This window comes from Mesorhizobium sp. M0077 (assembly GCF_040322955.1).
In the GTDB taxonomy this organism is placed as follows: Bacteria; Pseudomonadota; Alphaproteobacteria; order Rhizobiales; family Rhizobiaceae; genus Mesorhizobium.
The window spans coordinates 114,055-169,102 of sequence record NZ_JAMYUL010000009.1; the positions used below are offsets into that span (position 1 = coordinate 114,055).

The window sequence follows — 55,048 nt, forward strand, 5'->3', positions numbered from 1 at the left end:
CGGGCCGGACGCCGGCGAGATGGCGCAGTTGCTCGGCATTCCGCTGAAGGCCGGCGTCACCAAGGATGATTTCGACCGCACCATGGCCGTCCACCCGACGGCAGCGGAGGAACTGGTCACCATGTACAAGCCCACCTACCGCGTGAAGAACGGCCTGCGGGTCGATTGACGCCCGCGCGCTCGATCTTGAAGAACCCCCCATGGCAGCCGCTGTTGCCACCGCGATGGGAGGCCTGAAGCTTATTACAACAAAGTGCTGCGCAGGATGACCAGCGCCACCGAGAAATAGATCACCAGGCCGGTGACATCGACCAGCGTGGCGACGAACGGCGCCGAGGCGCTCGCCGGATCGAAGCCGATCCGTTTCAGCGCGAACGGCAGCATCGACCCCGACAGCGAGCCGAAGGTGACGATGCCGACGAGTGCTGCCCCCACGGTCGCCGCGATCAGCGGCCAATGCGGCCCATAATCGTAGAAGCCCATATATTGCCAGAGCGCGATGCGGCAGATGCCGACCACGCCAAGCATGGCGCCGAGCACGAAGCCGGTGGGCAATTCGCGCAACGCCACCCGCCACCAGTCGCGAAGGCCGATTTCGCGCAGCGCCAGCGCGCGAATGACGAGCGAGGTCGCCTGCGAACCGGAATTGCCGCCCGAGCTCATGATCAGCGGGATGAACAGAGTGAGCACGATCGCTTTTTCCAGTTCGCCTTCATAGCTTTGCATGGCATTGGCGGTCAGCATCTCCGAGATGAACAGCGCGCACAGCCAACCGCCGCGCTTCTTGATCATGGCGAGAAAGCTCATCTTCATGTAGGGCTCGTCGAGCGCCTCCATGCCGCCGAAGCGATGCGCGTCCTCGGTCGTCTCCTCGATCATGGTGTCGATGATGTCGTCGATGGTGACGATGCCGAGGATCTTGCCATGGTCGACGACGGGAACCGCGAGCAGGTCATATTTGGAGATCGTCTGCGCCAGAGTTTCGCGATCGGTCAGCGGCGTCACCGTCACCGGGGCGCGATCCGGCGCCACCGACAGGATCGGATCGTCCGGCTCGCCGGTGATCAGCCGGCGCAGGCCGGTCGAGCGCACCAGCACATGCGTGTCTGGATCGACGATGTAGATGGCGTAGACGGTCTCCCGCGTCCGCTCCACCTTGCGGATGTAGTCGAGCGTGCGCCCGACGGTCCAGTCCGACGGCGCGCTGACGAATTCGGTCGTCATGATCGAGGCGGCGCTGCCTTCGGGATAGCCGAGAATGGAAAGCAGCGTTGCCCGCAGCGGCGGGACCAACCCGCCGAGCAGCTCGGAGCGCGCCGGTTCGTCCAGTTCGCGCAGGATATCGGCGGCGCGGTCGACCGACATGGCGGTCAGGAGCTTGCACGCTTTGGCGCGCGGCAGCGCCTCGGCCAGATCGGAGGCGCCGTCGAGTTCAGGCTGGTCGAAGATCTCGACCAGCCGCTCGAACGGCATTTCGCAAAGCAGTTCTATCGCGGTATCGCGAGATTCCCGGTTCAGGGCCTCGACGACATCGGCGACGTGATCATTGGCAAGGATACGCGCGATAGCGACGGCATCGTCGCTTGCTACGACGGGGGTAAATTCGTTCATGGCTCACTCCTTGCCGTCCGGCGGGACGTGAGCCGTTAGAGGTCACATCGAGGCGGACGGCGGTTGCGTTCGACTACTGTCGCCAGGCATGGCGCGGTGACCTTTCTGCTCGCGGGTTCGAGTTGGAATTCAGCGAGCGGGCGCAACATAGGAGCGCATCTTGGCGAGTCAATCGCGGGAGTGGCGGAAAACAGCCGGGAGCCGGCCCAATCGCGAGACTGTGATGATTATTGAAGGGGGAGGGAGCGAGTGCCCCGCCGCCAGTGGCGGAACGCGCTTCGGCGTGGCTGCTATTTCTGCTTCAGCCGGCGTGAAAAACGCATCCATTTGTCCTCGACCGGCCGCGGCTGCGTAAGGATGGTGGTGAGCTCGCGCGGAAGGTTCGGAACAAGCGGCCTCTTGGTGGCGACGCCGTCGGCGATCGCGACCACGCTATGGTAGAATTCCTCGCCCGAGGCCGAACGTGGCGGCACCGCCTCATGCATGATGCTGATCACCGTGACATCGGGACAGTTGTCCTTGATGGCCTGGTGGAAGGCGATCTTGCCATCCGGATCGAGCGCGCCGGTCGCTTCGTCGAGGAACAACAGTCCCGGTTGCTGCAGCACGATGCGGGCCACAACCAGCTTCTGCTTCTGGCCGCCGGACAGCAGCTGGTCCCAGATCTTTCCCTCGCGGCTTTCATCGGCCATGTGTTCGATGAAATCGCCAAGGCCGGCCTTGTGCAGGGCTGCCGCGACCTGCGCATCGCCATAGTCGTCCTCGGAGCCGGGCAGGCACACCAGCTGCTTCAGCGACACCAGCTGCAGCTTGACCTCCTGTGCGGCATAGAAGCTCCTCACACCGTCAGGGAAGACGATGGTGCCGCGGCCATAAGGCCACAAGCCGTTGATCGCCTTGATCAGCGAAGTCTTGCCGCAGCCGGATTCGCCCTTGAGGAATGCCCACTCGCCGCGCCGAAAGCGCAGATTGGCTGCGCTCAGGAACGGCGTGGCGTCTTCACCCTGATGCGCCAGTTCAAGCTTCTGGATGGTCAGGCCGAAGACCGGGTTCTGGCTGGCATAGTGGAAATCGGAACGGCCGGTCTGGCTGTAGAATTCCTGCGGCTGTTGGACGTTTTCAATGGCGTGCGCCAATTCAATGACGCGCTGGCTGTTGGCCCGCAAGGTGGCGAGACTCGGCATGACATGGATGAACCAGGAACATTTGCTGATCAGCGCGTTGACCTGCTCGGAACCGGTTATGTAGCCCTTGAGGTCGACGCCGTTGTGGATGAACGGCACCAGACCAGGTCCGTAGGCGACAACTTTGGCCCCGACGAAATTATAGACCGATTCGAATCCCGCATAGAGGGTGTTGACGATGTTGAGCTTCGACCAGGTGGTATCGATATCGAGATAGAGCCGTCCATGTATCGTCTTTTGCACGTCTTCGCCTTGCGACGCCGACACATGGAAACTGCGGCGCAACAAGGTGATCAGCTCGCTGCGATAGGTGCCTTCGGCCTTCTGCATCCTGACATTGAGCCACTCCAGCATTCCGCCGAGTTTGATCGCGATCCAGGTATTGACGGGCACATAGATGGCAACCGCCAGCAGAGCGAGGACGGCGCTGCCATAGCTGCCGAGGGCATCCAGGCCTTTTACCTCCACGGAATTCGCCAGCAAAGCGCCGCCGACAAAATAAAGTGAGGTGAAGACGCCGAAGACACCTTGGGCAAGCCCGATGGCGCCGCCCGCCATGTCTTTGATGGATTCCTGCACGCGCTGATCGATGTTGTCGGGCGCTGGCGCATCTGGCGAGCCATTCTGAGCGTGGTAGTGCGTATGGTTGGTATCAAGCAGCGCCGCATTGAAACGCGCGTTCAACCAGGCGCGCCATTTGCGATGCAATGTCGCCGATACAAATTTGCAGGCGCCTATGATTCCCATGTCCTTGAACACGACCAGCAGCACAAGCAGGCCGGCATTGGTAAGCACTGATTCAAGGGGCGTGGTATTCGCGGCGTCGTGGAAAAAAGCGATTGAGGCTGCCAGTTCGCCCGCCAACACGGTAAACCAGACGTCGGCCTTGCTCGACAGGGCTATGATGAGTGCGAGGACGACGGTGAGAGCCCAGGCCTCTCTCCACCGGTCCGAGAACCAGTAGGCCCGCATCAGTCCCCAGAAGGTCCGCATCGACGATACTGGCGTCAGGGGCGACGGCCCGGCGGGGGCGTCGCGGTTCCAAAGTGCCGATATTGAACGTCGCGGTCTGTCGACCCGAATCACAATCCCGCCCAAACCTTTTTAGTTTTGTTACGGATAGTAACACCAATTGATCATTTTCTATGAATTTTATCCCGGCGAATGTGAAGCAGCCCACCCGCCGTTGCCATGAGGCAACAGTTGGTGCTGCGAGACCGCCGTCTTTGGGCCGAATTTGTCCTTTGTTTCAATGTGTTGCGAGAACGCTCAGATGTGCGAATATATTCCCTGAGGGAAGGCTCATACACGGCTTTGTGACCAAAAGGCCTGCCCGTCGGCCGGTTTTCCCACCGCGCGCTAACCGGATCGCCCGAAAAATTGCCGTCCGTGATCGCCCCAGGCCGCCCGAATCATTTCACCGGCCATCATGGTTGGGCACGCAAGATCGTCGCTCCTGCACGGCGACTGCTCATGAGTTGGCCCACGCTTTTTAGCTGCAGCTCAACACCGTTTGACAATCAAGCGCACTGGAATGAACCTTGCCGGGCACTGTCGGCACCGATGCATGTCCGGTCCCCAACAAGGAAGCTCCCCAATGCTTGCACGCGCAGCCGTTCCCGCAATGGTGACGCTCTTTGCCTGGCTGCCTCTTGCGCATGCCGTCAGCCAGACCATTCCGGCAAGCGCCGAAGGGCAAATCGAGTTCAATGCTCCGTCCGGCAACATCGGCTGCATCTACACGCCGAAGGGCGGCACCAGCACCTACGAACCACAGGATGGCGGTCCGGAACTGAGCTGTTCGCGCGTCGAGCCCAGCTACGTCACCGTGATCCTTGGGCCGAACGGCCCGGCGACCTTGATCAAGAATCCGGGAGAGCAGGGCTGCTGCAGCGATGTCGCGAAGCTGGCCTATGGCAACAGCTGGAGCAAAGGGCCGTTTACCTGCCAGTCGTCAACCAAGGGACTGACCTGCACGGGCAGCAACGGGCATGGCTTCTTCCTCAGCAAAGCCAAGGTGACGGTGAAATAACTTCGGTCAGCCGGCCTTTTCCAGCTCGCCCTTGGCCTTTGCAGCCGCGACCTGGCGGATGGCATCCGTCAGCGTGTCGGGGTCCTGCGCGCCCATGACGGCGTATTTGCCTTCGAGCAGGAAACACGGCACGCCGGTGATCCCCATCCGCGATGCCGTGGCGATTTCTGTGCGCACCTCCTCGACGTCGGCATCGGTCGGCAACAGCGTTTCGACCACGGCAGCGTCCATGCCTGCCTCGCGGGCGGCATCGACCAGCACGGCGTGGTCGCCAATATTGCCGCCTTCCTCGAAATACAGCTGGAACAGCCGGCGCACGAGCCGGTTCTGCACGGCTTCACCGGCGGCACCGGCCCAGCGGATGACACGATGCGCGTCCAGCGTGTTGGCGGCCACCTTGATGGCGTCGAAAGCGAAATCGATGCCTTCGGCTTCGCCGAGCGGCTCTATGCGGGCATGCATCTGACGGATGCGCTCGTCGCTGCCGAATTTGGCCAGCATGTATTCGCGCCGGTCCTTGCCCTCGGGCGGGATGGTCGGGTCGAGCTGGAACGGCCGCCAGCGCACATGAACCTCAACGTCGCCGGCAGCGGCAATCGCTTTATCCAGCCGCTTCTGGCCGACGAAGCACCAGGGGCAGACGACGTCGGAAACCACGTCGACGGTAATGGAATTGTCATCGCTCATCTTGATCTCCTGCAGCCGAACGTTTCAGCGAGACCGATCTCGGCCACGCTCAGTTCGGCTTGCGCCACCAGGTCGGCCATTGATAACCGAATATGGGCGTCTTTTTGGGATGGTCCAGGTAATTCCAGTAAGCGAGCCATTGCTGCGCGTTGTACTGCATCGGCACCATGTAATTGCCGGAGATCAGCAATCGGTCGAGCACGCGCACGGCGGCGACATAGTCTTCCTTGGTCCGTGCTCTCAGCATCGCGTCGATCGCCGCGTCGACCGCCGGATCGGCGACGCCGGCCAGATTGAATGAACCTTCTCTTTTGGCCTCTGAAGAACCCCAGCGAAGGTTCTGCTCCATACCGGGAGACAGCGAGTTGCTGAACCCGCTCGACCCGACAAGAACCTCAAAGTCGAAACGCTGCTTGCGCGACTGGATCTGGTCGGCCTCGAGGCTGCGGATGGTCACCGCGATGCCGATCTTTTCCAGCGAGCGCTGATAGATGGCGGCAAAGCGTTCCTCGTCCTGCGAGGCCGTCAGGATCTCGAAACCGAACGGGTTTCCCTTTGGGTCCAGCAGGACCCCGTCCTTGACGGTGTAGCCCTGGCTCTTCAGCAGGTCGAACGCCACCTTCAGCACCTTACGGTCCTGGCCGGTGCCGTCATTCATCGGCGGGCGCCAGCTGCCGTCCATGACATCGGCCGGCACGCGGCCGGGGTAGGGCGCCAGCAGCGCCTTTTCCCTGTCGCTGGCGGGATGGCCGAGCGCGGAAAGTTCGGAATTCTGCCAGTAGCTCATCGTGCGCGTGTACTTACCGCCGAACAGGTTCTTGTTGGCCCATTCGAAGTCGTAGAGCATGCCGAGCGCGCGCCGCACCTCCGGATTGGAAAACTTCTCCAGCCGCGTGTTGAACAGGAAGCCGGTCACCACGGGCGGTATGCCGGTGTCGAAGGTCTCGGCGATCACCTGGCCGCGATGAAAGGCGGGAAAATCGATATCGCGCTCGCGCTTGACCGGATCGCCCTCATCGTAAATGGCGCAGATGCCTTTCTTGAACGCTTCCGTCTTGGCATTGGCGTTGAGGAAGTACTCGATGGTGATCTGGTCGTAGTTGTCGAAGCCGCGCTTGGAAGGGATGTCCTTGCCCCAGTAATTCGGATTGCGCTTGAAGACGATGCGCTGTCCCGGCTGCACCTTGTCGATGGTGTAGGGACCGCTGCCGATCACCGGCTTCAGCGTCGTCTTGTCGAAGATATCCTTGTTGAAGGCGTGCTTTGGGATGATCGGCGTCAGCGCGATGATCAAGGGGGTCTCGCGATTGGCCTTGTCGTTGAAGGTGAAGCGCACGCTGTGATCGCCGGTCTTTTCGAGCTTGGCGATCAGGCTCATGCGATCCCTGTAGGGCGGGCGGCCCTTGTCGGTGAAGACATCGTAGGTGAACAGCACGTCATCCGGCGTCACCGGCTCACCGTCCGACCACTTCGCATTTGGATTAAGGTGGAATTCGATCGATTTGCGCTCCAGGTCCATATCGGCTGTGTCTGCGAGCAGGCCATAGAGGGTGAAGGCCTCGTCGTAGTTGCGCATCATCAACGGCTCGAAGACGAGATTGCCGAAAATGAGGTCCTGCATGCCGCGCGCCGTGGTGCGCAGGCTCTTCAGGATGAACGGGTTCAGATTGTCGAAGCTGCCGACGACGCAGTAAGTGATGTTGCCGCCCTTGGGCGCATCGGGATTGACGTAGTCGAAATGCTGGTAGTCGGCTGGCAGCGCCGGCTCGCCCTGCATGGCGATGGCATGTTTCGGTTCCGACATCGCCACGCCGGGTGCAAAGGCGAAGAACGAGATTGCGGCGATCAGCCAAACAAGAATGCGGCCCATGACCGTCTCCTTACTGGGCGGCTTGATGATTCGGAGTGCACCCTAACATGGCGCCGCGGCGCTCCGGCCAGATACATCAATCCAAATCGCACGACCCAAATTGCGAGGCCAAGAATTGCAGGCGGCGGGCTGGATTCGGCTGCTCATGCAGTGTAACACGCGCTCCGAAGTCATTCTGTTGCCTCAATTCGGCAACAGGTAGCAGGACCACACGGCGCGAAGAAGCCGGTCCCGGGATCATTTGAGAGGAAATGCACGACATGACGAGCCTGAACAGCAACGCATACCGCCTTTCGGTCCTGGCCGCGGGCGTGGTCGGCTTTCTGGGCGCCGGACTTCCCACCGCTTCGGCACAGCAACAGATTCCGCAGGGTTGGTTCAAGGCCTGCACCAAGCAGGAAGATGTCGACATCTGCAATGTCCAGAACATCATCACTGCCGGCAACGGCCAGTTCGTCACCGGCGTCAGCCTGATCGAGTTGAAGGGCAAGGTAAACCGCAAGGTCTTCCAGGTCACGGTTCCCCCAGGTCGCCTGGTGCCCCCCGGCATCGCCCTGCAGATAGACGCCGGCAAGGCGACGAAGCTGGATTATGTCATTTGCTTCGCCGACCGTTGCGTTGCAGAAGTGCCGCTGACCGACGCGCTCGTCGCGTCCTTCAAGAAGGGACAGGCGATCACGCTGACCTCGATCAACTTCCAGAGCCAGCCAAATCCAATCAAGGTTGCCTTGACCGGCTTCAGCGGCGCCTTTGACGGCGCGCCGCTGCAGCAGTCGGACATCGAGGATCGGCAGAAAAAACTTCAGGATTTCGTCGTCAAGAACAACCAGGACTTCGCCAAGAAGCTCAAGGACGAGCAGGCCAAGGCCAAAGCCGCCAACTAATCGCCGGGACAGATACCGGAGCGACAAAAAAGCGGGGTCATGCCCCGCTTTTTTGTTGTCGTCACGTCGATGCAAGGTGATGTCAGTGTCTCGACTGGCGTTTCGGCTCGTAGCGTCCATCCGGCCGCTTGTCGAACATCTCGCCGATCTGTGGATGCCGGACCGGCTCACCTGACTGGTCCTCGAGCAGGTTCTGCTCGGAGACATAGGCAATGTATTCGGTTTCCGAGTTTTCAGCGAGCAGATGGTAGAACGGCTGGTCCTTGCGCGGCCGCACGTCGGCCGGGATCGCCTCGTACCATTCATCGGTGTTGGCAAATTGCGGATCGACATCGAAAATGATGCCGCGGAATGGAAACAGCCGGTGGCGAACCACTTGTCCGATCGAGAATTTGGCTGTTTTCATCGTACTCACCACTAAGCCTTAAAAGCGCCCGGCGTCCCTCGGAATGCGCGGCAGACCCTCTAAGGCTTTGAATTTACACGCGCTGCGATCAAAAATCGAGCCCGACTTTAGGGCTGGTTTCAGGTTCTATTGACGCAGGCCGTGTATCAATTCAATGCCGAAGCGCTTGACGCCCGGAGAAGCTACGGGTTAGCCGGGCTCAGGGGTTTCGGGCGAAGGCAAAAATGTCTGACGTCGTCGGTCTTGTTCTTCCGTTTTTCGGGCTGATTTTCATCGGCTTTCTGGTCGCACGCATCACCTGGCAGCCGCTGGAGGCGCTTGGTTGGATGAACACCTTCATCGTCTATGTCGCGCTTCCAGCCCTGTTCTTCCAATTGCTGGCCCGGACGCCGTTCGAGCAGTTGACGGAATGGCGCTTCATCTTCGGCTCGGTGTTTTCCACCTACACGACCTTCTCGATCATGTTCGTATGGTCGGTGACGGCGTCTCGCGGCGAGATCGCCCAATCGACGATCAAGGCGCTGGCCGCGGCCTATGGCAATATCGGCTATATGGGGCCGGGACTGGCGCTGCTCGCCTTCGGCGAACAGGCGGCGGTTCCCGTCGCGCTGATCTTCTGCTTCGAAAATATCATGCATTTCGCCATCGCGCCCATGATGATGGCGCTGTCGGGCGACGACAAGACATCGCCGTGGCGGCTCATCCTCGGCGTAGTCAGGAAAATCGTCCTGCACCCGTTCATCATCGCGACCGCGCTTGGCGTCGGCGCCGCCTATCTCGGCTTTCACCCACCGCAGCCGGTCGATCGCCTGCTCGAATATCTGTCTCGGGCGGCCGCCCCTTGTGCCCTGTTTGCCATGGGCGTGACGCTTGCGCTCCGGCCGCTCAACCGCGTGCCGCATGAACTGGCGTCGATCGCGGCGCTGAAGCTGATCCTGCATCCATTGCTCTGCTACGTCGTGCTGAGCTGGATCGGGAACTTTTCCGAAATCTGGGTTTTTTCAGCCGTGCTTTTGGCGGCATTACCGACCGCAACCAACGTCTTCGTCATCGCCCAGCAATATGGCGTCTGGGTGCAACGCGCCTCGGCCAGCGTCATGATCACCACCTGTCTCTCGGTGCTGACAGTGACCGGGCTGCTCTACATGATCCGCCACGGCATCTTACCGCCGGACCTGTTTCCCTGAACCGCCGGTAAGCGCCGCAAAGCCGCTGCCCGGCCTCAAGCCTTCGCGCATGAAAAAGGCGCGCAGCGGCGCGAAACTGCCGAGCACATTGAGGCCGGCGCTGCGTGCCATCTGCGCCGGCAACATGTCCGAAAGCAGCGACATGTTGAGCAGATTGACCGCGCCGGAACGCGCCAGAATGTCGGGACGGCGCCTGGAATCATAGGCGGCCAGGGCCTTCGCGGCGCCGGGGTCGCCGCGATTTTCACCAGCGATTCCAATCAGATCCTCGATGTCCCTGATGCCGAGGTTGAGACCTTGGGCTCCGATCGGCGGGAATACATGTGCAGCCTCGCCGACCAGCGCCACCCGGTTTTGCGCGAAGCGCCCCGGTGATGCCGCAGAAAGCGGGTAAATTTGTCGGCCGGGCTCGACCGACACCCGGCCCAGCATCGACTGCATCTGCTGCTCGACACGCTCGGAAAGCGTCGCGTCATCGAGTGCGGCGAGGTCCTTCGCCGCCTCCGGTTTCACCACCCAGACGAGGCTGGAGCGGTTGCAGGGCAACGGCACCTGGGTGAACGGCCCGGTCTCTGTGTGGAACTCGGTCGAGGTGAAGCCGTGTTCGCTGCGATGGCCAAAATTCAGCACCAGCGCCGCTTGGCGGTAGGATCGCACCGAGGCCACTATGCCTGCCGCCTCGCGCGCCGGCGACAGGCGCCCATCGGCAGCGACCGCAAGCGCGGCCGAGACTTCGCGACCATCAGTCAAGACGGCATGCGCCTGATCGGCGTCCAGACGCCAACTCTCGACCATCGACGTCAGCCATTCGATGCCGGGATGCGCCGCGACGGACTTGGCCAGCGTCGGGTTCAGCGCACTATTGGGCAGGTTGAGCCCGAACTGCTCCTCGCCGATCTCTATGGCGCGAAAAGTCACCACCGGGCTGCGGATCAGCCGGCTGGTCGCATCGACGATGCGCATGACCTTCAGCGGCGCGGCCTTCGGCGCAAGTTCGGCCAGCACGCCCAGCCGATCGAGAACCTTGAGAGCAGGGTTCATCAGCGCCGTGGTCCGGCCATCGGGCCCGCCTGCTTCGGGTCCGACCAGGGTTACCGGAAAGCCCGCCTCGGCGAAACCGAGCGCCGCGATCAGTCCGGCAGGGCCGCTGCCGGCTACCAGTATCCGTGCTGTCTCGCGATGATCCAAATTGGACTTCCAGTTTGCGATGCAGGTGTCTACCCATGGATATAGGTCAGACCATGCGGCTTGATCAACGCGGCGATTAGGCTCATTCGGTTGTCATGACCGGCCAGCAGGACGATTTCAGCCATCTCGACCGCGCCGGCCGCGCCACGGCAAGCCTGGCCCGCAGCCCCCGCCTGACGGTCAACATCGCCATCGCCGGCGGCATTCTGCTCGCCTGGTTCATTCTCGGCGCCATGGCGATCCGCGGCGCCGAAGGCCGGCTCCCCGGCGTACCAGGCGATGTGGTCCTGCGATATCTGCCGCAACTGCCGCTGCCGGATGTCCTCGACCGCTTCTTCGGCATGTGCCTGACGCCCGCACCACTTGATGCCGGCGGCGCACCGGTTCTGGCGCTGATCGTGATGTGGTTTTTGATGGCCGTGGCGACGATGCTGCCGTCGGCGGCGCCGATGATCCGTACCTATTGTGAAATCGCCGACACCGCCTGCATCAAGGGCGAGCCGGTGGCCCACCCGCTGGTCCTGGTTGCCGGCTACCTCTCGACATGGCTTGTCGCCTCTATCGGCTTCGCGGTGCTGACGTTGCTCGTCCACGCATTTGCGTCCTCCGCTCGATTGCTCGATCCGGTGAGCGGCCTTGCCGCGGCGGCCGCGCTGCTGGTTGCCGGCCTCTACCAGTTCAGCAGCCTCAAGCAGGCCTGCCTGACAAAATGCCGGAACCCGTTCTCGACACTGTTTTCCAACTGGAGCGCGGAGCCGGGTGGCATCTTCCGGCTAGGGCTGAAGCAGGGCCTGTGGTGCCTCGGCTGCTGCTGGGCGCTGATGCTGGTGATGTTTGCCGTCGGCGCGATGAACGTGTTCTGGATGGCGCTGATCGGCCTGTTCACCTTGATCGAAAAACAGACCACCGGCAGCCTTCCAACCCGAGTGGCCGGTGCGATACTGCTTGTCTGGGCAGTCGCCCTGCTAGTAGTCTCGGCATGACGGGGGATAATTCCATGGCAGAGCAAGGCTGGGCAATGAAAGGAGAGCTCGTACTCTCCTGCAATTGCACGGTTTTTTGTCCTTGCGTACTGTCGCTTGGCAGCCATCCGCCGACGGAGGGTTATTGCCAGACCTGGGCGGGCTTCCGCATCGACGCAGGCCATTTCGGCGAGGTCGACCTGTCCGGCCTCAATCTCGGTCTGGTCATGGAAATCCCAGGCTATATGAGCCGCGGCAACTGGACCGCAGGCCTGTTCATCGACAAGCAAGCCTCCGTCTATGCGGTGAAAGCGCTGACCAGGATCTTCACCGGGAAGGCCGGCGGAACCACCGCGCTGTTGTCGATCCTTGTCGGCAAGTTCCTCGGCGTCGAGCAGGTGCCGATCACCTACGAGACGCGTGACAAGACCCGTATTTTCCAGATACCGAAGATCATCGACGGGGCGGTCACACCGATTCCCGGCAAGGATCGCGAGAAGGATACCGTGATCGGCAACTCGGAATACTGGATCGCGCCGGAGATCATCGTGGCCAGGTCCGACAAGAGCAAGATGCGGGCTTTCGGCCGCAACTGGAACTTTGCCGGCCGCTCGGCCGAAATCTGCAAACTGGATTGGCGGGGCCCGTGAGCAAGAACACAACGGCCAGAAACGCCGCCAAAAAGATCACCGACCGGATTCCGAGGCCGAAGAAAAAGGTCACCTGGCCGCAGGCGCGGGCATTCTCGGTGCATCTGTTGACCGCGTCTGGCTCGTTCCTGGCCTTCCTGTCGCTGGTGGCGGCAAGCGAGCAACGCTGGACGGCGATGTTCTGGTGGCTGGGGCTGGCGCTGTTCGTCGACGGCATAGACGGGCCGATCGCCCGCAAGCTCGAGGTCAAGGAGATTTTGCCGACCTGGTCGGGCGAACTCCTCGACAACATCATCGACTATGTCACCTACGTGCTGATCCCGGCCTTCGCACTCTACCAGCGCGGCTTCATGGGCGAAGGGCTGTCGTTCCTGTCGGCGGCCATCATCGTGGTGTCCAGCGCCATCTATTATGCCGACACCGGAATGAAGACGAAGGAGAACTTCTTCAAAGGCTTTCCGGTCGTCTGGAATATGGTCGTGTTCACGCTGTTCGTCATCGAGCCCGGACAGTGGGTGTCCTTCGGCGTCGTCGTGGCGGCCGGCATCCTGACCTTCGTGCCGATCAACTTCATCCATCCCGTGCGGGTGGTGCGGCTGCGGCCAATCAATCTTGGCATGACGCTGCTCTGGTGCGCTTTCGGTGCGCTGGCGCTGGCGCAGGCGGCCCTTGCCGCCTTCTACGACCAGATCGGCGTTTTGGGCGAACAGGTCGGCGTCTTTACCAAGGTCGGCATCACCATCACCGGACTTTACCTCGCCTGCATCGGCGGTATCATGCAGTTCTTCCCCAAACTCGGCGCCAAGCCGGACACTAAGAAAGCCTGACCGCAGGAAAGCCCACAAATGTCCAAAGCAATCCGTATCCACGCCCATGGCGGTCCGGAAGTCCTGACCTATGAAGACGCCGATCCGGGACAACCCGGCGCCGGGCAGATCCTGGTCAGGCACACCGCGATCGGCCTCAATTTCATCGATGTCTATCACCGCATCGGCCTCTATCCGCCGCCCGGCGGCTTCCCGCTGATCCCGGGCGGCGAGGCGGCAGGTGTGGTTCTCGAGGTCGGCGCAGGCATCGACTGGCTGAAGCCGGGCGACCGCATCGCCTATGCCGTCAATGTCGGTGCCTATGCCGAACAGCGCATTGTCGCCGCCGACCGCGTGGTCAAGGTACCGGACCGCATCAGCGACGAACAGGCCGCCGGCATGATGCTTAAAGGCATGACGGCGGAGTATCTGTTGCGCCGGACCTTCAAGGTGAAGGCAGGCGACACCATCCTGTTTCATGCCGCCGCCGGCGGCGTCGGGCTGATCCTGGGACAATGGGCAAAACATCTCGGCGCCACCGTGATCGGCACGGCAAGCTCAACCGACAAGATCGAGCTCGCCAAGGCGCATGGCTTCGACCATGTCATCAACTACAAGGAGCAGGATTTCGTCGCCGGCGTCGCCGCCATCACCGGCGGCAAGAAATGTGACGTCGTCTACGATTCGGTCGGCAACGACACATTCCCGGCCTCGCTCGACTGTCTGAAGCCGCTCGGCATGTTCGTCTCTTTCGGTCAGTCCTCTGGACCGATCCCGCCATTTTCGATGTCGCTGCTGGCGCAGAAGGGCTCGCTGTTCGCTACCAGGCCGACGCTGTTCGTCTACAACGCCAAGCGTGAAGACCTCGAAATCTCCGCCGCGGCATTGTTCGATGTGGTGTTGAGCGGCGCGGTCGAGATCAAGATCAACCAGCGCTATGCGCTGAAGGACGCCGGCAAGGCGCAAGCCGATCTCGAAGGGCGCAAGACCACGGGTACGACAATACTGATCCCCTGACGGAGGTTTGCCTTCCTTTCAGTGCTTTGCCGCGGCGCCCACGCACTGTTTGCACGAAAACCGGTCGGTCGGTTTGTTGTGCGAAACGGGCCTATCTTTACCCCTTGAGTTTCCGCTGAAATTCTTGAAGCTCTTTCAAGGTGGGTGCTGCTTTCGCACGAGAGCGGCCAGCGCATACGATGTTGGCGGGAACACAGAACATATCCGGAACCGGATGGGAGGCACTGTGAGTGCAGATCATGACGGAGCGAACCTGCTTGAGGTTCGTGGCCTGACCAAGATATTCGGCACGCTGACGGCGTGCGATCATATCGACCTCAACATCGCCAAAGGCGAGATACACGCGCTGCTCGGCGAAAACGGCGCCGGCAAGTCGACGCTGGTCAAGATGCTGTTCGGTTCGCTGGAGCCCAATTCCGGCGAGATATTCTGGAACGGCGAAGCGGTGCGGATCACCAGTCCGGGCATGGCGAAGAAGCTCGGCATCGGCATGGTGTTTCAGCACTTTTCGCTGTTCGAGGCGCTGACCGCGGCCGAGAATATCGCTCTGTCTCTGGATGACGGCTCACCGATCAGCTCGATCGCGGCCAAGGCGAGGGCGCTTTCCTTCAGCTATGGCCTGCCGCTCGATCCGGACTCGCTTGTCGGCGATCTCTCGGTCGGCGAACGCCAGCGCATCGAGATCATCCGCTGCCTGTTGCAGACGCCGCAGCTCATCATCCTCGACGAGCCGACCTCGGTGCTGACGCCGCAGGAAGCCGACAAGCTGTTCGAAACGCTTGAGCGCCTGCGCTCGGAGGGCAAATCCATCCTCTACATTTCGCACCGGCTGGAAGAGGTCAAACGCATCTGCGACCGCGCCACCGTGCTGCGTCACGGCAAGGTCGTCGGCCATTGCAACCCGCGCGAGGAAACGGCTTCGTCGCTGGCCCGCATGATGGTCGGCAACGAGGTGAAGGCCGTGGTGCGTGCGCCGGCCGAAGGCATCGAGACCGCGCAGCCATTGCTCGAAATCCGCGCCCTCAGCCGCAAGCCGGCAACGCCGTTTTCGATCCCGCTGAAGAACATAAACCTCACTGTGCGCGCCGGCGAGGTGATCGGCATTGCCGGTGTCGCCGGCAACGGCCAGGGCGAGTTCTTCGAATCCGTCTCCGGCGAGGTGCTGCAGCAGGACGCCGCATCCGTGCGCATCCGCGGCAAGGATGCCGGCTCGCTCTCGATCACAGGCCGGCGGCTGATGGGCGCTGCCTTCGTACCGGAAGAACGCCTCGGCCATGGCGCCGCGCCGCGCATGAAGCTTTCGGAGAACCTGCTCCTGTCGCGCCACGCCACCGACGGCAAGGTTTTTGTCGGCACGGGCGGCACGGTCAAAAGCGGTGCGGTCTATGCCGCCGCCCAGCGCATCATCGTGGCGATGGATGTGCGCAAGAGCGCGCCCGATCCGGAAGCCGCGGCCCTTTCGGGCGGCAATTTGCAGAAATTCATCGTCGGTCGCGAACTCGACCGCAGCCCTGCCGTCATGGTCGTCAACCAGCCGACCTGGGGCGTCGACGCCGGTGCCGCCGCCCACATCCGCCAGGCGCTGATCGAACTGGCGCGCAGCGGCTCGGCAGTTCTGGTCATCAGCCAGGACCTCGATGAGCTGTTCGAGATTTCGGACGCGATCGCGGTCATGCACAATGGCGAATTGTCGAAACCGCTGCCGATCGCCGAGGCAACTTTCGAAAAGGTCGGTCTGTTGATGGGCGGCGCCGAGCCCGGCCACGCCGAACATGGTCTGGAGACGGCATGATGCGCCTCGAACTCGTCAAACGCCCGCAGCGCTCTATGCTCTTTTCGGCGCTGTCGCCCTTCATCGCCTTCGCCCTAACGATCATCGCCGGCGCGGTTCTGTTCGCGCTGCTCGGCGTCAACCCGCTGAGCGCATTCGAGATCTATTTCATCGAGCCGATCAGCCAGGTCTGGCAGTTGCATGAACTGGCGATCAAGGCCGCGCCGTTGATCCTGATCGCGGTCGGCCTGTCGGTCTGTTACAAGGCCAACATCTGGAACATCGGCGCTGAGGGACAGTTCATCCTCGGCGGCATTTTCGGCTCGGCCATTCCGGTGCTGTTTCCCGGGTTCGAAGGCCCACTGGTGCTGCCGCTGATGCTGTTGTTCGGTATGGTCGGCGGTGCCGCCTATGCAGCAATCCCGGCTCTCCTAAAGACGCGCTTCGGCACCAACGAAATCCTGACCAGCCTGATGCTGGTCTATGTCGCCCAGCTTTTCCTCGACTGGTTGGTGCGCGGCCCTTGGCGCGATCCACAGGGCCACGGTTTCCCGCAGACGATCCAGTTCAACGACTCGGCGGTCCTGCCGGAACTGATGCCGGATGCCGGCCGCGCCAATTGGGGTTTTGTCTTCGCGCTTGTTGCAGCCGTGCTGGTCTGGGTGCTGATGAGCCGCCTGCTCAAGGGTTTTGAGGTCCGCGTGCTCGGCTCCAGCCCGAGGGCAGGGCGCTTCGCCGGTTTCGGCCTCAACCGCATGGTGTTCTTCGCCTTCCTGCTGTCAGGCGCGCTGGCTGGGCTTGCCGGCATTTCGGAAGTCTCCGGCGCCATCGGCCAGCTACAGCCGGTGATCTCGCCCGGCTACGGCTTCACCGCCATTATTGTCGCGTTCCTCGGCCGGCTCAATCCGCTCGGCATCGTCGCCGCCGGCCTGGTGCTGGCGTTGACCTATCTCGGCGGCGAGGCGGTGCAGAGCGCGCTCGGCATTTCCGACAAGGTGGCACGCGTGTTCCAGGGCATGCTTTTGTTCTTCGTGCTCGGCTGCGACACGCTCATCCACTATCGCATCCGTCTGGTCGGCATGGCGCTGACGAAAAGCGCGGCGAAGCTTGAAGCCGCGCCGAAGTTGAAGGAAGCCCGCTGATGGACATCGCCGTCAACATCCTTTTGACCATCGCCACGGCGGCGACGCCGCTTTTAATAGCGGCCATCGGCGAACTGGTGGTCGAGCGCTCCGGCGTGCTCAACCTCGGCGTCGAAGGCATGATGATCATGGGCGCCGTCGGCGGCTTCGGAGCCGGTTATCTCACGGGATCGCCCTGGATCGGCCTGTTGGCGGCAATTGCCATGGGCGCGGTGTTCTCGCTGCTGTTTGCGGTGATGACGCTGTCGCTCGCCACCAACCAGGTGGCGACCGGCCTGTCGTTGACGCTGCTCGGCCTCGGCCTGTCCGGCATGATGGGAACCAGCTTCGTCGGCCAGCCCGGCGAGAGGCTGCCAAATCTCTACGTTCCGGTGCTCACCGACATTCCCGTGGTCGGCAGGTTGCTGTTCGGCCAGGACCCGATCTTCTACATCTCGATCGCGCTGACGGCGGCCGTCATGTGGTTCCTGTTCAAGACCCGCACCGGCCTCACTCTGCGCTCGATCGGCGACAGCCACACATCGGCGCATGCGCTCGGCATCAAAGTCATCCGCTACCGCTATCTCGCGGTCATCTTCGGCGGCGCCTGCGCCGGCCTTGCCGGCGGCCATCTGTCGCTGGTCTACACGCCGCAATGGGTGGAGAACATGAGCGCGGGCCGCGGCTGGATCGCGCTGGCGCTGGTCGTCTTCGCCTCCTGGCGGCCGTGGCGCGTGCTCGCCGGCGCCTACATCTTCGGCGCGGTGTGGATCGGCCAGCTTCATGCACAGGCATTTGGCATTCCGGTGCCTTCGCAGCTGCTTTCTTCTCTGCCCTATCTGGCAACCGTCGTGGTTCTCGTTCTAATCTCGCGCAACAAGCGTCTGACGATGATGAACACGCCGGCTTCCTTGGGGCAGCCATTCGTTCCGGATCGTTGACAACAAAAACAAACGGGAAGCTCCAAGGCTAAACTCAGAGAGGTAACACAATGAAAAAACTGTTTATCGCGTTGATGACCACGACCGCCGCCATGTCACTGGCGGCGTCGGCGCAGGCCGCCGACAAGTTGAAGGCATGCTGGGTCTACACCGGCCCGATCGGCGATTTCGGCTATTCCTACCAGCACGACCAAGGCCGCCTCGAGGTGGAGAAGGCGCTCGGCGACAAGGTCGAAACCGCCTATCTCGAGAACGTCTCGGAAGGTCCCGATGCCGATCGCGCTTTCGAGCGTCTGGCGCGCGAAGGCTGCAAGATCATCTTCGGCACCTCTTTCGGCTTCATGGACCCGGAAGTGAAGGTCGCCAAGAAGTTCCCCAAAGTGATGTTCGAGCACGCCACCGGCTACAAGACCGCTGACAATCTCGGCATCTACAATGCGCGCTTCTATGAAGGCCGCTACGTGCTCGGCCAGATCGCCGCCAAGGAATCGAAGGCAGGGGTCGCCGGCTATATCGTTTCCTTCCCGATCCCCGAAGTGGTGATGGGCATCAACTCCTTCATGCTCGGCGCGCAGTCGGTCAACCCGAACTTCAAGGCCAAGATCGTCTGGGTGAACTCCTGGTTCGATCCGGGCAAGGAAGCCGACGCGGCCAAGGCGCTGTTCGACCAGGGCGCCGACATCATCGTCCAGCACACCGATTCCACTGCGGCACTGCAGGTGGCGGAAGAGCGCAAGCTGCACGGCTTCGGCCAGTCCTCCGACATGATCAAGTTCGCGCCGAACGCGCAGCTGACCTCGCTGACAGACGAATGGGGGCCGTATTACATCAGCCGCGTTCAGGCAGCGCTCGACGGCACCTGGAAGCCTGACAATGTCTGGCTCGGCATCAAGGACGGCGCCGTCAAGCTGGCGCCCTTCACCAACATGCCGGACGATGTGAAGGCGATGGCCGAGGCAACCGCCAAGAAAATCGCAGATGGCTGGAACCCATTCACAGGACCGGTCGCCAAGCAGGACGGCACGCCGTGGCTCAAGGACGGCGAAGTAGCCGACGACGGCACGCTGCTCGGCATGAACTTCTATGTGAAGGGCGTCGACGACAAGTTGCCGCAGTAAGTATCGGAAACGCAAAAGAGAAGGGGCGCCGCCCGGCGCCCTTTTTCACTTCGCGGGCTGCACGCTTCGACTGCGAAACCGCGCCGAGGGCTGTGCCAAAAATCCGAGGGCGCCGGGAGGCGCCCTTTTTGGTAATTTTCTAAACCGCCGAGCCGTAAAGGTCGTAGGCGTCGGCGCGGTCGATCTTGACCGTGACGATGTCGCCTTGGCGCAGCGGACGGCGCGACTGGATGTGCACCGAGCCGTCGATCTCGGGTGCGTCGTATTTGGTGCGGCCCTTGGCCGAGGTGCCGTGCGCCTCGTCGATCAGCACCGGCAGGCGCTTGCCGACCTTCTTGGCCAGTTGCGTCGCCGAGATCTTCTGCTGGCGCTGCATGAAGCGGTGCCAGCGCGCTTCCTTGATCTCCTGCGGCACTTGTTCGAGGCCGAGATCGTTGGAACGGGCGCCTCTGACCGGCTCGTATTTGAAGCAGCCGGCGCGGTCGATCCTGGCTTCGTCCAGCCAGTCGAGCAGCATCTCGAAATCCTCGTCCGTCTCGCCGGGAAAGCCGACGATGAAGGTCGAGCGTATCGCGAGGTCGGGACACACCTCGCGCCAGCCGCGAATGCGCTCCAGCGTCTTTTCGCCATGGGCTGGACGGCGCATGTTCTTCAGCACCTGCGGCGAGGCGTGCTGGAAGGGGATGTCCAGATAGGGAAGGATTTTTCCATCCGCCATCAGCGGGATGACATCGGCGACATGCGGGTAGGGGTAGACATAGTGCATGCGTACCCAGATGCCGAGCTTGCCCAGCTCCTCCGACAGGTCGAGGAATTTCGCCCGCACTTCGCGGTCGCCGAACATCGACGTCTGGTACTTGATGTCGATGCCGTAGGCGCTGGTGTCCTGCGAGATGACCAGCAATTCCTTGACCCCGGCCTTGGCCAGCTTCTCGGCCTCGCGCAGCACATCGGCCGCCGGGCGCGAGACGAGGTCGCCGCGCAGTGCGGGAATGATGCAGAAGGTGCAGCGGTTGTTGCAGCCTTCGGAAATCTTGAGATAGGCGTAGTGGCGCGGCGTCAGCTTGACGCCTTGCGGCGGCAGAAGGTCGATATAGGGATCGTGGCTGGGCGGCGCCGCCTCATGCACCGCGGCCATCACGCTCTCATAGGCCTGCGGGCCGGTGATGGCGAGGACGTTGGGGTGCTTCTCTCGGATGACGTCCGGCTCGGCGCCGAGGCAGCCGGTGACGATCACCCGGCCGTTTTCCGAAAGCGCCGAACCAATGGCGTTGAGCGATTCGTCGCGGGCTGAATCGAGAAAGCCGCAGGTGTTGACGACGACAAGGTCGGCGCCGTCATGCTTGCGCGCGATCTCATAGCCTTCGGCGCGCAGGCGCGTGATGATGCGCTCGGAATCCACAAGCGCCTTCGGGCATCCAAGGCTGACGAAACTGACGCGAGGCGCAGACATGAGAAAACATTCCGGGTTTTTTCGGGATCGGCGGCCAGTACCACACTTATTGCGGCATTGGTATGGGCAGCGGCTGCGGCGAACGCGACCACTGCCTCCGGCAGATACCCGTACTATACAGAAGCTGTAGGACCGGCAGCGTCAGCTCACCACAGGACTGACATGCGGCCAGACCTCGACGAGGCCGCGATAGACCATATCGATCGCGACGTAGAGAATGATCAGCAAGCCGACATAAGCGATCCAGCGGTGGCGGTGCAGCAGCTTGGCAATGAAGCTCGCGGCCAAGCCCATCAAGGCGATCGACAGCACCAGGCCTATGACAAGCACCGGAAAATGATCGCGCGCCGCACCGGCGACCGCCAGCACATTGTCCAGCGACATCGAAACATCGGCGACGACGATCTGCAGGGCCGCCTGGCCGAGCGTCTTGCGCGGCGCCTTGCCCCCCACCGTTCTGTCGCTGTTGAGGTCGGAATCGGACAGCGCCTCGGTCGCCTCGAACTCGTCGGCATGCGACGTCCGCAGCTCGCGCCACATCTTCCAGCACACCCACAACAAAAGGATGCCGCCGGCCAGCAGCAGGCCGACAATGGCAAGAAGCTTGACGGTGACGGCGGCAAACAGGATGCGCAGCACAGTCGCCGCCAACACGCCGATCAGGATGGCTTTCTTGCGCTGCTCGACCGGCAGGCCGGCGGCGGCAAGGCCGATGACGATGGCATTGTCGCCGGCAAGCACCAGATCGATGGCGATGACCTGGAGGAGAGCGGTCATGCTTGCAGCGCTGAAAATGTCCATCGACCGGAGCCCCTTGCTGTATCGGCGTGTTCGTCGTCGGATATGCCGACGCCCTAACGTGTATGGTTCCCGCGCGTCAAGAGACTGCCGGCGCGATTCCAGGAAAAGTCCCTAGCGGTTTCCCGCCCCAAATCAGGCAAAAACAAAGAGTTAGAGTGAGTCAGCTGCTCTATAAAAAGCTGAACCGCTCTAACGGCCGACGCTGAAAGCCACGGGAATACGGAAGGTCGTTCTGCCAGAGAGAATTCTGGTCGCAGCGAATTCAGTCGTAGAGATTGTACTTCGCCCAGTCGGCTTCCGGAATCTCGTCGCCGATGCGGTAACGGAACTGCAGGACCTCCATATGGTCCGGCGCCGTCTCGCATTTGAACTTCAGCCGGTACCACTGTCCCTTGCTGCGGAAGGCAGCACCCGGGCTGCGGATGACATCGGCTTTCATTTCCGGCGTCGCGAAGGCGTAGGCGACGACGCGGTCTGCCTTGTACTTGTGGTCGTCATGGCTGATGCGGTCGAGCACTTCGGCGTCGCATCTCTGCTCCAGCCGGGTCTCCGGGTCGAGTTTCAGCAGGCCGGCGCGCAGGGCGGCGTCCATCGCGTGGGCGGGCGAGGCCAGCGTCACCGAGGCCAGCGCCGCAAGGAATAGTTTTTTCATGGGCGGGAGAACGACCATAACTCGCGTGAAAAATCAACCGGAGTGCCATTTTGGGGCAGCCGGATATGCGCGGAAATCGTCGTTGGCCGGGCAGGGTGTCTTGGCGCAGCCGCTTTGACACGTCGCCGGCGCCATTCTTAATTGTCCGGGCTGCCATGCACCGATTGCCTGTTTCGCCATCTTTGCGCTTCTCGCGATCGCGGCACCCACCGCCACGGCCGCAAGGCGATATAGACAGCGAGGAAGGCTCTTTGTGCAAGGCCGGCCTCGCTGTGCCAGACCTCCCTTATCCCCGCCGCCCGCAAGGCCCTTCGTTGGGTGCTGTTGCGGTCCCAGCGCCGGCTGATGCTGCCCGCCCGGTAGTATTTGTGGCAGAGCACTTGCGGCACGCGGACAAAGCCGCCGAGCAGCGACAGATGCAGAAGCCAGGTCCAGTCGGCGCTGAATTCGCCTTGGCTGTTGGGCTTGATCCCGCCGCTACGGTGGAACGCCCAGGCCCTGAATATCCCACGATTGGGAACCCACCATCCATGCGGCTGGCGCGCCATCGCCCGGCCACGCGCAAAACCGTCCTGCAAGCCCTCCAGCAGGTCGAACTTCCACGTGGCACTTTCGCCGCTGACTTCGATCACTTCGACGTCGCTGAACGACAGTACGGCCGCGGGATTGGCATCGAGCGCCCGCACCAGCGCCTCGATATAGGTTGGATCGATGACGTCGTCATGGAAGGCAAAGAACATCAATTCGCCGCTGGCATTGGCCATCAGATCGTTGGAGTTCTTCAGCCATCCCAGGTTTTTGTCCCGGCGCAGGATACAGACATCGTCGCGGCCGCCGGCGAAGGCTGAAACGATCTCGAATGTCGCGTCGGTCGAATTGTCCTCGCCGACCAGGATCTCGATATTGTCCCAGGTCTGCGCGGCGAGGCTGTCCAGCGTACGCGAAATGAATGCCGCCGAATTGTAGCACGGCACCAGCGCCGTGACCTTCGGCCGCCAGCCGGATCGAAGCTGGACTTGTTTCTGCGCTACCTGCTTCGCGCCGCCCTGTTCTGTCTCACCCATTCACTCGATCCCGCAGATTTGCCGCGCCAGCCTGTCGGCAAGCCACGGCGCCGTCGAATATTTACCTGTGTCGACCGAGATGTAGTTGCCCAGGCGGTTGACCCCGAATTGGTCGCGGCGATGGATCGTGGCTTTCGGGTCGCTGAGCGAACCACGCCCTTGCGCAAACACGAAGCCGCCGCGTACCTCAAGCTCCTCGGCATCGTCGAACATGCTGGAAACAACGGGCACCAACCGAGTGAGCGTGGCGCGAACGTCGCCGATGAACCGCTGTCGTGCGTCGGCATCGAGCGCTTGTGGCGTTTCGATCGACAATACGCCACTCTCCGCAAGCAACCCGCTCGGGTACCAGGAGAGATAGAAGTTGCGCCCGTCATAGTTTTTTATGTCGCCGAACGGGCCAAGGGCGACGACCGCGCACGGCACATCGACAGGCTGGCTGGTGCGGCCGAACAGGCAAAGCCTGTAGCGGTGCGACCATCCGGGAACCGGCTCGATGCCGGCCGTGCGGTCGACAGCCAGCCGCCCCTCCCAAAGGCAATTGACGACGATGTCGAACGCCTCACTTTTTTCGCTTGCGACCGCCACGCGCCATTTCCCGTCAATTCCGTCCACCGGCTGTGCCGACAGGACTTTGGACGCCATCCGCAAGCTGATATTGGGTTCACCCCGAAGCGCCGCGCAAAGCCGGTCGGCAACCCATCGCGTGTTGACGGATCGCTCCGGCACCTGGAAGCCCCCGACGATCTGGTCCGAGTTGGTGACATCGGCCAATTCAGTTTTGGAAAGCCGATTCGATCGCGCCGCCGATACGTCGGCAAGGTAGCTGGTGGCGTCAGCGTGGCTGCGCACCAATACATCCACACGTTCAAAGATCGCCCCCAGCGCCTCGGCAGCGACGATCGAGTTGCGATGGACCAGATAAAGGTCTTCCGAAAGGGTCGTGTGCGCTTCCAGATTGCTTCCGATCAGCTCGGAAACAAGCCTGCCGAAACACAGTCCTCCCGAAAGCAGATGCCGGGCGGTCAGCAGCGAGGGATCGTTCCCGTAGAGATAGCCGAGATGAATCTTGCCCTCGTTCCAACGGCTGGCGCAGGCCATCGGCTCGCTCTCCTTGTCGAAGAGGGACACCGCGTAGCCTCTGCGGGCCATCATGAGAGCGAGGCTGACGCCCATGATGCCGGCGCCGAGAATAGCCATTCTGCCGCGAGGCGCTGTCATGTCCTGGCGCGCATCGCGGCCTCTCCTTTCCCGATGAGTGTCATCAGGGGTTCGATACGTAGTTTTCAGGGTCGTATTCGGTATCGCAGAAAACCAGCAAAGACGGGTTCTCGCCTTCATAGGTCTGCAGCGCCCACACCGGGGCATCGACCAGCACCGCGCGGTTCGATGCGGTGAGCGTCAGCCGTTCGATCTGTTCCTGATAGCGAAATTCGATGCCGATCTGGCCCGACAGCTGCATCATCAATTGCCGGCCCGAGCCGTGTGCATGTCCGCCCCGCGACGTGCCGCGCGGCGCGGTGACGACGAACGCCCGCACGGCTTGGAAATTGTAACCGCTGAACTCGATAGCGGTCAGCATTCCCCTGGGATCGCAATGTAACGAAGTGGGGATCTCGGTGACCTTGCCGCCAAAGAACGTTCGATGCTGCATAACGTAAGCCCGCCAGATGCCGGTCGAAATTTACCTCAGACTAGCGCTTATATCAAAAGACAGAGAATACAACCACTTAGGCGGTGTTTTGGGACACAGCAGCGGATCGATGTCGAGCTCGGCCTCAGGCCGATACGGTGCCGACTACCGAAGGTCGCCGCGCCGTCACGACTTCTGAGTCGCGGCCGAAACCACGGCTTAAGACCTTGGTCCGAGCGGTCTAGGACCTTTGAGTTCGGAAGGCCGGCCGGTCCCAACGAGGGTGATCTACTTCAGCAATTTCAAAGAGTTATGCTGGTTGGCGTTTCGCCGGCCGGCCGCTTCGTTCTCGCAATGAAAGCACAGCTATATCCAAGTTTACCCTTTGTGTTAGCGATTCCTCATGTTGCCCGCTATAGCGGTTAGTGGCGGTGGCAATCTCGGAGGTAGTTATGACATCCCGAAAGACCCTTTTTGCTGCATTTGCGGTGTTCTCGCTTCTGGTGTCGCCGGCCCTGGCTGCTGCTGGTGGCAACGGCCATGGTAACGGCCATGGCAATGGTAACGGTAACGGCAATGGCAATGGCAATAGCGGAGGAAACGGTAATGCTGGCGGCAATGGCGGAGGCGGCGGTTCGCTCGGCAAGTCGGCATCCGCCAAGGGCCAGGTCGCCAAGGCCGCTACCGGTTCAGTGTCCAAGGAAAAGAATATCCATGCCAAGCTGGGCCGATTGAACTCACTGCAGCGCAACGCCAACGCCTTTATGCACTCCAAGAGCAAGAACTTCGCTGGCGTGCAGGCTTTTGTGACACAGTCGGCAATAGCCAAGAACGCTCAATCGGCGCTCGATGCCGCTAATCAGGCGGTTGCCGACGCCAAAGCGGCGCTCGACGCGCTGAATGCGAAAGCGGCTGACCCGAATACCCCGCCCGAAGATGTCCCGACGCAGGCCGACCTCGATGCAGCACAGGCAGCGCTCGATGACGCCACCCAGGATGCGGCCGCTGCTCAGACCGCCGCCACAGCTGCCGCTGCCAACGTCCCATCGATCGATGCAGCCCTTGCCCAAATGGCCAACAAGCCCGTTGACCCTGAGGTGACAGATTGGGCCAATAGCGTACTTGCCGACAAGATCGACCAAGTAGCCGCCAAGCTGGCGCCGGCCGCGCCTTAAGGCCCCATGCGGCGGCAGCGATCCAATCGACGATAAGCCGTCGGGTCCGCCCGGCGGCTGCACCTTTCTCGCCTATCTGCAGCGTTGGTCCCAATGCAGGTCCGAGATTCTGGTCATGGCTATTTTGCGAAATCTCCAGCCGGGCCGCCGTCCTCAAGGCTGAATTCATGCGTGCTTCGCGCATCTTCATCGACCACACGAAACCAATGCTCCTGAAGCGCTCTAGGCGACACCCTTTGGCCCGTGACCTTCTCTACCGCAGATAACGGATCATCGGTGCTCGTGGCCTGAGTTGAGACACACTCCTCTCCATGCCACTCTTCCACCTGGTACTCTGGCATGCCGGCCTACCTACCGCTCCCCAGAGCCTTCGCTTCCCGCTCCAGCGTCTCGCGTCGGTTGCCGTGCTTCGCGATCAATTCCTTGACCTGCTGCGGGGTGATGCCGGCCTTGGTGGCGAAATACTCGACTTCATAATCCTCATCGGCAGAGACGCGGTCCCGATCGCGGAAGTCCGTCTTCGTTTTGTCGTCGGCCATTTGCTTTGCTCCTGGTTGAATGATCAACCGCAACGTGCAGCCGCAGCCTTTTGTTGCAGCGGAGCCCGGATTTCCGAAACGGTCACATGGGAAACGGCCCTCAGTCGCAGGAGGTGCTGGTGTTGCTGTAACTTTGAACGGAACGGTTCTTCTCCTTGACGGTTGTGACGTGAAGGAGATGCCTCATGTTTGAAAGTGTGATGTGGTTGATCGTCGTTGCTGGTGGGCCACTGTTGCTGGCCCTATTGATGGCATACGTTCTTATGACCCGACGCCACCGTGGTCCTGCAGAACGCATGGAAAGCGACCGCGCGACCAAACGGCTCTATCGCCAGGACGAACGTTGATCCTGAGGCTGGCGCAACGTTTGCGCTCACGCTGGCCCGCTGCCTCGCGGTGGCAGGCTTCTTCGTTTTAGGAAGTTAGGAATAACTTAGGAAAGATTTGGCCCTCTTTGAAAATACAGAGGCAATTCAGCACGGTAGCCAAATATCTGGCGGAGGGAGTGGGGTTTCGTTTAACGTCCGTAGAAGTCGCAGTTGTCCAGAAAAGTCCGCAAATTCAACGCTGTGAAGCGACAATTTGTCTAGACTGATCCGAGATAGTCCGGCACATTCCGACATTCCCGTGTGGGTAGGGATGTGGGAACGTCATGGCCGGCCTCAACAAACTCAGTGCAATCAAAGTCGAAAGGATCGACAAAGTTGGCCGATATGGCGATGGCGGCGGCCTCTGGCTGCAGGTCTCAAAGGTCGACAAGAATGTCACCAAGTCCTGGCTGTTCCGATATACCCGAAATGGCAAAGCTCGACAGATGGGGCTCGGCAGCTTCAATACATTTGGGCTGAAAGAAGCCAGAGAGCGGGCCACTAAGGCCCGGCAAGCTGTGGCGGACGGGATTGATCCAATTGAAGCGCGTCGCAGCCAAAGGGCCGCCGCGCTGGCCGAGGAGGCCAAGCAAATCACGTTTGCCGCGGCCGCGGAGCATTATATCAAGGCGCATAAGTCGGGTTGGAAAAACGACAAGCACGCCGACCAGTGGACGGCAACCATCGAAACCTATGCAAACCCCACCATCGGAAAGCTTCCGGTCTCCCTGATCGAGACCGCCCACATCATCAAGGTCTTGAAACCCATCTGGCAGAGCAAGACTGAAACGGCGAGCCGAGTGCGCGGTCGAATTGAGAAAATTCTGGGCTGGGCAACAGTCAGCGGTTTCAGGTCTGGCGACAATCCGGCGCGATGGAAGGGCCATCTTTCTGAGATCCTGCCAGCCCGCTCCAAGGTGGCAAAGGTTCGCCACCATGCCGCCTTGGCATACGCTGACGTGCCGGCGTTCATGGCTCGCCTGCGAGCCTTGGACAGCATATCGGCGCGGGCGCTGGAATTCACCGTGCTGACGGCGGCGCGCACGGGCGAGGCGATCGGCGTGCGTCGAGAGGAGGTGGATTTCAAATCCAAGCTTTGGACTGTGCCGGCGGAGCGTATGAAGGCCGACAAAGAGCACCGTGTTCCGCTGACCGATCGTACGGTTGAAATCCTTCAGACAGTGCCCGAGATCGAGGGGAATCCATTTTTCTTCCCCGGCGCCCGCGACCGCCAGCCGTTATCCAATATGGCGATGCTTGGGTTGCTAAAGGGCATGGATGGCACGGCCAGCCTAACTGTCCATGGTTTTCGTAGCGCCTTTCGCGACTGGTGTTCGGAGCAGACGAACTACCTGCCCGAGCTTGCCGAGGCGGCGCTCGCACACTCCTTAAAGGACAAGACTGAGGCCGCTTACAAGCGGGGAGATGCGCTAGCGAAACGCCGCAAGCTTATGGAAGCGTGGGCTGGATACTGCGCGAGGTCCGGCAGCGGGACCGTAGTTCCTATCAGGGCAAAGGGATGACCAAAGGTGTCAGTTGGCCCAAAGGTCAAGGGCCTTTCAATCTCAATCGGGCCGAGTGTTGTGCGTGGGTCGCGGACCGCCTTACGGCACAGCTGATCGAGTTGCATGGCGCAAAGGTGAGGTCGCCGGGGCAAATCGCTGAGGTCAAACGTCGTGCGCTGGAACTGCTGGAAGCATCGATCCGCCACCAATACCCGCCGCCGGCTGGACTAGCAGAGCTGTTCAAGCTGAGCATGGCCATCGGCACTCCGCGCACTGCCCGGGGCGATCTGTTCATTGAAGCCGCGCGCGTCAAAGCAGAGACGGGGAAGACTGGCCGGACGTTGACTCGGGAACTAGCGTCCCGTGGCCATCGCGACGCAAGACATACGACCGTTGTCACTTGGGAACGAACGGATGATTTCCGCCTCTATGTGCAATTCTTCACCGGCCAAGAGGATTTGCTGATCAACCCCGATGCCGACTAGCGTGCCGTCAAAATAGAATTGCGACACACCCAACCGATCGTCTGATCTCGACCGAGCACGTCCAAGAGGGCGAGCCCATCAGAAGGATCAGGGTCCATGAACAAGGCCATTTTGCGGATCAAAGACGTCTCCCGGCGCACCGGCCTCGCCCGGTCGACCATCTATGAAATGATGGACACCGGCACGTTTCCAAGGCCGGTCAAGCTTGGGCCGCGGCAAGTGGGCTGGGTCGAGGGCGAGGTCGACTCTTGGATTGCCGCCCGCATTGAGGAACGCGACAAGGCCGCGTAGGCGGGGGGGCGTTCCCCATGGTTCCCGCGCACATTGCAACACGCTCGTCGCCGCGAGAGCGGGCTATCGCCTGGCTCGCCGCGACGCCTTGGCAGCTGAGACCGCGGCCGCTCGTCCCGTTCCTCCGCCAGGAGTTTGGTCTCACGGCTGCAGAAGCCTGTCACGCGATCGCTGAGGCTCGCGATGCCGACCAGCACGGCCAGCCGGCCGCCCCGTCACCGGCGGCGCCGCCGCCGCGCCGGCCATAGGAGAGTCCGTTGTCTGACAAACTGAAACCGGCCGATTGGTTACGTTTCAACGTCAAAGAATTTATGACCATGCGGCGGCGTCTCACCCCGGTTGAGGTAGCAGCTTTGATGGACATCATCTGTGAAGTGCACATCCGAGAGGCACCTTGGCCGGAGGATGTAGGCCGGCTTGCCAAGAGCTGTCAGACGACGACACCAGCCATGAGGAAGGCGATTGAGACGCTAGTTAGCGAGAACTTGGTCATTCGAACACCAGGCGGCCTATGGTCCGATTTCAGCGGGGACGAGATCGCCTATCGCAAAAGTCGCTCAGAGGTAAATGCAGGAAATGCATACAAGCGTTGGGGGAAAACTGAACAAAATCAACGGTCGAAAAATGCAAACGCATACAAGAGTCGTAGAGCACAAGAGGTAGAGGAGGGTGAGGCCCCCAAAAGGGGTCCTCACCCAGAAGTACCGCCGCCCAGCTCTACGCCCGACGTTGTAGCCACTTCACCACTCTCAACTGGAGGAGAATCGGAAGAGAAGCGCTTACGCGCCTCTTCCGATTCCAGTGGTCGCGCCACTCAGGAGCATAATTACCAACTGCCGAGCGAGGCGATCCAAGAGAACGGGGACGAAGGCGATTCGTGGCTATCAACCCCAATGCCCGGCGAACCTGGCTACATTGGTTTTCCGTATGACGCAGAAGACAACCAACTCGCCTACGTGGGTGCAAATGTCGATTACCCCGACGGCGGCGGCGAATGCATCATGACTGCACTGCATCCCGAGCAGAGGCGAATAACGCTGACCACTGTAGCCACCGGCGAGACCTGGCAAGTTGGTGTTCCGGAATTCGTCGTTTTCTTAGACGCCCCCCCAAGGAAGCCCATTGAGAACGAAAACGATGATGAGGGCGATCACGACAACGTCGGCGACGTCGACGAGAGCGAGCCGGATGACGAGATCCCCCTCGATCTTGACCCTCATGGCGACGGCCGTCCAGCCGCCGACCCACGAAACAGAACCTGAGGAGAAATGCATGCCGAAAAATCAATCCGACCAGCTCTCGATGATCCCCTTGTTCGAGCAGACGGCCACGATCCTGTGGTTTCCGGTTCTCAAGCGCCGGCACGTGGCCAATGGCGCCGCAAGGCGCCTGTTGGCCGCGCCAGACCGTCCAGAGCAGCTGCGGCGGTGGAGATGCGAGCGCGGGAAGCTTCGCCAGGAAATGCGTGCGCTTGGCCTCGACGAGGACCAGATCGCAGCCGAACTGAAAAGATTTTTCGATGTTGTCGGGTTCGAAGCGTGGAAGATTTCGCGTGTCCCGGCCAGGGGGAGTTCCGATGGCGGCGCCGCGTGATGACAATATCGCGCGCCGAAGTCCTTAGCGCACAAGGAGGTGCACGCGGGGAAGGGCGGGCGCGCGTCGGCGTTTCCCGGAAAACTGGCAAAAATTCCGGTTTTTTCATCGCCTTGACGCCGGAGTTAGAATGACACGGCGGAAGGTATCTCTGCCCGATTTGACATCTTTCGGCTTGGTAATGCTCGGCAAATCCAATAGGTTCAGATTCCTATGCACGTTTGTACCCACAAACTGGACTCGAAAATGGCACAGAATCGATCGCGAAAGACCGGCCAGGAGGCCGAGATTGAGGCGGACGTCCCCGCGAATCCCCGGCAGCACTTGGCCGACATCGACAAGCGCAGCGCGGGCGGCCGGCGCTTCGCTCAGATCGTCGAGGGAATTCTGGAAGAGATCGGCGGGACGCCGCGGCCCGCGCAAGTGCACTTGGCACGCGAAGCGAGCGCTTTGATCGTGGCCGGCGAGGTCCTGCAACTGCGCTTAACGCGCGGCGAGGACGTCGACAGTGCCGCGCTCGCGACAAACTGCAATGCGGTTGCTCGACTTTTCGAAGCTCTCGGAATCGACACCGTCCGGCCGCCGGATGACCGACCCGAGCGGATTCCAAGCATGCGAATTTTCGGATGATCGTATCGCCGAGGCCCGTTGGTGGCGGGCCCGGCAGCTGGCGCGCCGGCTTGAGGCCTCCGGCCGGCGCGCACGTTCTGTAGAAGGCTGAGTTGGAGTAACCCCGATGGCCCTTTCCCCGAGTCTCGATCCCGCGAACGTCGCGCGCTATCGCAAGAAGGATCCTCGAGCGGACACAGTCCAGCCGGATCCCGAACTCGATAGCCTCGCCGCCGCCCTCGGCGCGGCCCAAACGGCCGCGGCCGAGATCGACACCTTGGCCGCGACGGTAGCTGCCGACAGGAGCAAGCCGCCCGCAGAGAACGCGATCAGACTCCGTGCCGCAGCGACGTCTATCGGGCAACGCGGTGTCGCGCGCCTCGATTTGGCGTTGGCTCGCACACAAGGCGAGCTCGATCGTCTGACGACCGGCACATGGGCGCCGCCCGCGCCAAAGACTGCGATCGAGGAGGCTCGTGCCAGCGAGCTTCGAACTGTTCTGCGCAGCTTGGCGCCGAAGGATCGCACAACGGCGATCGGCGAACGCCTGGCCGCCGGAGACGATGTCTTTCTTGCTGCGATACTGGCGGGGATCGACCCACTGATGACTGGCATGACGACGACAGAAATCGACGCCGTTCGCCATCGCTGGCGCCAGCAGAAATTTCCGACCGAGCTGGACCGGATCGATCGGCTTGCGAAGGCGGCGGCGGCGGCCCGCCGCGCCGGCTTGGCGTTCGTCGCCCACGTCGAGGCGCATGCCAACAGCCAGCCAGCACGCCTCGCCGAGATCGCCGCCAAGGCCGCCGCCGACGCGGTCGCAATCGCCGCAGCCGGCAACCGAGCCTGAAAACGAGGAGAAGCCCAATGCCCGACGATGCTTTTGACTTTCCGAGCACACTGTCGACCCTGGCCGGCGTGCCGGATGCTCTTCGCGACTGTTACGAGGCTGCTGGCGCCGGCTTCGCGCTGACCCAGCAAGCCGGCGACGCCTTGGCCGTGCACCTGGCCGAGGTCGCCGCACTCGAAACGGCCCATGCGGCGGCCATGGGGGCCGCTGACAGGGCTATTGCGGAGCGCACTGACACATTGCACGGGATGATCGCCCGCACTGCGATCGGCGACGCCTTTGACGCACAAGGCGTGCCGGGCAAAATCGCTCCGGCCGGTCTGGCCCTGTTTCTGACGACGCACAAAGTCGAGATCGAGCCGGCCGACGATGGCGACGGCCACGTCGCGCTTATCCGCGACGGCTTTGGCCTTCGAAGCGTCGAGGCTTCAGTGGGTGCATGGCTGTCCAGCGACGAGGGCAGGGTGTATGCGCCGACGCCAAAGTTTCGTGGCGAATTTGGTGCGATGATCTCAGCACTTCGCACTCGAGGATAAACGCGCTCAGCCTAGCACCCTTACCCTATGCAGCTACGTCCATTGGGTCTTGTAGGGCGGTCACTTCAGCGCCGATTGACGGCGCTAGTCGGCCGATATCCGAGAGAAGATATATCAAAGCGTCTTTGAACTTATCTGCTAGATAGAAGTACCTATGATCAACTTCGCGCGGATCCGCTGCTCCCGTCGAAGCAGACACTAGACTCAGTATAGATAGTCTATGTGTCAAATCACAATGATCGTAGTCGTCTCTGTTAAGCCAGAAGCCGCCATCGTATATAAGGTTATTTCGAAAATTAGATATTTTTTCAAAATCCAGTTCGCGCAAATTATTTCCGAGATCGCCAGCATTGTCGGGAAGGACAAGCGTTCTGCACAGGCGTGAAGTTATGTCCCAAAGCATTTTATGCGTGAGATGCTCATCCAACCGATGAGCAGTTAGGATGTCGAACGCTTCAGCCCTTGTTTTTCCAGACTTATAGCTACGAGGAACGAATATATCCAAAAACAACTTACTGTGCCTCTCCACACTAACTACGCCTAGCAAGTAACAGAAAGCTTTGGCTCCATAAAAACACGCGTCGTACCCTGCAATCACTCCCCAGGTTGGAAACCCTTGAGCTATGGATTGCCGCGCCACGTTACGGCAGTAAGAAAATTTTCGGGCAAGCAGAATTATTTCCCTAAATACGCTTTCCCGGATACCTTCAACGTACGGTAACTCTTTGTCTGGCTGTAGATTTTTGAACAGCTCCGCGGCAGACGCAAGATCCCAGAGCGTAGGACCCGGAAATTCCTGGGACATGTCCAGAATAGGAAGGTATTCAATCCATAGATCCCTGAGGACCTCCCACCTTCGATGAGGCAGCTTTTTAATGGCTACCATATCATTCGAGCTTTAGAACTATTGAAGAATTATCGTCCGTGAATGCCTCTTGGATGCTTTCGATGAGATCATCTCCGGCTTGCACTTCAGCGCCAGACCCTGAGCCGAGCTCTGTCCACGCTTCAAAATCAAAGTCGCTGATCTGTGCAAATACCTTTGTTATGGCCGACACCGAAAAAGCCTTGTACCGCGTCAGAGCCAAATTCAGTATCAGTGGGAATGCCCTCCACGCGCCACCAAATCCAATAGTCCGAAAAAATATATCTCTGTCCCAAGCCTTTGGGAACGAAGTGGCGATGCCCCTAAAGTAGTTATTGATCGCGCCCTCCTGCTCAGGCTGGGTGTATAGGCCAAGCGCTCCGGACTGGCGGACGATGTGGGGACGAAGAACTCTTGCAAAGTTAACCAGCGAAATCTCGCCGGCCTTCGCGTTACGCGTGAAAATTAGGCGTTGGAAAAATACTGACGACTCATCTGTGTTAAGGCGCCGAGCAATATCCGCAATGCGCTCGTCAGTCACTTCCTTTTCGGTCTTGCGACGCGGCAAATCCTTCAGCAAATCGATATACAGCGAGGCGGGCACCCCCCGCGCTTCCCGATTGATGGTGATGAACAATTCAACTTGTTCTTCGATCGCCGCTCCTAAAAAGGCGACAACCGGCAAGCTGACGTCGACACCTTCCTCAGTGGCTTCGAACGCTCCAGCTAAGCGATGCTGCCCATCAATTACCCACCCGATATTTTCGTCATTAGGCAATCTTAACTCACCGGAATTTATATCGAAGCTGCCGGCATCGAAGGACACAACGATCGCACCAGGCACTATGCCGCCCTGCATGATGTATCTAGCGATCCCCCTTACACGGCTCGGGGAGAGTGCGCGCTGATATCCTTCACGCTTGTCCTCTGATCGTCTGTTGATCTGGACAAGTTTATAAAGTTGCGATGCGAGCATCGTAAAGTAATAGAACGTGTGCTTGCCCTGATTGATAGGGACGGCCGGTATCACTACGGCCTTTTTTGCCTTTGGAGCAGTTTTTGGCTTGGCTGGGACCTGAGCTTTGGCGGCAGTTGGAGCTTTCGCTTTAGTGGAAATCGGCCGTTTCGCTTTTTGGTTCTTCATCTCTATCTCTTTTCGAGGCGGCAAAGTGTGACGGTGTCTTTGTGAGAGACAGGTTTGTGCTTGGGACGAAGATAGGCTCGTCGACCGAACGAAACTTGAGGGTGCCGCGGTTGAGAGCTTGCAGCCGCTCATTCCCGATCGCAACGTAGTCTGGATTGAGATCACAACCCATAAAACTACGTCCTTCGATAAGAGCCGCCACTCCCGTTGTAGCAGAACCGGCGAAGCAGTCGACAACTGACCCGCCTTCTGGGCTCAAAGCTCTCACAAGACGTTGCGCCAATGCTACGGGAAATTGGCACGGATGTGCGGTCTTTTCGACATGATTGGCCTTCACATTTGGAATGTCCCAGACATCGGAAGGGTTTTTTCCGAGCGGATTTCCACTCCACTGGCCTTTCTTTGGCCCACGGTAATGCCTCTTGCCTGGATATTTCTGCGGCACTCTGACGGCATCAAGATCGAAATGATAGTTGTCGCCCTTCGAGAACCAGAGCACGGTTTCGTGCCTCCCGCTGAACCGACGGTTTGAGTGGGTGCCATGGCCGAAAGTCCAAACGATCCGATTGCGAAGCAAGAAATCTGGCATAACACTGAACGCGGCGTATGCGAGAATGTCCAAAGGGACATCGACTCCACCCTGCACATGGTGGCCGACTTGCCAGCAAAGATTTCCACCGGGCTTCAGGGCTGTCGCTATCAATGGCGCCAGCCTCTCGTGAATTCGCGTGAAGTCATCCACTTTTAACGAGGTATCGTACTCCTTACCCATGAAATAGGGAGGCGAGGATATGATCAAATCTACCGACTCTGGCTCCAAAGCGGTCAAAAAGTGCAGCGCATCGTCCAATATCATTTTGTATGTCATTTTAGCTGTCGACGTCATTTTTGCACCGCTGGCCGTGAGCCCCGACTAGTTACGCGATTCGTATCGGAAGATCCATGAGTTTAACAAGTCGACGGCTTGAATGCCGCCTCCCACGCTCCTTCTTCTATGGCAGGCAGGCGCTTAAATCACCTATCCAACAGGCGTGGGTAGCTATGTACAAGCCGAAACAACAATTGCAAAAATTACCTAAATATCAATATGTTAACTAGGAGAGTGGCGGAGGGAGTGGGATTCGAACCCACGGTGGGCTTGCACCCACGCCGGTTTTCAAGACCGGTGCCTTAAACCGCTCGGCCATCCCTCCAACGTGACTTTTCAATCATCTAGGAACATCAACCGACCCAGTGAACGACAGTTGGTATCGAATGATACCTATCCTTCCGGACCAGCTTGCGGTTCATTTCTCTAGAGCGTTGCCCATCGCCAAGTCAACCATCGGCGCTGCCATGGATAATAGGGGGTGGCGTTCGTTACCCGAACGGAGCTGCGAACCCGTTTTCGAAGGAGCCGGGATCTAATTGCGATCCTTGCTGCCGACCTGCACAAGTTGCAGAAGACCCAGCACGACAAGTGCGAGCAAGGTAGCCAAAGCCGCGATCTGCCAGAACCCGAGCCCAACCGCCAGGCCTATGGCGCCTGCCAGCCACATGCCCGCCCCAGTGGTAAGCCCTTGAACCTCGCCCTTGGAGAAGAAGATCAAGCCCGCGGCCAGAAATGCCACGCCGGCAGTCGTGGCTTCGATCAAGCGGATAGGATCAATGGCGATTTCCTGACCATCGAAGACGTGAAGATGAGTAATCTCGATCGTGAGGATGGCAATTAGAGCCGTCGCAACACAGACCAGGATGTGTGTCCTCAATCCGGCCGGTCGGTTACGCCATTCGCGTTCGATCCCAACGATGGAGCCAAGGACGGCCGCGAGCAAAAGCCTGGCTGAAATTACGGAAAAGGGCAGCCACGTCTGTTGCCCGAAACGTTCAATGAATTCATCCATGAGGCGCAGAACGTATCTCGGGTCGGTCGGTTCCAGGCAGCCGCGCTTCATGCCACAGGTTCACTTCCAGACTCCAAAGGACAGAGGTCTCGGATGCCTCCTCACAGGCGCCCGGCCAGCCCGGGACCTGGCCGCCACATTCCTGCCCGGTTCCGGACACAATCGATTAATACGCTGATAAACAATTCCTGCGCACAAGGGATGGGGATTGGCGCGTCGCAGGCATTGCTCATCTGGCTCCGCCGAAATTCTAGAAGCGGCGCCTGTGTCGAGACGGTAGGGGACATCGGAAAACATGCAGACCACGACGCATCGGCGTCTTCGTCGCGCTCCTGCTTTGGTGTTGTGCGCTCTTTCGGCTGCGTTGCTGGCCGCGTGCGCGTCGCCGCAGTCCGAGCCGAAAGCCATGGTCTACAAGAAGCCTCGCTCGAAGGAATATTTTGCCGAGACCGAGTACGGCGTGAAGGCCAGCCCGCGCGTTCAGTACATGCGGCGCGGCGGCGGCCGCGACCAGTTGGGCAAGCCCTATCAGGTGCGCGGCAAGTGGTATTACCCCAAGGAAGACAAGCGCTACGCCAAGGTCGGTCTCGCCTCCTGGTATGGCGATGCCTTCCACGGTCGCCTCACAGCCAATGGCGAAGTCTACGACATGACCCATCTGACGGCGGCGCATCCGACCATGCCGCTGCCAAGCTACGCCCGTGTCACCAACACCGAGACCGGAAGCTCGGTCATCGTGCGCGTCAACGACCGCGGCCCCTATCACGAGGGACGCATCATCGATGTCTCGGAACGCGCCGCGCAAATGCTCGACTATGCCAAGGTCGGCACGGCCAGGGTCAAGGTGGAATATATTGGCCGCGCACCGCTCGACGGCGACGACGACCAATATCTGGTCGCCTCCTACCGCCCGGGCAACCGCCCGGACCCGTCCGATGGCTTGCCGACCGGCGTCATGGTGGCGATGAACGGACCTTCGCCGAGCCTATCTGTTGGCGCACCCCCTGCCGTAGTGCCGTTTCCTGGTCAGTTGACGAATTCCGACACACAGCCAGTGATGTCGATGCAGGCACCGGCCTCAAGCGATGTGACGCTGCCTGAATTCGGGCCGATCGTGCCTCAGCGCCCGGAATCGCCCTTTGCCGTGGCTTCGCTCTCCTATGCGGATGAGCGCGTACAGCGCGCCGACGTCTTTGCAGCGCTTGACGACCAGGGCATGTCGCCAGCCGACATCCTGCAATCGTGGAAGAAATCCAACCCGCAGGCATCGCCTGCCGTTTCCGACTATGTCGCCGCCGGATCCTTCGACGATGCCGCCGAGGCAAAGCGGGTGGCTGCGGCTCTCGAACCGTTCGGCAGGACCGAAATCCAGAGCACCGAACTCGACGGCAATGACTGGTACGCGGTCAATCTCTATCCGGATGGCCATGGCAATGTCGACGACCTCTTGCGCGCGGCATGGTCGCATGGCGCGCCGGACGCGCTGGCTGTGCGCAACTGACCAACAAAGGCACGCCGGTTTTGTCATTGCGCGGTTGATCCGCCGGGAAGAAGCCTGATAGCGTTGCGGCAAGTTTCTGCCGGCTAACAGTCGAGCCTCTTCATGCGATTTCGCCTTTTCCACCCTTTTGCCGGGCTTTTTGGCCTTGGCTTCTTGCTTGCCGCGCTGGTTCCGGCCAACGCGCAGCTTTTCGAGACCAAGGCGACGCAGGCTTTCATGATCGATGCCGAAACCGGCACGGTGCTGTTTTCCAAGGATGCCGACCAACCGATCCCGCCGGCCTCGATGGCCAAGCTGATGACGATGGAGATGGTCTTCAACGCCATCAAGTCGAAGCGCATGAGCCTCGACGACACCTTCGTGGTTTCGGAAAATGCCTGGCGCAAGGGCGGTGCGCCTTCGGGAACGTCGACCATGTTTGCCAAGCTCAAATCGGCGATCCGGGTCGAGGATCTGATCCAGGGGGTCACCATACAGGCCGCCAATGACGGCTGCATGGTGCTGGCCGAAGGCATGGCCGGTTCGGAAGAGAATTTCGCGGCGCAGATGAACGATCGCGCCCGCCAGATCGGGCTCGCGAAATCGACATTCGTCAATTCGACCGGCCTGCCGGCCGACGGCCAGCAGACGACGGTGCGCGAACTGGCGCAGCTTGGCCTGCATATATGGCGCGAATATCCGGATCTCTATCTCTATTACGGCCGGGCCGATTTCACCTGGAACAAGATCTCGCAAAAGAACCGCAACCCGTTGCTGGCCATGGGCATCGGTGCCGATGGGCTGGCGGTCGGGTCGAGTGAGGCGGGCGGTTTCGGCATCGTCGGCTCGGTCAGCCATGACGGGACGCGGGTGATCGCGGCGATGAGCGGATTGGCCAACGACCGCGAGCGCGCCGAGGAAGCGCGCAAGCTGCTTGAATGGGGCGTCCGCTCCTTCGAGAAGACCGAGATTTTCGCCAGCAACGAAGTGGTCGGCGAGGCCCAGGTGTTCGGCGGCGCCAAATCCAGCGTAGCGCTGAAGGCAAAGGCGCCCATCGACGTCCTGCTGCCGATCGCCAACCGCGACAAGCTGACCGCCAGGATCGTCTATCAGGGGCCGGTATCGGCGCCGGTGGAGGAGGGACAGCCCGTCGGCGCGCTGCGCGTCTGGATCGGCGACACGCTGAGCCAGGAAACCCCGCTTTTCGCCGCCGAATCGGTTGGCGTCGGCACACTGCCGCAACGAGCGTTTGATGCCGCCAGGGAACTGGCCGTAGGCTGGCTGCGTTGAGTTCCTGCGGCGTGGACCTTTTCTCGGGCGCGGACTAAGACACCAGCGCAAAGCAGGACAAAGGCCTTTCGATTGGCAAGCGGATTTTTCATCACCTTCGAAGGCGGCGAGGGCGCCGGCAAGTCGACGCAGATCGAGCGGCTGGCCCAGAAGATGCGCGCCAAGAAATACGATGTCCTCCTCACCCGCGAACCCGGGGGGTCACCCGGCGCCGAGGCGGTCAGGCACGTGCTCCTGTCCGGCGCCGCCGAGCCTTTCGGGCCGAAGATGGAGGCGTTGCTGTTTGCCGCCGCACGCTCCGACCATGTCGAGCAGGTCATCCGGCCGGCGGTGGAGCGCGGCTCCATCGTGCTTTGCGACCGTTTCCTGGATTCGTCGCGCGTCTATCAGGGCGTCACCGGCGGCCTCGATCCGGCTTTCATGGAAGCTCTGGAGGAGGTCGCCATCAACGGCATGATGCCGGACATGACGCTGATCCTTGACATTGACCCCGCCGAGGGCTTGCGGCGCGCCGCCGCGCGGCGTGGCGCCGAGGACGGTCCGGACCGCTTCGAAAAGGAGACGCTGGACATCCACCAGCGCCGCCGTGACGCCTTCCTGGCGATCGCAACCGCCGAGCCGGACCGCTGCATCGTGATCGACGCGTCGGCGCCTCCCGCTACGGTGGAGGATGTCATCACCGCGGTGGTGTTCGCCGCACTTGAGGCGAGGGCGCCCGCGCGCAACCGACAGGCGGCGCCCGCATGATCTTCGAACGCATCGCTCCCGAGCAGCACGACACGCTGGACGGTGTACCGGAGCCGTCCGAGACGCTGCGCCTGGTCGGCCATGAGCAGGCGGCCGCGATGCTCGCTGCCGCCTATCGCTCGGGAAAACTGCCGCATGCGGTGATCTTTGCCGGGCCGATCGGCATCGGCAAGGCGACGCTTGCCTTTCACCTGGCACACCATCTGTTGAAGCATCCGGCCTTCGACCAGGCGCCGGATGTGTTTGCCGTTCCCGATCCGGCCTCATCGCTGTTTCGCCAGATCGCCACCGGGGCGCATCCCGGCGTGCTGCATCTGACCAGGCCGCTGAACGACAAGACCAAGAGCTTCAAGACGGTCGTCACCGTCGACGAGATCCGCAAGGTCAACCGCTTCCTGTCGCTGACCTCGCATGACGGCAGCTACCGGGTGGTGATCGTCGATCCGGCCGACGACATGAACACCAACGCCGCCAATGCCTTGCTGAAGAACCTCGAGGAGCCGCCGAGCCGCACGCTGTTCATCCTCATCGTGCATGCGCCGGGCAGCCTTTTGCCGACCATCCGCTCGCGCTGCCAGATGGTGCGGCTGACGCCGCTCGATGCCGGCAGCCTGATGAGCGTTCTGGAAACCGTCGAGCCGCCGCCACCTTCCGATCCTGCCGCGCGCGCGGCACTGGCGGAACGGGCAGGGGGCAGCGCCCGCAATGCGATCCTTCTGACCCAATATGGCGGGCTGGAGATTGCCGGCACGCTCGACGCCCTGGTCACGTCGGGCAGGAGCGACATCGCCGGCGCCTATCGCCTTGCCGAGGCCGTCGCCGGCCGCGACCAGGCGATCCAGTTCGACATCTTCAACCGCCGCGCGCTCGATCTGCTCTCCACCGGCGCCAGTGAAGCCGCGCTGGCTGGGGATCTCGCGCGGGCGAAAACGCTGTCCGACACTTGGCACGAGGCGCTGAACGCCATATCTGAGACCGATACCTACAATCTTGACAAGAAGCAGCACGCCTTGACCATGATCGACCGCCTGAATTCCGCAATGCGAATGTGACCGGTTTCGGCATTGGGGCGGGATGGCAATCGCCGTCTCGATGCGATATCCACCGCTCACATTCATTCGGCCATTCATGACGGTTAATTCATGTCACGCGACACATTCTACATCACGACACCAATTTTCTATCCGAACGGCAAGCCGCATATCGGCCACGCCTATACGGTCATCGCGACCGACGCGCTGGCCCGCTTCCAGCGCCTGGACGGCAAGGACGTGCTCTTCCTCACCGGCACTGACGAACACGGCCTCAAGATGCAGCAGACGGCCGAGAAGGAAGGCATAACGCCACTCGCGCTTGCCGACCGCAACTCGGCGATCTTCCGTTCGATGACAGAGGTCCTGGGCGGCTCGAATGATGATTACATCCGCACGACGGAACCACGCCACTACGAGTCGTGCCAGGCGATCTGGAAGGCGATGGCGGCCAATGGCGACATCTATCTCGACCGCTACAGTGGCTGGTATTCGGTCCGCCAGGAAGCCTATTTCGAAGAGAGCGAAACCACGCTCGGCGACGACGGCGTGCGCCGCGAGCCGCTTGGCTCGCCGGTCGAATGGAATGAGGAGGAAAGCTACTTCTTCAGGCTTTCCGCCTATCAGGACAAATTGCTTGCGCTGTACGAAAGCCAGCCCGATTTCGTCGGTCCGGCCGAGCGCCGAAATGAGGTGATGAGCTTCGTCAGGTCCGGCCTCAAGGACATCTCGGTCTCGCGCACGACCTTCAATTGGGGCGTGCCGGTGCCGGGCGACGACAAGCATGTGATGTATGTCTGGGTCGATGCCCTGACCAACTACATCACCGCTGCCGGCTATCCCGACACCAAGGCCGAGCAATGGCGCTACTGGCCGGCCACGCACATTATCGGCAAGGACATCGTCCGCTTCCATGCCGTCTACTGGCCGGCTTTCCTGATGTCGGCCGGCATCGAACTGCCGAAGCGCGTCTTCGCGCATGGCTTCCTGTTCAACCGCGGCGAGAAAATGTCGAAGTCGGTCGGCAATGTCGTAGACCCCTTCACCATGGTCGAGCATTACGGCCTCGACCAGGTGCGCTATTTCTTCTTGCGTGAGGTGCCATTCGGCCAGGACGGCAGCTACAGCCATGACGCGATCGTCAACCGCACAAATGCCGATCTCGCCAACGGTCTCGGCAATCTGGCGCAGCGCTCGCTGTCGATGATCGCCAAGAACTGCGGCGGCGTGGTGCCGCATCGCGGCGAGCTGACCGAAGCCGACAGCGCGATCCTCGACCAGGCGGTGGAAGCGCTGGGTACCGCGCGCCAGGCGATGTCGGAACAGGGCATCCATCTCGCGTTGGCGGCGATCTTCGGCGTTGTGGCGGAAGCGGATCGCTACTTCGCCTCGCAGGCGCCCTGGGCGCTGAAGAAGACCGATCCGGCGCGCATGGAAACAGTGCTGTGGACGACCGCCGAACTGGTGCGGCGCGTGGCATTGCTGTGCCAGCCCTACATTCCGGGGTCGGCCGGCAAGCTGCTGGACCTGCTGGCGGTGCCGGCGGACAAGCGTGACTTCGCGCATGTCCATGCCGACTATGCGCTGGTGCCCGGCACGGCGCTGCCCGCGCCGGAGGGCGTGTTTCCGCGTTATGTCGAAAACCCTGAGGCGAGCGCCTGATGCTCGTCGACAGCCATTGCCATCTCGACTTTCCGGATTTCACCGAGGAGCGGGCGGCCATCGTCGCCCGCGCCAAGGCTGCCGGTATAGGTCACATGGTGACCATCTCGACGCGCGTGAAGCGGTTTGCGCAAGTGCTTGAGATTGCCGAGAGTTTCGACGAAATCTATTGCTCGGTCGGCACTCATCCTCACAATGCCGGCGAAGAGCTGGATGTGACGGCTGAGGACCTTGTGCGCCTGTCCGCCCACCCGAAGGTGGTGGCGATCGGCGAGGCCGGGCTCGACTATTTTTACGACAAGGCGCCACGCGATGCGCAGGCGCAGGGTTTTCGCACTCATATAGCAGCTGCGCGCGAGACCGGGCTGCCGCTGGTGATCCATTCGCGCGATGCCGATGACGACATGGCTGCCATCCTCGAAGACGAAACAGGGAAGGGCGCCTTCCCCTTCATCCTGCATTGTTTTTCGTCGGGGCGACGGCTGGCAGAGGTCGGCGTGGCGCTTGGTGGCTATGTGTCCTTCTCGGGCATACTGACCTTCAAGAACTCCGCCGATTTACGCGCCATCGCAGCCGATGTGCCGCATGACCGGCTGCTGGTCGAGACCGACGCACCGTATCTGGCGCCGGTGCCGTTCCGCGGCAAACGCAACGAGCCGGCCTATATCGCGCATACAGCCAAGGTGCTGGCGGAGACGGTCGGCGTTGGCGAAGCCGAGATCGCGACGCTGACGACGGCGAACTTCTTCCGGCTGTTCGGCAAGATGCCGCGGCCCGCCGGGCTCTGACGCATGAGCGACCGGCTGCGCCTCACCATCCTCGGCTGCGGCTCGTCACCTGGCACGCCGCGCATCACCGGCGATTGGGGCAATTGCGACCCGGCCAATCCGAAAAACCGGCGTACACGCTCAGCCGCGCTCGTCGAGCGGATAGCAGCCAACGGCGCCAGAACCACGGTCGTCATCGACACCGGGCCTGATTTCCGTGAGCAGATGCTGATGGCGGCCGTCCGGCGCATCGACGCCGTCGTCTATACACATCCGCACGCCGACCACATCCACGGCATCGACGATCTGCGCGGCTACGTGCTGGAGCAGCGCCATTTGATCGATGTCCATGCCGACCAGCCGACCATGCTCAGGCTGCGCGAAGCGTTCGGCTATTGCTTCGAGACGCCGTTTGGCAGTTCCTATCCGCCGATCGTCAGGCCGCACATCATCGATCACGCAAGGGCGGTGACGATCGAAGGCGAGGGCGGTGCCCTCACCCTCGAGCCGCTGCCGCAGATCCATGGCGACATCGTTTCGCTCGGCTTCCGCATCGGCGGGCTGGCCTACTGCCCCGATATAAGCGACTTCCCGGATGCCACCGCCGAGCGGCTGCGCGGCCTGGAAATGCTGGTCATCGATGCCTTGCAGTACCATACCCATCCCAGTCATCTGTCGCTCGGTCAGGCGCTTGGCTGGATTGAAAAACTGGCGCCGAAACAGGCCGTGCTGACGCATATGCATGTGCCGCTCGACTATGCCACGGTGAAGGCCGAGGTGCCGGCCAACGTCACTCCGGCCTATGACGGCATGGTGATCGAAATTCCTTTATGAGACAGCATGATACGAGCAGATCTTTATAAGGACGTTCGGTTCTTCGGCGCGAAGATCAGCAGCGTTCCAATCCGCTCATAGCCCATGCGGGGATAAAGCAGCGCTCCGGCACGCGTCGCCAACAGCATCGAGCACCGCGACCCATGCGCTTTGTCGTCATGCAGCATTTTGGCCATCAGCGCCTGGCCGATGCCTCGACGCCGGTGCGAAGGCTCGACAAACATTGCCGAGCACCATGTGGCGCCGACGGCGTCTATGCTGCGCACACGCCCGACGATGGCGTCGCCATCGAGCGCCACATACTGGCGAAACGGCGCATCGTCGCCGAGTTGATCGTCTGGAAGTGGCCGCCTGCGTATGACCTTTCCCAGTTGTGCAGCGCGTTCAGCCGTCCTCACGCGTTCGATAGAGACGATTGCTGGCGGGTCTGGAATTTGGCGCAGCGACTGGATGAAAAAGCCTTCCGTCCGCAGCAGCCGGTAGCCGAGCGCCTTGTAGGCCGTTCGCGTCGGTTCGTCCGGGCCGTCATTCGCGATCACGACCGAAACGGCAAAGCCCGGCCGCGCATGCTGCCGCACGATGGCATCGGCTTCCTCGGCGGCGACGTCATGGACGATCCATTCTTCGCCACGGTAGTCGCGTGCATTCTTGCGCTCGGCATCGCGCATCAGCCACAAGGGTCCGACGCGGCTGGCTTCGTATGGAAAGGTGCGGCTCTTGTCGGTGCTGAAGCCGTGCACGAACACTTCGATCGCCGCTTCGATGTCACGCTTTCCTGTCGTCATCGACACAGCGTAGCGTTGGCCATCGGCTCAAGGCAACACGCGTCGATCATGCCAAGCCCTATGAAAGTCCGCGTCCTTTCCCAGCTGCAGCCTGATGCATAAGTTCCATAATCTATCTTATGCGACTTTCATATGTGGCTGCTGCTTCCATTGGCGGCGTGCCAATATACGCCCTGCTGACTGAGATGCAGGCCGGCGGCTCTGATTGCTTGGCGGGAGGAACGTTGACGAAGCAGTGGCGAAATGAGTTGGCGTGGTCTTCATTTCTCAAGGGATGGCGCCTTTCGCAAAGGCCTCGACTTCCTGCTCGACGGGCTGGCACCAGGATAACGAACAGGAGCGTCATCCCGAAAAGCTTTCCAGGAGGCCGCTGAAGGCTGCTGCGATTGCAACAAGATGGAAGACGCCAAGGGCCAGCCATCTGGAGCCGCCGGCGCCCGCAACAAATGCCCCATAGGCAGGAACTGCAGCGCAGCGGCCGGTGATCGTTGTGTTGGTCAACAGCGTTGCCAGCATGGGGACCGGATAGAGAAGTCGCGCCAGCCCATAGTCGCCATGCCCGGCTCCGGCCGAATAGAGCGCCAGGAAAAAGGCGACGGGCGTGATGCCGAGGCCGACAAGGAACCCTGCCCGCGAGGAGAATTTTGGCGACGTCATCTGGCCATGGCCATGGCGGCCGGTGGGTCGCGGTCGTCAGGCGCGAGCTTGGACGAAGTGACAAGCAGATTCTCCTGATCGGCCCGCGACTTCGGCTCGATCGCGATTTGCAGCAGAGGCCAGGGCGCGGCAGACTTCTCCATCGTGACGCCATGGTTGCAGATTGATCGGGTGGCCGCAACGGAGGGGTCTACGCCCGGCCGGCCGCCCGGCCCGTCCCTTTCGCTTCCTGACTGTGGACGCGCGCCAGAAAATCGCGCACCAGGGGAAGCGCCTCATCGAAATGGGTTTCGAGCAGCCAGTGGCCGGCGCCGCCGATGAGATGAAGTTCTGCTTCCGGCAAATCGCGGTGGTAGGCATGCGCCGATTGTGCCGGCATGTAACCATCCTCGGGGCCCCAGACAATGAGCGTCTGCGGTTGGTGCTCGCGCAGATAGCTCTGATAGCGCGGGAACCAGCCGAGGTTCGCCTCCAGCTTCTCCATCAGGCCGACCGCGAGCCGCCGGCGGATCGGCGTGTCCATCAAAGGCCAGTGGAGTTTCCAAAGATCGGGAGGCACGCGCTCGGCTACAGCGTAATCCACCTCTCCGATAAACTCGTGCCGGAACCCCTCCTCGCTCACCGCCTCTTCCAACGGCCGGTGCTTTTCGGGCGTCTTTTCCTTCCAATAGGCTTTTATCCCAGCGTATTTCGGCCCGAGAACATCCTGGTATATATCGCCGTTCTGGATGATGAGTGCGGCGATGCGCTCGGGATGTGCGATGGCGTGGCGCAGTCCGATCTGAGAGCCATAATCGTGCAGCCAGAGCGCATAGCGCGACGTGCCGAGCGCATCGGCGAAAGCTGTCAGAAACCCGGCATAGGCATCGAAATCATAGCCAAAGTCCGACATTTCGGGCGTGGCGCTATAGCCAAAGCCGGGAAAGTCCGGTGCGAATGTATGCCAGCGATCGGCAAGTGCCGGCATCAACCGTCGGAATTGATAGGACGAGCACGGATAGCCGTGCGGCAGGAGAAGGACGGGAGCATCAGGCGGGCCGTCCTCGCGATAGAAGATGCTGTTTCCGTCAATGTCGATCCGGCGATGTTGCAATTATACCTCCTTGCTCAAAGCTTGCCCGCCACTTTGTTTACGGCGCTCGAGAAAGAAGGTTCCCTTGAAGTCAGGGCGTGACGGCTTCCGGCTCTCCATTGCCCGACAGGATCTGCAGCGTTCCGCGCGTGGCGTTGCGGAACGCATCGTCGAAACTGACGCCACGTACCTGCCAGCGATACTCCTTATCCTTGAAGCTGAGCCGCCAGTCGCCGACCCAGCCCAGCGCTTCCTGGCGCCATACCAAAGTGCCGGCAAGCAGGGCGTCCCCATCCAGCGTGTTGGCCACGTCGGCGAGCGCGACGTCGGACGGCCGAGGCAACTCCAGCGGCAAACCGGTCCGGTGCGCCGCGTCCGCTAGCGCAACGCGCATATCCGCCGCAAGCTCGCCGCCGCCATCGCGCACCAGCGTGAAGCCGTCGCCTTTCATCGGCCTTACATCCAGCAGTGCGACGATTTTTGGCCGCGGCACCGCCCACGGTTTGCGCCCGAGCGACGCCAGCAATGCATCGATCTTGTCCGGGTCGAAATCGGCGGTGATGTAATGCGGCCGGTCGTGGGTGCCCTGCTCGTCATGCGGCGGGCGGTTGTTGAGCAGGTCGCGGTAGCCGACACCAGTGACATAGTCGGCCGCGTGCCGGCTCATGTCCGCAACACGCGGGTCGCCGATCAGCCGCGGGTCGCCGGAAACCTTGACCAGCACCTCTTCAAGGCACGGCGCCAGGCCCCAGGCCCGGTTCTCCTCGCCAGTGCCGCTGGTCACCGATTGCGCGCGGTAGAGGCTGGCGCGGTCGATGTCGGCGGCAGCGACCGGAAAGACAATCAGCACAGCCAGCGCCGCTGCCACAAAGCCCAATTTCAAGCATCCAGGCACCCGCCGACCCTCCCGAAACGGTCCGGAACATCCGTTGGAGCCATACTCCTGATCATCAGGGAAATTTCAAGGTACCGCCCATCAAGGCGTATCGCCGACGATGCGCCGGTGTACGCCGTCCAGGCTCTCGGTGAGCGCCTCGAACACGTTTCTCGCCGTGAGTTCGCGAAGAACCTGTTCGTTGATGCCGCCGCGCGTCGCATAGTCCTGCGCCAGATGCATGAAGTCGGCATCCGGCGACATATCAGGAGCGCATCCCAAGGCTTTGAAAAGCGAGGCGATGTAATCGCGCCCCTTCCCTTCCTCGACGTCATTCCTCTTGAGCCAGCTGTTGATCGTATCGAGATATCTGAAGGAGCTGGCATAGGTTGCGGCGGCCACGCTCAACGCATTGAATTCGGCTGGGTTCTCGACCTCGATCACTTTCCCCAGATTGCCAAACAAGGCAGCGACAGTGGCATCCGGCGGGCAGATGATCGTTGCCCCCAGCCGGTGGGCAATCATCGGCATGGGCAGCGCTTTCGTCACCTGGTGCGCGGGTGCGGTCAAGCCGGCAATCTCCTCGCGCGGCAGCGTGGCGATCAAGCTGATGAGGTGATGCTCGCGCCGAAACCGCAAACCCGGCAGGACGTCATGCGCAATTTGCGGCCGGACAGCCAGCATGACTAGGTCGCATTGATCGAGAACTGCCTGATTGTCATCAGCGATACACACATCCGGATAACGGGCTGCCAGCTCTGCGGCGATCTCTTCATTGCGCGGCGACAGCAGCACGGAGACGGAGTTATCCGCGACGGATTTGAGCCCGCTGACAATGGCCGCTGTAAGGGCACCCGTGCCGATGAAGCCAAGTTTCATCGCGCCTGTCTCTGGTTCATCGGTCACAGCGGCGCATGCTCGAGCCGTACCTGATAGCTCAGCACGCGCTTTTCACCGGGCGCGATCAGCATCACGCCCGGCTTGTCCGCGAACTCGCCATCGAAATCCACGGGGCTGGCAAGCCCGTGCCAGGGTTCGATACACAGGAACGGAGCGCCGCCCGGCTTCGACCAGATGCCCAATTCCTTAAAACCCTGCCACGACATCTCGATCGCCGCACCGTTCGCGGCGGCATAGCGCACGCTGGTGCTGGCCGGCCGGTCGAGGATCACGGCGTCTGCCTCGAACAGCTGTTCGGAAAGCGCCAGCGTTTTGCCTTCGATGGGCGTCGGCTGTGGTGCAGCCACCACCAGGCCATCCTTCAGCCGGCGGATCGGCGCCGGCTCGTTCTGGGCAAAGGTCAGGTGGTAGTCTGTCTTGGCGAGCCCCGGCTGCAATGGCCAATTGAAAGCCGGATGTGCACCGATGGAGGCTGGCAGCGTCTCGTCGCCGGTGTTGGCAATCTCGAAGCTCACACCAAGTTCGCGACGCTCGAGCGTGTAGGTGATGGCAAGGCGAAAGGCGAACGGATAGCGCGTGCGTGTATCGGCATCGTCGGTCAACACCAGCGTGCAGGATCGGGGGCTCGCGTCAGCCCACACAAATGGCTTGTCGCGGGCAAATCCGTGCTGCGTCAGGGGATAGACCTGGCCCCGATGGCGAAGCTGGTCGCCGTTCAGCCGGCCGACGATCGGAAACAGCACCGGCGAATGCCGCCGCCATTCCGGCCCGGCCTGCCACAAAAACTCCAGACCCTCGGCATTGCGCAAGGAGACGAGCTCGGCCCCCTGCCCGACAATGGTCGCCGAAATGCCGTCGCCGTGAAGCGTCACTTGTTCCATGCGTTCTCGCGGAAAGCTGCGTGCGAGCGGCAGGTTAGCAAAAGCCCGCATGGACTCAAGGGCGCAGCGACATCGCGCTGATAGAGGAGCGATGTCTCGACGGCAAAAACGACGGTGGCCGGAGATTCTCCTCCGGCCACTGCGAGATCGAGATTGTTGCCCTGCTACGGTTCGACTATTCGCGCTCGCCGGTGAAATTCAGCAACAGCTGGAAGATGTTGACGAAGTTCAGGTACAGCGACAGCGCGCCGAAGACGGCGAGCTTCTGCTGCGATTCCGCATCGAAATTCTCCGCATACTGTTCCTTGATCGTCTGCGTGTCCCAGGCGGTCAGGCCGACAAAGACGGCAATGCCGATCACCGAGATGGCGAACTGCAGCGCGGTCGAGCCAAGGAAGATGTTGACGACGCTGGCGATCACCACACCGATCAGGCCCATGATCAGGAAGGACGAGAACTGGGTCAGGTCGCGCTTGGTCGTGTAGCCGTAGAGGCTGGTGGCGCCGAACATCGTGGCGGTGATGAAGAAGGTGCGCGCGATGCTGGTGCCGGTGAAGACCAGGAACACCGAAGCCAGCGACAGGCCCATCACCGCGCAGAAGGCCCAGAACATCAACTGGGCGCTCGCCGCCGACATCGTCTGCATCTTGAACGAGAACAGCAACACGAAGGCGAGCGGCGCCAGCATCACCACCCATTTCAGCGGGCTGGAAAAGATCGGCACGTAGAGGGCCGGCGTCGAAGCGACCACCATGGCGACGATGCCGGTGACGACGAGGCCGATGCCCATATAGTTATAGACGCGCAGCATGTGGCTGCGCAGGCCCTCGTCATAGACGGCGCCGGCGCGCGCGCCAGTGCCCATGCGGTATCCGAGGTCAGGGGTATTCATGCGGGTTCTCCTTATGTGGTCTCAGTAAAGTGTCCTGATCAGTAAAGTGTCTTGGCAAGCGTCTCGGCGGCGCGGTCGAGGTCGTGGACATCGCTGCGCGCGACGACCGCGTACGCGACCTCGCCGATCTGGAAATAGGCAGAGGAGATGTCGCCGGAGGGCGCGATGGCAGGCTTGACCACGTCGAAGGTTCCGGGCCGGATCGCAAACAGCGAGACCAGCCCCATATCCTTCGTCTCCAGCGCCACTTCGACGCTCGGCCCGAAGCGCGACGGATAGATCTGCACGTCGCGGACCTTCCAGTCCTTGGGCAGCGATGGCATGACGATTGCGGTGGCGGCGCGGATTTCGTCGCCATTGTAGTTGGGCGCCTCCAACTGCGAGGGCATCGCCTCGCGCATGAGCGTCGTCTTGTGCGCCCGGATCGCTTCTTCGACATAGGCGGGCGGCGGCGGCGAAGCCACGACCTTGGTCACCAGCAGCGGCCCGAAGAGGCCGTTCGCCAGCCAGCCGGCAGCGACAAAGACGGCGACCGCGGCCGCCCGCTGCAGCACGGCGAAGACGCGGCGACTGGCCAGCCCCCTGCCCAGCCGGCGCGCGACTTCAGTCGTCGCCGGCCGCGCCATGCCTGTGGAAGCAGCCAGCGCCAGGCGCAGTTCGTCGCGCGTCCTCAAGTCGGACATCACCCGCGCCGCAGCCTCCGGACGAGCCGACAGGAACGCCTCGACCTCGATGCGGCGCGCGACATCCAGCTGGTCGTCGACATAGGCGTCGAGATCGGTATCGGTCACCGGGTCCCGCAACAGGTCGGTCATGACGGGTCTCCCACGATCCTCAGATGGCTTTTGGCCGGCGAAGGTGCAGCGTTTTCCATCTCGCGCAGTGCTGCGCGCGCCCTGCCGATGCGCGACATCAGCGTGCCCAGCGGCACCCCGCTGGCGTCGGCGGCCTGCTGGTAGGAAAGGCCCTCGATGGCGACCAGATGCAGCGCCGAACGCTGCTCCTCCGGCAGACTGAAAAAGGCCTCGCGCACCTGCGCCAGGCGCACGGAATGTTCCTGCGGCGCCGGCGTGCTGGCATCGGTGAGATAGCCGGCCTGCTCGACGCGCACCGCTTCCGACCGGCGCGAGCGCATCTTGTCGATGAAAGCGTTGTGGACGATCGACAGCAGCCATGCCCGCAGATTGCCGCCCGAGCGGAATATGTCGCGCCGCTCATAGGCGCGCACCAGCGCATCGTGCACCAGATCCTCGGCGTCAGTGCCGTCGCGCGTCAGCGAGCGTGCGTAGCGCCTGAGCGAACCCAGCTGTCCGACAATATCGAAGCGTGGCATCGACCGTTTCATGCCCTGTTTACGGAACAGGCGGGGATCTTAATCCATCGCCACCAAAACTTTTTTGCGTCGCCACAATAGGCATCATGCAATCAGAAGTCCGCTGCGCACTTACCCATCTCCCGTGCGGCAGATGTTTGCTCTATGATGACGATCTAGCCTTCTCCGTCGTTCCCGGGAGCAAAAGATGGCCAATGGTAGTCGTGTAACGGGTTTTGCAGCGTTGCCGGTCGTCGGCAGGGTGTTCATCATCTTTGGCATTGTCGGACTGATCGCTTCCGGCGTGCTGGCCATCGTCGAGATGTACGGCCCTCGTACCGCTTCGGCGACAGGCAGGATTGTCGCCAACGAATACAATCCCCGCATCGAGTTCTCGACCGCCGACGGCACCGTCATCCGCTTCAACAATGCCGTCCACAGCTCGTTCTGGGGTGATGGCGACAGCGTCCCTGTCGCTTACGACCCAACCAATCCGCAAAATGCCTCCGTCGACAGCTTCGCCGGACGCTGGTTCCTTGCCGGGCTGGCCGGCATGCTCGGCGGTTTCTCCCTGCTGACCGGCATCGGTCTCGCCGTGATTGGACGGGTGCTTATCCGGCGGATTGGAATGAACCCGTCGCCATAGCCGCCGACCCCTGCCGTACAGACAAAGCTTGGCGTAACGGTCCAGTACGCTAGCGGACTGGCGCAGATGGAAGCACTGGCGAAACGCGGCCGCTTTGCGTATTACTCCGCCGCCATTGGAGCCGTATTGATGTTCGAGACCCTGCAACCTGCCCCGGCTGACAAGATCATCGCCTTGATCGGCCTCTATCGCGCCGATCCGCGCCCCGGCAAGATCGATCTCGGCGTCGGCGTCTACAAGGACCGCGACGGCAGGACGCCGGTCATGCGCGCCCTGCGCGAGGCCGAGAAGCGGTTGCTGCAGGACCAGGACACCAAGACCTATCTCGGCCTTGCCGGCGACACCGGCTTCAACACGGCGATGGTCAAGCTGGCCTTCGGCCCCGCTGCCGACATGACGCGCATCCGCGCCGCGCAAGCGCCTGGCGGTTCCGGCGCGCTGCGGCTGGTGGCGGAGCTGTTGAAGCGGACCCGCCCCGACGCAACCGTCTGGCTGTCGGACCCGACATGGCCGAACCACCCGCCGGTGATGCGCGGGGCCGGCCTCAAGGTGCGCGATTATCCCTATTTCGATGCCGTTTCCGGCGCGGTGCGCTTCGACGAGATGCTGGCAACGCTTGGCGCAGCCGAGCCCGGCGATATCGTGCTGCTGCATGGCTGCTGCCATAACCCGACCGGCGCCAATCTCGATATCGCGCAATGGGCCAGCGTCACCGATCTTGTCGTCGAGCGCGGGCTGTTGCCCTTTGTCGACATTGCCTATCAGGGCTTTGGCGAAGGCCTGGACGCCGATGCGGCCGGCTTGCGCCTTCTCGCGGGCAAGGTGCCTGAAATGGTCGTTGCCTCGAGCTGCTCGAAGAACTTTGCCGTCTACCGCGACCGCGTCGGCGCGGCGATGATCCTGGCGAAGGATGGTGCGCAAGCCGATGTGGCGATGAGCCAGATGCTGGCGGCGGCGCGCGCCATGTATTCGATGCCGCCTGACCATGGCGCCGCCGCCGTGCGCATGGTGCTGGAAGATGATGGCCTTCGCGCCGACTGGGAGGCGGAGCTGGAGGAGATGCGGCTGCGCATGCTGAGGCTGCGCGTCCAGTTCGCCGACGCGCTGCGCCGGCAGTCCAACTCCGACCGCTTCGACTTCATCGCCAGCCATCGCGGCATGTTTTCCAGGCTTGGCCTGACCGAGGCGCAAGTCGAGCGGCTGCGTGCCGAGTATGGCGTCTACATGGTCGGCGACAGCCGCATCAACGTCGCCGGCCTGCCCGAGGACGGCATGGATGACCTCGCCAAGGCGGTTGTGTCGGTACTCGGCTGAAGCTCGCTGTGGACAATCTCCCCTCTCCGGCTGACGCCGTTGGCCGCACGACAGGCAGCGGGATAGCATTCGCCGCATGAAACCTTCGCGCGACATTTCCCGGCTGATCGAGATCATGGCGGCGCTCAGGGCGCCGAAGACCGGTTGTCCCTGGGACATCGAGCAGGATTTCTCGACCATCGCGCCCTATACGATCGAGGAAGCCTATGAGGTGGCCGACGCCATCGCGCGCGGCGATCTCGACGATCTGCGCGACGAACTCGGCGATCTCCTGCTGCAGGTCGTCTACCACGCGCAGATGGCTGAGGAAGCCGGCGATTTTGCCTTCGGTGATGTGGTCGAGGCCATCACCACCAAGATGATCCGGCGCCATCCGCATGTCTTCGGCGACGAGAAGGCGCGCAGCGCCGGCATGGCAAAGGGCATGTGGGAAAAGATCAAGGCTGAGGAAAAAGCCGAAAAGCGAAGTGCGCGCCTCGCCCGCGGCCTCGACCCCGAAGACCATGGCAAGGGTTTCCTGGACAGCGTGCCCGTCGCCCTGCCCGCTTTGACTCGTGCGCTGAAGCTGCAGGAAAAGGCAGCGCGTGTCGGTTTCGACTGGAGCGAGGCAGCACCCATCCTCGACAAGATCGAGGAAGAGATCGGCGAGCTGCGCGAGGCACTGGCTAAGGGCGAAACGGCTGAGATCAAGGACGAATTCGGCGACATGCTGTTTGCCGTCGTCAATCTGGGGCGTCACCTCAAGCTCGATTCGGAAGCGGCGCTTAGCGGCACCAACGAAAAATTCCGCTCGCGCTTCCACTATGTCGAGCGCGCGATCGATGCATCGGGAAGCACGCTCGAAAAAGCCACGCTGGACGAGATGGAAGTGCTCTGGCAGCAGGCCAAGAGCGCGAAATAATCAGGCTTACTGCCTGTTTTTGCGGTGCAATCGGCTTTCGATCTCATGCCGCGCGCTGTGCGTGGCCTTGAGTGCGATGGTCGCGCTGCCATCCTCATTGTCTACCCGCGAAACGACGTCGC

Annotated in this window: 59 protein-coding genes and 1 tRNA gene (2 of these 60 running past the window's edge); 32 read left to right on the forward strand and 28 right to left on the reverse strand. The window is 61.6% G+C overall.

Annotated features, from left to right (window positions below; genetic code table 11):
- Window positions 1–169, forward strand: partial view of a glutathione-disulfide reductase gene (gor, locus tag NKJ57_RS18620; RefSeq protein WP_352512023.1) — the 3' portion only. Its footprint begins 1,223 nt before the window's first position; the window shows 169 of its 1,392 coding nt (coding positions 1,224–1,392); the start codon falls outside the window, past its left edge; its stop codon occupies window positions 167–169.
- A gap of 74 nt (window positions 170–243) precedes the next feature.
- Here the strand turns inward: gor and mgtE are convergent, their stop codons facing one another.
- A complete protein-coding gene (gene mgtE / locus NKJ57_RS18625) occupies window positions 244–1,611 on the reverse strand; it encodes a magnesium transporter (protein WP_352512022.1) in 1,368 nt (455 codons plus the stop codon).
- Window positions 1,612–1,901: 290 nt separating this feature from the next.
- A complete protein-coding gene (locus NKJ57_RS18630) occupies window positions 1,902–3,788 on the reverse strand; it encodes an ABC transporter ATP-binding protein/permease (protein WP_023696128.1) in 1,887 nt (628 codons plus the stop codon).
- A 604-nt stretch (window positions 3,789–4,392) separates the two neighbouring features.
- On the opposite strand from NKJ57_RS18630, the gene NKJ57_RS18635 reads away from it, so the two are divergent.
- Window positions 4,393–4,827, forward strand: coding sequence for a hypothetical protein (locus tag NKJ57_RS18635; protein WP_023682515.1), 435 nt, complete (start codon window positions 4,393–4,395; stop codon window positions 4,825–4,827).
- Between the two features lie 6 nt (window positions 4,828–4,833).
- Here NKJ57_RS18635 and NKJ57_RS18640 read toward each other — a convergent pair whose 3' ends face one another.
- The gene (locus tag NKJ57_RS18640) at window positions 4,834–5,514 is read right to left on the reverse strand and encodes a DsbA family oxidoreductase (protein ID WP_023755261.1); all 681 of its coding nucleotides are present in this window, start codon (window positions 5,512–5,514) and stop codon (window positions 4,834–4,836) included.
- A 49-nt stretch (window positions 5,515–5,563) separates the two neighbouring features.
- Window positions 5,564–7,384: an extracellular solute-binding protein gene (locus tag NKJ57_RS18645; protein ID WP_352512020.1), complete on the reverse strand. Its 1,821-nt coding sequence runs from the start codon at window positions 7,382–7,384 to the stop codon at window positions 5,564–5,566.
- A gap of 260 nt (window positions 7,385–7,644) precedes the next feature.
- On the opposite strand from NKJ57_RS18645, the gene NKJ57_RS18650 reads away from it, so the two are divergent.
- Complete coding sequence (locus NKJ57_RS18650; protein ID WP_023668972.1) at window positions 7,645–8,268, forward strand: invasion associated locus B family protein; 624 nt, start codon at window positions 7,645–7,647, stop codon at window positions 8,266–8,268.
- 82 nt (window positions 8,269–8,350) lie between these two features.
- Here the strand turns inward: NKJ57_RS18650 and hspQ are convergent, their stop codons facing one another.
- A complete protein-coding gene (gene hspQ, locus NKJ57_RS18655) occupies window positions 8,351–8,674 on the reverse strand; it encodes a heat shock protein HspQ (protein WP_023668971.1) in 324 nt (107 codons plus the stop codon).
- Between the two features lie 224 nt (window positions 8,675–8,898).
- Here hspQ and NKJ57_RS18660 point away from each other — a divergent pair, with 224 nt between their 5' ends.
- The gene (locus tag NKJ57_RS18660) at window positions 8,899–9,861 is read left to right on the forward strand and encodes an AEC family transporter (RefSeq protein WP_352512019.1); all 963 of its coding nucleotides are present in this window, start codon (window positions 8,899–8,901) and stop codon (window positions 9,859–9,861) included.
- On the opposite strand, the gene NKJ57_RS18665 is transcribed toward NKJ57_RS18660, so the two are convergent.
- Window positions 9,838–11,049, reverse strand: coding sequence for a UbiH/UbiF family hydroxylase (locus NKJ57_RS18665; protein WP_352512018.1), 1,212 nt, complete (start codon window positions 11,047–11,049; stop codon window positions 9,838–9,840). The two genes, NKJ57_RS18660 and NKJ57_RS18665, sit on opposite strands and share 24 nt — an antisense overlap.
- Before the next feature lie 95 nt (window positions 11,050–11,144).
- Between NKJ57_RS18665 and NKJ57_RS18670 the strand changes: the two genes are divergently transcribed.
- The 8 genes from NKJ57_RS18670 (at window position 11,145) to NKJ57_RS18705 (ending at window position 19,435) form a co-directional block, all read left to right on the forward strand.
- Window positions 11,145–12,032, forward strand: a complete 888-nt coding sequence (locus NKJ57_RS18670) for a DUF2182 domain-containing protein (RefSeq protein WP_352512016.1) — start codon at window positions 11,145–11,147, stop codon at window positions 12,030–12,032.
- Between the two features lie 14 nt (window positions 12,033–12,046).
- Complete coding sequence (locus tag NKJ57_RS18675) at window positions 12,047–12,661, forward strand: DUF1326 domain-containing protein (RefSeq protein ID WP_023706821.1); 615 nt, start codon at window positions 12,047–12,049, stop codon at window positions 12,659–12,661.
- Entirely contained in the window at window positions 12,658–13,488 is an 831-nt protein-coding gene (pcsA, locus tag NKJ57_RS18680) for a phosphatidylcholine synthase (RefSeq protein WP_023682522.1), read from the forward strand. The genes NKJ57_RS18675 and pcsA overlap by 4 nt, the downstream gene beginning before the upstream one ends.
- 18 nt (window positions 13,489–13,506) lie before the next feature.
- Window positions 13,507–14,484, forward strand: coding sequence for a quinone oxidoreductase family protein (locus tag NKJ57_RS18685; protein ID WP_023741224.1), 978 nt, complete (start codon window positions 13,507–13,509; stop codon window positions 14,482–14,484).
- A gap of 214 nt (window positions 14,485–14,698) precedes the next feature.
- On the forward strand, window positions 14,699–16,276 hold the full coding sequence (locus NKJ57_RS18690) for an ABC transporter ATP-binding protein (protein WP_352512014.1): 1,578 nt from the start codon (window positions 14,699–14,701) through the stop codon (window positions 16,274–16,276).
- On the forward strand, window positions 16,273–17,397 hold the full coding sequence (locus NKJ57_RS18695) for an ABC transporter permease (RefSeq protein WP_352512012.1): 1,125 nt from the start codon (window positions 16,273–16,275) through the stop codon (window positions 17,395–17,397). Before NKJ57_RS18690 ends, NKJ57_RS18695 begins: the two co-directional genes overlap by 4 nt.
- The gene (locus NKJ57_RS18700; RefSeq protein WP_023668962.1) at window positions 17,397–18,317 is read left to right on the forward strand and encodes an ABC transporter permease; all 921 of its coding nucleotides are present in this window, start codon (window positions 17,397–17,399) and stop codon (window positions 18,315–18,317) included. Before NKJ57_RS18695 ends, NKJ57_RS18700 begins: the two co-directional genes overlap by 1 nt.
- A gap of 50 nt (window positions 18,318–18,367) precedes the next feature.
- Window positions 18,368–19,435, forward strand: coding sequence for a BMP family ABC transporter substrate-binding protein (locus NKJ57_RS18705; protein WP_023668961.1), 1,068 nt, complete (start codon window positions 18,368–18,370; stop codon window positions 19,433–19,435).
- Between the two features lie 139 nt (window positions 19,436–19,574).
- Here NKJ57_RS18705 and rimO read toward each other — a convergent pair whose 3' ends face one another.
- The 6 genes from rimO to NKJ57_RS18735 form a co-directional block, all read right to left on the reverse strand.
- Window positions 19,575–20,888, reverse strand: a complete 1,314-nt coding sequence (gene rimO, locus NKJ57_RS18710; protein ID WP_023691314.1) for a 30S ribosomal protein S12 methylthiotransferase RimO — start codon at window positions 20,886–20,888, stop codon at window positions 19,575–19,577.
- Between the two features lie 141 nt (window positions 20,889–21,029).
- Window positions 21,030–21,689 carry a TerC family protein gene (locus NKJ57_RS18715; protein ID WP_023682529.1) on the reverse strand — a complete coding sequence of 220 codons (660 nt, stop codon included), beginning with the start codon at window positions 21,687–21,689 and terminating at the stop codon, window positions 21,030–21,032.
- Between the two features lie 262 nt (window positions 21,690–21,951).
- On the reverse strand, window positions 21,952–22,359 hold the full coding sequence (locus tag NKJ57_RS18720) for a DUF930 domain-containing protein (protein WP_352512010.1): 408 nt from the start codon (window positions 22,357–22,359) through the stop codon (window positions 21,952–21,954).
- A 119-nt stretch (window positions 22,360–22,478) separates the two neighbouring features.
- Window positions 22,479–23,405, reverse strand: coding sequence for a glycosyltransferase family 2 protein (locus NKJ57_RS18725; RefSeq protein ID WP_352512008.1), 927 nt, complete (start codon window positions 23,403–23,405; stop codon window positions 22,479–22,481).
- On the reverse strand, window positions 23,406–24,773 hold the full coding sequence (locus NKJ57_RS18730) for an FAD-dependent oxidoreductase (RefSeq protein ID WP_352573748.1): 1,368 nt from the start codon (window positions 24,771–24,773) through the stop codon (window positions 23,406–23,408). It lies immediately after the preceding gene.
- Window positions 24,670–25,059, reverse strand: a complete 390-nt coding sequence (locus NKJ57_RS18735) for a sugar 3,4-ketoisomerase (RefSeq protein WP_023832183.1) — start codon at window positions 25,057–25,059, stop codon at window positions 24,670–24,672. Before NKJ57_RS18735 ends, NKJ57_RS18730 begins: the two co-directional genes overlap by 104 nt.
- Before the next feature lie 431 nt (window positions 25,060–25,490).
- On the opposite strand from NKJ57_RS18735, the gene NKJ57_RS18740 reads away from it, so the two are divergent.
- Window positions 25,491–26,213, forward strand: a complete 723-nt coding sequence (locus NKJ57_RS18740; RefSeq protein WP_023668954.1) for a hypothetical protein — start codon at window positions 25,491–25,493, stop codon at window positions 26,211–26,213.
- 347 nt (window positions 26,214–26,560) lie between these two features.
- Here NKJ57_RS18740 and NKJ57_RS18745 read toward each other — a convergent pair whose 3' ends face one another.
- A complete protein-coding gene (locus NKJ57_RS18745) occupies window positions 26,561–26,752 on the reverse strand; it encodes a DUF3606 domain-containing protein (protein WP_023668952.1) in 192 nt (63 codons plus the stop codon).
- A 185-nt stretch (window positions 26,753–26,937) separates the two neighbouring features.
- Here NKJ57_RS18745 and NKJ57_RS18750 point away from each other — a divergent pair, with 185 nt between their 5' ends.
- The 9 genes from NKJ57_RS18750 (at window position 26,938) to NKJ57_RS18790 (ending at window position 32,989) form a co-directional block, all read left to right on the forward strand.
- Window positions 26,938–27,099, forward strand: coding sequence for a hypothetical protein (locus NKJ57_RS18750; RefSeq protein ID WP_023691300.1), 162 nt, complete (start codon window positions 26,938–26,940; stop codon window positions 27,097–27,099).
- Window positions 27,100–27,404: 305 nt separating this feature from the next.
- Window positions 27,405–28,643 carry a tyrosine-type recombinase/integrase gene (locus tag NKJ57_RS18755; RefSeq protein ID WP_352512007.1) on the forward strand — a complete coding sequence of 413 codons (1,239 nt, stop codon included), beginning with the start codon at window positions 27,405–27,407 and terminating at the stop codon, window positions 28,641–28,643.
- Window positions 28,640–29,110, forward strand: coding sequence for a hypothetical protein (locus tag NKJ57_RS18760; protein ID WP_352512005.1), 471 nt, complete (start codon window positions 28,640–28,642; stop codon window positions 29,108–29,110). The genes NKJ57_RS18755 and NKJ57_RS18760 overlap by 4 nt, the downstream gene beginning before the upstream one ends.
- Before the next feature lie 96 nt (window positions 29,111–29,206).
- Complete coding sequence (locus tag NKJ57_RS18765) at window positions 29,207–29,401, forward strand: helix-turn-helix transcriptional regulator (RefSeq protein WP_352512004.1); 195 nt, start codon at window positions 29,207–29,209, stop codon at window positions 29,399–29,401.
- 257 nt (window positions 29,402–29,658) lie between these two features.
- On the forward strand, window positions 29,659–30,663 hold the full coding sequence (locus tag NKJ57_RS18770; protein WP_352512003.1) for a DUF1376 domain-containing protein: 1,005 nt from the start codon (window positions 29,659–29,661) through the stop codon (window positions 30,661–30,663).
- A 10-nt stretch (window positions 30,664–30,673) separates the two neighbouring features.
- A complete protein-coding gene (locus tag NKJ57_RS18775; protein WP_352512001.1) occupies window positions 30,674–30,994 on the forward strand; it encodes a DUF6074 family protein in 321 nt (106 codons plus the stop codon).
- 246 nt (window positions 30,995–31,240) lie between these two features.
- Window positions 31,241–31,624: a hypothetical protein gene (locus tag NKJ57_RS18780; protein ID WP_352511999.1), complete on the forward strand. Its 384-nt coding sequence runs from the start codon at window positions 31,241–31,243 to the stop codon at window positions 31,622–31,624.
- 106 nt (window positions 31,625–31,730) lie between these two features.
- Entirely contained in the window at window positions 31,731–32,453 is a 723-nt protein-coding gene (locus NKJ57_RS18785; protein WP_352511997.1) for a hypothetical protein, read from the forward strand.
- A gap of 17 nt (window positions 32,454–32,470) precedes the next feature.
- Window positions 32,471–32,989, forward strand: coding sequence for a hypothetical protein (locus tag NKJ57_RS18790; protein WP_352511995.1), 519 nt, complete (start codon window positions 32,471–32,473; stop codon window positions 32,987–32,989).
- A gap of 25 nt (window positions 32,990–33,014) precedes the next feature.
- On the opposite strand, the gene NKJ57_RS18795 is transcribed toward NKJ57_RS18790, so the two are convergent.
- The 5 genes from NKJ57_RS18795 to NKJ57_RS18815 all read right to left on the reverse strand — a co-directional run bounded on the left by NKJ57_RS18795 (window position 33,015) and on the right by NKJ57_RS18815 (window position 36,881).
- Complete coding sequence (locus tag NKJ57_RS18795) at window positions 33,015–33,875, reverse strand: hypothetical protein (protein ID WP_352511993.1); 861 nt, start codon at window positions 33,873–33,875, stop codon at window positions 33,015–33,017.
- Window position 33,876: 1 nt separating this feature from the next.
- Window positions 33,877–34,998 carry a DGQHR domain-containing protein gene (locus NKJ57_RS18800; RefSeq protein WP_352511991.1) on the reverse strand — a complete coding sequence of 374 codons (1,122 nt, stop codon included), beginning with the start codon at window positions 34,996–34,998 and terminating at the stop codon, window positions 33,877–33,879.
- Entirely contained in the window at window positions 34,961–35,884 is a 924-nt protein-coding gene (locus NKJ57_RS18805; protein WP_352573749.1) for a DNA-methyltransferase, read from the reverse strand. Before NKJ57_RS18805 ends, NKJ57_RS18800 begins: the two co-directional genes overlap by 38 nt.
- 217 nt (window positions 35,885–36,101) lie before the next feature.
- A tRNA-Ser gene (locus NKJ57_RS18810) sits at window positions 36,102–36,191 on the reverse strand.
- Between the two features lie 210 nt (window positions 36,192–36,401).
- A complete protein-coding gene (locus NKJ57_RS18815) occupies window positions 36,402–36,881 on the reverse strand; it encodes an MgtC/SapB family protein (protein ID WP_027050850.1) in 480 nt (159 codons plus the stop codon).
- Between the two features lie 295 nt (window positions 36,882–37,176).
- Here NKJ57_RS18815 and NKJ57_RS18820 point away from each other — a divergent pair, with 295 nt between their 5' ends.
- From NKJ57_RS18820 to NKJ57_RS18850, 7 genes are all read left to right on the forward strand, one after another.
- Window positions 37,177–38,382 carry a septal ring lytic transglycosylase RlpA family protein gene (locus tag NKJ57_RS18820; protein WP_023701721.1) on the forward strand — a complete coding sequence of 402 codons (1,206 nt, stop codon included), beginning with the start codon at window positions 37,177–37,179 and terminating at the stop codon, window positions 38,380–38,382.
- Between the two features lie 102 nt (window positions 38,383–38,484).
- The gene (locus NKJ57_RS18825; RefSeq protein ID WP_023668950.1) at window positions 38,485–39,651 is read left to right on the forward strand and encodes a D-alanyl-D-alanine carboxypeptidase family protein; all 1,167 of its coding nucleotides are present in this window, start codon (window positions 38,485–38,487) and stop codon (window positions 39,649–39,651) included.
- A gap of 72 nt (window positions 39,652–39,723) precedes the next feature.
- Window positions 39,724–40,398 (forward strand): dTMP kinase, encoded by a 675-nt coding sequence (tmk, locus tag NKJ57_RS18830; protein WP_023701723.1) that lies wholly within the window; start codon window positions 39,724–39,726, stop codon window positions 40,396–40,398.
- On the forward strand, window positions 40,395–41,450 hold the full coding sequence (locus NKJ57_RS18835) for a DNA polymerase III subunit delta' (RefSeq protein ID WP_023745049.1): 1,056 nt from the start codon (window positions 40,395–40,397) through the stop codon (window positions 41,448–41,450). The genes tmk and NKJ57_RS18835 overlap by 4 nt, the downstream gene beginning before the upstream one ends.
- Window positions 41,451–41,540: 90 nt before the next feature.
- On the forward strand, window positions 41,541–43,091 hold the full coding sequence (gene metG, locus NKJ57_RS18840; RefSeq protein ID WP_023706564.1) for a methionine--tRNA ligase: 1,551 nt from the start codon (window positions 41,541–41,543) through the stop codon (window positions 43,089–43,091).
- Window positions 43,091–43,879, forward strand: coding sequence for a TatD family hydrolase (locus NKJ57_RS18845; protein WP_023696113.1), 789 nt, complete (start codon window positions 43,091–43,093; stop codon window positions 43,877–43,879). Before metG ends, NKJ57_RS18845 begins: the two co-directional genes overlap by 1 nt.
- 3 nt (window positions 43,880–43,882) lie before the next feature.
- The gene (locus NKJ57_RS18850) at window positions 43,883–44,692 is read left to right on the forward strand and encodes an MBL fold metallo-hydrolase (RefSeq protein ID WP_352511987.1); all 810 of its coding nucleotides are present in this window, start codon (window positions 43,883–43,885) and stop codon (window positions 44,690–44,692) included.
- Window positions 44,693–44,715: 23 nt separating this feature from the next.
- Here NKJ57_RS18850 and NKJ57_RS18855 read toward each other — a convergent pair whose 3' ends face one another.
- The 9 genes from NKJ57_RS18855 to NKJ57_RS18895 all read right to left on the reverse strand — a co-directional run bounded on the left by NKJ57_RS18855 (window position 44,716) and on the right by NKJ57_RS18895 (window position 52,098).
- Window positions 44,716–45,477, reverse strand: a complete 762-nt coding sequence (locus NKJ57_RS18855; protein ID WP_023736650.1) for a GNAT family N-acetyltransferase — start codon at window positions 45,475–45,477, stop codon at window positions 44,716–44,718.
- A gap of 342 nt (window positions 45,478–45,819) precedes the next feature.
- A complete protein-coding gene (locus tag NKJ57_RS18860) occupies window positions 45,820–46,134 on the reverse strand; it encodes a hypothetical protein (protein WP_352511985.1) in 315 nt (104 codons plus the stop codon).
- Window positions 46,135–46,324: 190 nt separating this feature from the next.
- The gene (locus NKJ57_RS18865) at window positions 46,325–47,227 is read right to left on the reverse strand and encodes an alpha/beta fold hydrolase (protein WP_352511983.1); all 903 of its coding nucleotides are present in this window, start codon (window positions 47,225–47,227) and stop codon (window positions 46,325–46,327) included.
- Between the two features lie 70 nt (window positions 47,228–47,297).
- Window positions 47,298–48,074 carry a DUF8605 domain-containing protein gene (locus NKJ57_RS18870; protein ID WP_352512113.1) on the reverse strand — a complete coding sequence of 259 codons (777 nt, stop codon included), beginning with the start codon at window positions 48,072–48,074 and terminating at the stop codon, window positions 47,298–47,300.
- A gap of 108 nt (window positions 48,075–48,182) precedes the next feature.
- Window positions 48,183–48,959 carry a pyrroline-5-carboxylate reductase gene (locus NKJ57_RS18875; RefSeq protein WP_352511982.1) on the reverse strand — a complete coding sequence of 259 codons (777 nt, stop codon included), beginning with the start codon at window positions 48,957–48,959 and terminating at the stop codon, window positions 48,183–48,185.
- 23 nt (window positions 48,960–48,982) lie between these two features.
- On the reverse strand, window positions 48,983–49,861 hold the full coding sequence (locus NKJ57_RS18880) for an aldose 1-epimerase family protein (RefSeq protein ID WP_352511980.1): 879 nt from the start codon (window positions 49,859–49,861) through the stop codon (window positions 48,983–48,985).
- A gap of 175 nt (window positions 49,862–50,036) precedes the next feature.
- Window positions 50,037–50,753, reverse strand: a complete 717-nt coding sequence (locus NKJ57_RS18885) for a Bax inhibitor-1/YccA family protein (RefSeq protein ID WP_023710521.1) — start codon at window positions 50,751–50,753, stop codon at window positions 50,037–50,039.
- 38 nt (window positions 50,754–50,791) lie between these two features.
- The gene (locus NKJ57_RS18890; RefSeq protein ID WP_023741240.1) at window positions 50,792–51,568 is read right to left on the reverse strand and encodes an anti-sigma factor family protein; all 777 of its coding nucleotides are present in this window, start codon (window positions 51,566–51,568) and stop codon (window positions 50,792–50,794) included.
- A complete protein-coding gene (locus NKJ57_RS18895) occupies window positions 51,565–52,098 on the reverse strand; it encodes a sigma-70 family RNA polymerase sigma factor (protein WP_502902046.1) in 534 nt (177 codons plus the stop codon). The genes NKJ57_RS18890 and NKJ57_RS18895 overlap by 4 nt, the downstream gene beginning before the upstream one ends.
- A 175-nt stretch (window positions 52,099–52,273) precedes the next feature.
- Between NKJ57_RS18895 and NKJ57_RS18900 the strand changes: the two genes are divergently transcribed.
- The 3 genes from NKJ57_RS18900 to mazG all read left to right on the forward strand — a co-directional run bounded on the left by NKJ57_RS18900 (window position 52,274) and on the right by mazG (window position 54,926).
- Window positions 52,274–52,711, forward strand: coding sequence for a DUF3592 domain-containing protein (locus NKJ57_RS18900; protein ID WP_352511976.1), 438 nt, complete (start codon window positions 52,274–52,276; stop codon window positions 52,709–52,711).
- Window positions 52,712–52,840: 129 nt separating this feature from the next.
- A complete protein-coding gene (locus NKJ57_RS18905; RefSeq protein WP_023691284.1) occupies window positions 52,841–54,025 on the forward strand; it encodes an amino acid aminotransferase in 1,185 nt (394 codons plus the stop codon).
- 76 nt (window positions 54,026–54,101) lie between these two features.
- Window positions 54,102–54,926 (forward strand): nucleoside triphosphate pyrophosphohydrolase, encoded by an 825-nt coding sequence (gene mazG / locus NKJ57_RS18910; RefSeq protein ID WP_023730633.1) that lies wholly within the window; start codon window positions 54,102–54,104, stop codon window positions 54,924–54,926.
- 6 nt (window positions 54,927–54,932) lie between these two features.
- On the opposite strand, the gene hflX is transcribed toward mazG, so the two are convergent.
- On the reverse strand, window positions 54,933–55,048 hold the final stretch of the coding sequence (gene hflX / locus NKJ57_RS18915; protein ID WP_352511975.1) for a GTPase HflX. The gene runs 1,276 nt beyond the window's last position; the window shows 116 of its 1,392 coding nt (coding positions 1,277–1,392); its start codon lies off the right edge, out of view; it ends in the stop codon at window positions 54,933–54,935.

Bases quoted from the DNA above. Each gene is read 5' to 3' on its own strand.
- NKJ57_RS18795 (WP_352511993.1), bottom strand. From the start codon at position 33,875: ATGGTAGCCATTAAAAAGCTGCCTCATCGAAGGTGGGAGGTCCTCAGG.
- NKJ57_RS18715 (WP_023682529.1), bottom strand. From the start codon at position 21,689: ATGGACATTTTCAGCGCTGCAAGCATGACCGCTCTCCTCCAGGTCATC.
- NKJ57_RS18845 (WP_023696113.1), top strand. From the start codon at position 43,091: ATGCTCGTCGACAGCCATTGCCATCTCGACTTTCCGGATTTCACCGAG.
- NKJ57_RS18860 (WP_352511985.1), bottom strand. From the start codon at position 46,134: ATGACGTCGCCAAAATTCTCCTCGCGGGCAGGGTTCCTTGTCGGCCTC.
- NKJ57_RS18700 (WP_023668962.1), top strand. From the start codon at position 17,397: ATGGACATCGCCGTCAACATCCTTTTGACCATCGCCACGGCGGCGACG.
- NKJ57_RS18815 (WP_027050850.1), bottom strand. From the start codon at position 36,881: ATGGATGAATTCATTGAACGTTTCGGGCAACAGACGTGGCTGCCCTTT.
- NKJ57_RS18765 (WP_352512004.1), top strand. From the start codon at position 29,207: ATGAACAAGGCCATTTTGCGGATCAAAGACGTCTCCCGGCGCACCGGC.
- NKJ57_RS18825 (WP_023668950.1), top strand. From the start codon at position 38,485: ATGCGATTTCGCCTTTTCCACCCTTTTGCCGGGCTTTTTGGCCTTGGC.
- NKJ57_RS18630 (WP_023696128.1), bottom strand. From the start codon at position 3,788: ATGCGGACCTTCTGGGGACTGATGCGGGCCTACTGGTTCTCGGACCGG.
- NKJ57_RS18835 (WP_023745049.1), top strand. From the start codon at position 40,395: ATGATCTTCGAACGCATCGCTCCCGAGCAGCACGACACGCTGGACGGT.
- rimO (WP_023691314.1), bottom strand. From the start codon at position 20,888: ATGTCTGCGCCTCGCGTCAGTTTCGTCAGCCTTGGATGCCCGAAGGCG.
- NKJ57_RS18750 (WP_023691300.1), top strand. From the start codon at position 26,938: ATGTTTGAAAGTGTGATGTGGTTGATCGTCGTTGCTGGTGGGCCACTG.
- NKJ57_RS18880 (WP_352511980.1), bottom strand. From the start codon at position 49,861: ATGGAACAAGTGACGCTTCACGGCGACGGCATTTCGGCGACCATTGTC.
- NKJ57_RS18780 (WP_352511999.1), top strand. From the start codon at position 31,241: ATGGCACAGAATCGATCGCGAAAGACCGGCCAGGAGGCCGAGATTGAG.
- NKJ57_RS18745 (WP_023668952.1), bottom strand. From the start codon at position 26,752: ATGGCCGACGACAAAACGAAGACGGACTTCCGCGATCGGGACCGCGTC.
- mgtE (WP_352512022.1), bottom strand. From the start codon at position 1,611: ATGAACGAATTTACCCCCGTCGTAGCAAGCGACGATGCCGTCGCTATC.
- hspQ (WP_023668971.1), bottom strand. From the start codon at position 8,674: ATGAAAACAGCCAAATTCTCGATCGGACAAGTGGTTCGCCACCGGCTG.
- NKJ57_RS18685 (WP_023741224.1), top strand. From the start codon at position 13,507: ATGTCCAAAGCAATCCGTATCCACGCCCATGGCGGTCCGGAAGTCCTG.
- mazG (WP_023730633.1), top strand. From the start codon at position 54,102: ATGAAACCTTCGCGCGACATTTCCCGGCTGATCGAGATCATGGCGGCG.
- NKJ57_RS18805 (WP_352573749.1), bottom strand. From the start codon at position 35,884: ATGACGTCGACAGCTAAAATGACATACAAAATGATATTGGACGATGCG.
- NKJ57_RS18850 (WP_352511987.1), top strand. From the start codon at position 43,883: ATGAGCGACCGGCTGCGCCTCACCATCCTCGGCTGCGGCTCGTCACCT.
- NKJ57_RS18775 (WP_352512001.1), top strand. From the start codon at position 30,674: ATGCCGAAAAATCAATCCGACCAGCTCTCGATGATCCCCTTGTTCGAG.
- NKJ57_RS18675 (WP_023706821.1), top strand. From the start codon at position 12,047: ATGGCAGAGCAAGGCTGGGCAATGAAAGGAGAGCTCGTACTCTCCTGC.
- NKJ57_RS18720 (WP_352512010.1), bottom strand. From the start codon at position 22,359: ATGGTCGTTCTCCCGCCCATGAAAAAACTATTCCTTGCGGCGCTGGCC.
- NKJ57_RS18820 (WP_023701721.1), top strand. From the start codon at position 37,177: ATGCAGACCACGACGCATCGGCGTCTTCGTCGCGCTCCTGCTTTGGTG.
- NKJ57_RS18875 (WP_352511982.1), bottom strand. From the start codon at position 48,959: ATGAAACTTGGCTTCATCGGCACGGGTGCCCTTACAGCGGCCATTGTC.
- NKJ57_RS18855 (WP_023736650.1), bottom strand. From the start codon at position 45,477: ATGACGACAGGAAAGCGTGACATCGAAGCGGCGATCGAAGTGTTCGTG.
- NKJ57_RS18645 (WP_352512020.1), bottom strand. From the start codon at position 7,384: ATGGGCCGCATTCTTGTTTGGCTGATCGCCGCAATCTCGTTCTTCGCC.
- NKJ57_RS18705 (WP_023668961.1), top strand. From the start codon at position 18,368: ATGAAAAAACTGTTTATCGCGTTGATGACCACGACCGCCGCCATGTCA.
- NKJ57_RS18740 (WP_023668954.1), top strand. From the start codon at position 25,491: ATGACATCCCGAAAGACCCTTTTTGCTGCATTTGCGGTGTTCTCGCTT.
- NKJ57_RS18790 (WP_352511995.1), top strand. From the start codon at position 32,471: ATGCCCGACGATGCTTTTGACTTTCCGAGCACACTGTCGACCCTGGCC.
- metG (WP_023706564.1), top strand. From the start codon at position 41,541: ATGTCACGCGACACATTCTACATCACGACACCAATTTTCTATCCGAAC.
- NKJ57_RS18800 (WP_352511991.1), bottom strand. From the start codon at position 34,998: ATGAAGAACCAAAAAGCGAAACGGCCGATTTCCACTAAAGCGAAAGCT.
- NKJ57_RS18890 (WP_023741240.1), bottom strand. From the start codon at position 51,568: ATGACCGACCTGTTGCGGGACCCGGTGACCGATACCGATCTCGACGCC.
- NKJ57_RS18730 (WP_352573748.1), bottom strand. From the start codon at position 24,773: ATGCCCCGGTGTGGGCGCTGCAGACCTATGAAGGCGAGAACCCGTCTT.
- NKJ57_RS18735 (WP_023832183.1), bottom strand. From the start codon at position 25,059: ATGCAGCATCGAACGTTCTTTGGCGGCAAGGTCACCGAGATCCCCACT.
- NKJ57_RS18640 (WP_023755261.1), bottom strand. From the start codon at position 5,514: ATGAGCGATGACAATTCCATTACCGTCGACGTGGTTTCCGACGTCGTC.
- NKJ57_RS18900 (WP_352511976.1), top strand. From the start codon at position 52,274: ATGGCCAATGGTAGTCGTGTAACGGGTTTTGCAGCGTTGCCGGTCGTC.
- NKJ57_RS18895 (WP_502902046.1), bottom strand. From the start codon at position 52,098: ATGAAACGGTCGATGCCACGCTTCGATATTGTCGGACAGCTGGGTTCG.
- NKJ57_RS18760 (WP_352512005.1), top strand. From the start codon at position 28,640: ATGACCAAAGGTGTCAGTTGGCCCAAAGGTCAAGGGCCTTTCAATCTC.
- NKJ57_RS18650 (WP_023668972.1), top strand. From the start codon at position 7,645: ATGACGAGCCTGAACAGCAACGCATACCGCCTTTCGGTCCTGGCCGCG.
- NKJ57_RS18635 (WP_023682515.1), top strand. From the start codon at position 4,393: ATGCTTGCACGCGCAGCCGTTCCCGCAATGGTGACGCTCTTTGCCTGG.
- NKJ57_RS18660 (WP_352512019.1), top strand. From the start codon at position 8,899: ATGTCTGACGTCGTCGGTCTTGTTCTTCCGTTTTTCGGGCTGATTTTC.
- NKJ57_RS18695 (WP_352512012.1), top strand. From the start codon at position 16,273: ATGATGCGCCTCGAACTCGTCAAACGCCCGCAGCGCTCTATGCTCTTT.
- NKJ57_RS18905 (WP_023691284.1), top strand. From the start codon at position 52,841: ATGTTCGAGACCCTGCAACCTGCCCCGGCTGACAAGATCATCGCCTTG.
- NKJ57_RS18690 (WP_352512014.1), top strand. From the start codon at position 14,699: ATGGGAGGCACTGTGAGTGCAGATCATGACGGAGCGAACCTGCTTGAG.
- NKJ57_RS18885 (WP_023710521.1), bottom strand. From the start codon at position 50,753: ATGAATACCCCTGACCTCGGATACCGCATGGGCACTGGCGCGCGCGCC.
- NKJ57_RS18670 (WP_352512016.1), top strand. From the start codon at position 11,145: ATGACCGGCCAGCAGGACGATTTCAGCCATCTCGACCGCGCCGGCCGC.
- NKJ57_RS18725 (WP_352512008.1), bottom strand. From the start codon at position 23,405: ATGGGTGAGACAGAACAGGGCGGCGCGAAGCAGGTAGCGCAGAAACAA.
- NKJ57_RS18785 (WP_352511997.1), top strand. From the start codon at position 31,731: ATGGCCCTTTCCCCGAGTCTCGATCCCGCGAACGTCGCGCGCTATCGC.
- NKJ57_RS18755 (WP_352512007.1), top strand. From the start codon at position 27,405: ATGGCCGGCCTCAACAAACTCAGTGCAATCAAAGTCGAAAGGATCGAC.